Genomic DNA, 50,097 nt, shown 5'->3' on the forward strand with positions numbered 1-50,097 from the left:
CGTCGACCATGAAACCTTACTGGTTCAAACGTGCGAGAACATGGCGTCGGCCAGTGTCATGGCCAGCAACGTGGCGGCCTCGCTAGAGGGGACTCATCGCAGTAACGTCCTGGCATTGCAGCAGGTCATCATGCTGGGGGAGTTGGCGGTGAATCGAATGCTGGATAACTTCGTTCCGCCTAAGTAATCGCTGCATCACGTTGGCGGGGGAGCTTGCTTCCTCGCCCACGGTGCGTGGTGGGCGAGGAAGCCCGCGTGCTCAACTCAACACCGCTTGGCGTACCAGGTCTGTTCACTGCGCAGAAATGGTTATCTTCGAACCCGGTAGCGGGATCGTGACGCTGAAGGCCATGCACCGGGATGTGATTTTCGTGATCGGTTCAGCGGAACCTCATCAGCGGTTATTGCGCAAGATGGAAAAATTCAACGCCGCTGCCACGCAAAGCCACCCAAGGTAAGGCAGCAGAATCAAGCCAGTGATCACATCCAACTGCAACGCCATCACCACCATCACCGCGACCACCAGCCAGAGCAGCATCAGGATCACCATGCTGGCGAAAACGCGATGCGCGCCGAAGAATACCGGCGTCCACAGCGTATTGAGCGCAATTTGCGCGGCCCACAAAGCCAGCACCTCCTGACTGCCAGGGATCAGGGTCAATCGGTACCCGGCCCAGGCGAGCAAAAGGTAGATCGTCGACCAGGCGACCGGAAACACCCAGTTGGGTGGGGTGAAGCCGGGTTTGACCAGCGATTCGTACCACTGGCCCGGTTTGAAAAAGAAGCCTGTGCTTGCGGCGGCACCGCAGGCTAGAAGAAAAACGAGAAAGGTCATCGGCGATCCTTGGCTGAGGTCAGTTGTCTGGGAGCTGCGAAGCCCTGTCGGCAGCATTAAAGAGATGACGCCCGGTGACGCGAAAAGTTTGGAGGGAGGGATGACATTTTTCAGACGCAAAGGAGCGAAGGGGGCGATGCCGTGCTTAAAGAGCCATCGCCCCCCGTTTGATCACGCTCGCTTCGCCATCAACAACACCGAAGCCGCCGCCGACAATAACCCCGCACAGCACCGGTTGAAAATCCGCTTGCCACGCGGCTCGGCGAACCAGCGACGCATGTGCAATCCCATGTAGGCGTACGCGCTGATGGCGATCCATTCCAGTACCAAAAACAGCGCACCCAGCAACGCAAATTGCGGCGTCACGGCGCGGGTCGGGTCGACGAACTGGGGCAGGAACGCGGTAAAGATCAGGATGGCCTTGGGATTGCCGGCCGCGACCAGAAACTCCTGCCGCGCCAGGGCCATCACACCGACGGGTGGCCGGGTGTCAGCGCGCTCAGCGCCCGGATCGGCACGCCACAATTGCCAGGCGAGGTAAAACAGATACGCCGCGCCGACGATCTTGATTCCGTAGAACAGCATTTCGGAGGTTTGCAGCACCACGGCCAACCCGGCGGAGGCGAGGGCGATCATGCCGGCGAAGGCCAGCAACCGACCGATCCCGGCCACGCAGGAGGTGCGGTAGCCGTAGCGAGTCGAGTTGCTGACCGACAGCAGATTATTCGGGCCGGGCGCCATGTTCAGGGCAAAGCAGGCGGGCAGGAAAAGGGTGAGGGTGGCGAGGTCCATGGCGAGTCTCCGCAAACGAGAACGCCATTTTTATCATGGGCGGTGGACGGACCGCCCGGTACAGCCATGGACACAAGCCGCAGTACACTTTTATTTGGCGAACTTCCTCGCGCCTGCCACGCAGAGAATCACCGCCACGGTGACCCCGAGCATGCCGAGGCTGACCTGTTCGTGCAGCAACGTCGCCGCCAGCGCCAGGCCGAAAAACGGCTGCAGCAGTTGAAGCTGTCCCACCGCCGCAATCCCGCCCTGCGCCAATCCGCGATACCAGAACACGAAACCGATCAGCATGCTGAACAGCGACACATACGCCAGGCTCAACCAGGCCGGCATCGTGATCCCGGACAATGAAACGGGCATCCGCCACACCGTCAGCGCGACCATCAGCGGCAGCGACAACACCAAGGCCCAGCAAATCACCTGCCAGCCGCCCAGTGTTCTGGAGAGTTTGGCGCCTTCGGCATACCCCAGGCCACAGGCCAGAATCGCCAGCAGCATCAGCAAATCACCGACAGGCGACGCGGTAAGGCCTTGGGAAACGGCGAAGCCGATCACCAGCAAACTGCCCAGCACCGAGAAAAACCAGAACGCCGGCCGTGGACGTTCGCCACCGCGCAACACGCCAAACGCGGCCGTGGCGAGCGGCAACAGACCGACAAAGACGATGGAATGCGCCGACGTCACGTATTGCAACGCCAATGCGGTCAGCAGCGGAAAGCCGACCACAACTCCCAGCGCCACAATGACCAAAGGCAACAATTGACTACGCGCCGGGCGCTTTTCCTTGAACAGCCACAGCATGCACAGCGCCAGCACGCCGGCGATGGTGGCCCGGGCGACGGTCAGGAACACCGGGTCGAATTCAAGCACAGCCACGCGGGTGGCGGGCAGTGAGCCGCTGAAGATCAGCACGCCGATGAAGCCATTGATCAGCCCGCTGGCGTGCTTGTCCAGTGTCGGTCTGTTGAGCGTTGAGGTCCTGTCCATGTGGCGTCTCCGAGGCAGGTTGCGTGAAAGGCATCTTATGAGCCAGGATTAAGAACAATCAAAAAATTGTCATGGATACACCCCACGATGCCACGCTCCCGTTACAAGTCCCTGGTGGACACCCTGGCCGCCGATATTCACGCGGGGCGCTTGCTGCCGGGCACACGCTTGCCGACGCACCGTCAGTTGGCCGCCAGCGAAGGCCTGGCGCTGGTCACGGCCAGCCGGGTGTATGCCGAACTGGAAGCGATGGGATTGGTCAGCGGTGAAACCGGGCGCGGGACCTTTGTCCGGGAGACGTCGTTACCGCCCAGCCACGGCATCGATCAGCCGGACATTGCGCCAGGGGTGATTGACCTCAATTTCAACTATCCCGCGCTGCCGGGGCAGGCCGACCTGTTGCGCAATGCCTTGCGCCAACTCGCGTTGTCCGGCGACCTGGAATCGCACCTGCGCTACCAGCCTCACTGCGGACGGGCGCATGAGCGCGCCTCCATTGCTCGACATTTGCTTAGCCGTGGCCTGACGGTTGAAGCCGACAACGTGTTGATTGTCAGCGGCGCTCAACACGGTCTGGCAGTGACGTTGATGGCATTGCTGCGACCCGGTGACGTAATCGCGGCGGACGCGCTGACCTACTCGGGTTTCAAAGTGCTGGCCGCCACGCTGCACCTTGAAATCGTGCCCATTCCCGTCACGGAACACGGTCCGGATCTGCAGGCGCTGGAGGACCTGTGCCGCCGCCGGACGGTGCGCGCCGTCTACACCATGCCGACCCTGCATAACCCTATGGGCTGGGTGATGCCGGCCGAGCAGCGCGAACATCTGGTGTCGATTGCGCGCAAGCACGACCTGCACATCATTGAGGACGGGGCTTATGCGTTTCTCGCCGAAGACGCGCCGCCGCCCATCACTGAGTTGGCCCCGGAGCGGACGATTTACGTGTCCGGTTTTTCCAAGAACGTCGCCACCGGTTTGCGCGTTGGTTTCATTGTGGCCCCTGCGCAGAAGGTCGCCGAGCTCGAGCGCACAATCAGGGCGACCACCTGGAACACCCCGGGCGTTATGACGGCCATCGCCTGCGCCTGGCTTGAGGATGGCACCGTCACCCGGCTCGAAGCGCAAAAACGCGAAGACGCACAGGCACGACAGAAGCTGGCCGATGAGGCGCTCAGCGGACTTGCGGTGATCCGCCATCCGTCGTCCTACTTTCTGTGGCTGCCTTTGTCGGAAGAGGCACGGGCAGACCAGATTGCCGTGGCGTTGATGCGTGAGCAGGTTTCTGTGTCCACCGCCGAACCCTTCGCGATTTCGCTCCATGTACCGCACGCCTTGCGGTTGGCGTTGGGCTCGGTGGACATGGACACACTTCGACAAGCACTGGTGAAAGTGAAGTGGGTGGTGGACGCGCATACGTAAAAAGTCCAAGGCCCCGGGCGATCTGGACAACAACACACCCTCAATCAAAACCATGGCCTACGCTTGTTCACAGACGCATGTTCAGTGAGCAGGGGTTGCTCCTGAGCGCGATTCAACGGCACCTACAAAAACAAGATCAGGAGACCGCTCATGTTCGCTTTGTTCCGTCGTTTCAACTACGCCGCTGCTGTGGCGATTACCGCTGCCGCACTCTCGACACCCGCCATGGCGCTGGACACCGTCAAGTTCATGGCCCCGGGTTCGGTCGGTGGCGGCTATGACCAGACCGCCCGCGAACTGGGCAAAGCCTTGATCGAGGCCAAGGTCGCTAAATCCGCCACCTTCGAAAACAAGGGCGGGGCGGGTGGAACGCTGGGGCTGGCGCAGTTTGCCAACAGCACTAAGGGTGATGGTGATGCGTTGCTGGTGGTGGGCGCGATCATGGTCGCGGGCATTGAACAGAACAAACCGCAAATCACCCTGAAGGACGTGACACCGATTGCCCGGTTGTTCACGGAGTACAACGTGATTGCAGTGCGCAAAGAGTCCGAGTTCAAAACCCTGGAAGACTTGCTCAAGGCCTTCAAGGAAAAACCGACCAGCATCACGTGGGGCGGCGGCTCCAAAGGCTCGGTCGATCACATCGGCATCGCCGAACTGGCCGGCAAAATGGACATCCCGGTGAACAAGGTCAACTACGTCGCTTTCGCCGGTGGTGGTGAAGTGGTTGCCCAGGCGCTCGGCGGGCAGATCAAGGTGATCACCGGCGGTTATGCCGAACTGGGTCAATACATCAAGAACGGCCAGTTCCGTGTGCTCGCCATCGGCGCGCCGGAGCGTGTGCCTGGCATTGATGCACCGACCCTCAAAGAGAAAGGTTACGACGTGATCATCGGCAACTGGCGCGGTGTGTACGGCGCGGCAGGCCTGAGCCCGGAGCAGCGTAAAGAACTGACCGACGCCGTTGTCGCGGCTTCCAACAGCCAATCCTGGAAGGACAACATCCAGACCAACGCATGGTCGCCGAGCGTGTTGACCGGCGATGAGTTCGGCAAGTTTGTCGCCGAAGAACACGTGCGGTTGCACGCGATGCTGGTCAACGTCGGGCTGCTGAATTGACATGGCCGGCCCGCGCAACATTGTGCCGCCACAGTTGGCGATCGGCCTTGGCCTGATCGCCATCAGCGCCGTTCTGGCGGTCGGTGCCTTCCGGTTTCCGCCCGAGATGGGCTTCGTCATTTTGGGCGCGCATGTCTATCCCTATGGGTTGGCGGTGTTCCTTGGCGTGGTCGGTTTGCTGCTGAGTTATCAGGCCGTTACCGGTGGTTTTCGCGAGCTGGCGGATCACCATGACGAATCGGCCAAAGCGCTGCCCGGCGGCAAACGGGGTGTGGCGTGGGTGACGGCGGGACTGGTGGGGGTGGCGGTGCTGATCAACCTGATCGGTTTCGTCCTCGCCGCCGGGCTGTTGTTTGTCTGTGCCGCACGCGGGTTTGGCAGTCGCCATCCACTGCGCGACCTGGCCATCGGCATTGCCCTGACGCTGCCGATTTATTGGCTGTTCAACGCCGGGCTCGGGGTTTCCCTGCCGCCCCTTGTCAACGCCTGGATCTGATCCGGGCCACAGGAGATCAACCCGGTGGATATTCTTGCAAGTCTGGCGATGGGGTTTTCCGCCGCGCTGTCACCGATCAATCTGATGTGGGGCTTTATCGGCTGTCTGCTCGGCACGGCCATTGGCGTGTTGCCCGGCATTGGGCCGGCGCTGACCGTGGCGCTGTTGCTGCCGATCACCGCCAAGGTCGATCCGACCGGGGCGCTGATCATGTTTGCCGGTATCTATTACGGCGCGCAGTTTGGCGGTTCCACGACTTCCATTTTGCTCAACACGCCGGGGGAGTCGTCCTCCATGGTCACGGCCCTGGAAGGTAACCTGATGGCCCGCAATGGCCGGGCCGGGCCGGCACTGGCCACGGCGGCCATCGGTTCATTTGTGGCCGGGACGATTGCCACGATCCTGCTGACGCTGTTTGCCCCGGTGGTTGCCACACTGGCGCTGAAATTCGGCCCGGCGGAGTATTTCGCGATTCTGGTGCTGTCGTTCACCACCGTGTCGGCGGTCCTCGGCGCGTCGATGCTGCGCGGTTTCGCCTCGCTGGGGGTGGGCCTGGCCATTGGCTTGATCGGCCTGGATTCGACCTCGGGCATTGCCCGCTACACCCTGGGGGTGCCGGAGTTGGTGGATGGCATTGAAGTGGTGTTGGTGGCAGTGGGTCTGTTCGCAGTGGGGGAAGCGTTGTACAGCCTGTTGTATCAAAAAGAAGAAGCCGGCAACCGACACCGCTTGACCTCGTTGTGGATGACCCGCGCTGACTGGAAACGTTCGGTTCCGGCCTGGCTGCGCGGCACCCTGATCGGCTTCCCGTTCGGTTCAATTCCGGCCGGTGGCGCCGAGATTCCGACGTTTCTGTCCTATTCGGCCGAACGCAAGCTGAGCAAATACCCGAAAGAGTTCGCTGGCAGTAAAGGCGAGGGCGCGATTGAAGGCGTGGCCGGGCCTGAGGCGGCCAACAATGCCAGTGCGACCGGCTCGTTGGTACCGCTGCTGACGCTGGGCATTCCGACTTCCGCCACGGCGGCCATCCTGTTGGCCGCGTTCCAGAACTACAACCTGCAACCCGGCCCGATGCTGTTCCAGACCTCGGGCGACCTGGTCTGGACCCTCGTCGCTTCGCTGTACATCGGCAACGTCATCCTGCTGGTGCTGAACCTGCCGCTGGTGGGTTTGTGGGTCAAGCTGCTGCAGATTCCGCGACCTTACCTGAACGCTGGCATCCTGGTGTTCGCCACCATCGGTGTGTACGGCATGCGTCACTCGTCGTTCGATCTTTTGCTGATGCTCGGCATCGGCTGGGGCGGAGTGCTGATGCGGCGTTTTGATTTCCCCGTGGCGCCGGTAATCGTGGGGATGTTGCTCGGGCCGATGGCTGAAAAGCAGCTGCGTAATGCGCTGTCCATTAGCGAAGGCGACTGGACAACCTTCCTCACGCAACCCATCGCCGCATCGTTCCTCGCCCTGACGTTGCTGGTGCTGATCGTCCCGCATTTGCTCCACGCCCGAGGCATCAAGCTGCACGAGGATGATTGAACCCATACGTGTCGCAATGCTTTGGGCAGTTTTCTTCAATACGCGCAGCAGGGTGCTCAGTAACTTGAGCGCTGATTTCCCTGAATTGAAGAAGGTGCGCGATGAGTCTGTTGATTTCCATGGCAACGTTTGCACTGGTGGCGTCGATAACGCCGGGGCCGGTGAACATTGTGGCGTTGAGCTCGGGCGCGCAGTTCGGCTTTCGCGCCAGTCAACGGCACGTCGCCGGGGCTACGCTGGGGTTCGTGTTGTTGCTGGTGTTGATGGGGCTCGGGCTGCATGAGGTATTGCAGGTGTGGCCGGCGCTGACGCGGGTGGTGCAATGGGCGGGCGTGGCGTTTCTGTTGTTCATGGCCTGGAAACTGGCGGCGGACGATGGCCGACTGGATGTGAACGGGTCCGCAAAGGCGCCTTCGATGGTGTACGGCGCAATCATGCAATGGCTCAACCCGAAAGCCTGGCTGGCCTGCGTGGCAGGGATGGGCGCCTTCGTCGCGGACGGTGAGGCGCGGCTGATCTGGCAGTTTGCGGCGGTGTATCTGGTGATCTGTTATGTGTCGGTGGGCTGCTGGGTGTATGCCGGAACATTCCTGCAGGGTTATTTGAATAATCCGGCAGGAATGCGCTTGTTCAATCGGGTCATGGCGCTATTGCTGGGGGCGAGTGCCGTGTATCTGCTGGTTTCCTGACCCCCGGACAACTCGCCTCAATCGAGGCCGTGCAGCAAACTGAACTCGTTTTTTGTCAGCGCAGTGAAGCGGTTGTTTCGCAGTTGGCTGATGGCATACAGCGCGCGACCTGTGCGGCCATTGCCGTCGCCCAAACCGTGGAAACCCACGACAGTTGCCAGCAAATGTTTGTCGAAGTACTCATGGCCGGTGTCCAGCGTTTTCAGGTGCTGTTCCATTGCGGCGAAGCCACTGATGTTGCTGGCGTACTTCTTGTCATTGACGCCAATGCGCACGACGTCAGAGGTCGCGGGGGCAATCCGTGCGTGCACCTCTTTGATCACCGCCGGATCGGTCAGCGGTTTGTTGTTGCCTGCATAGTCACGCAGGACCTGAACGATGCTCTCAACGTCATTACCGGGAGAGGTCGAACCGTTGACAATCCAGGCACCGGCCCTGCGCGAATTATCCGTAAAGCCGTTCGGGTTGAACGTTGCTTCCGGCATGGCCTGGTTAAACGGCGCCTTGCCCAGATCCTGTTTCAGCACGTTTTGCTGGTAGCCCTTCATGTAATTGACGTTTTTTGCTTCGAACTGGGCATAGGTGGCCAGCGTGTCGGCATAACCTTGGGCACCCGATGCGGACCGTGCGGTGGTGTAGCCATATTGCGATTTGTCCAGGACTGCGGCGAACAGGTCATCGACCGCCGTTCGGCCTATCAATGCCTCCAGATCCTGCGCTTGCTTGAATGGGATCGCCGATTCGATGACCGCTTTATTGAACAGATGCTCAAGTTCAAGGTGGGTCGCACCCTCCGGTAATCGAATGTTCCTGTCCCCCAGTCGGGCGACAATCTGTTCGACCGTCTGAAGGCTGTCGTCCTTGAACAGCGCACGCCCATGGGCAACTGTGTCCAGCGACATGCGAAGCCGGGGCCCGACACCGGTATGGTCGACGGCCTTGATCAAGTTGTAGCTGTTGGCACCGGTTATGTAACGCAGTTGCTGTCTGGCGGCGTGTGCCGCGGAGAGGCCGCTGCCGCTTAGTTTTGTTACGCCCCGGCCGAGTAGCTTGGCGCCCCCCTTGAGCAGATGTGATGCACCGCTGACCGGATTGACCAGACTGACGGCGGTACCGGCCACAACTTTGGACGCAGACAACAGTTTCGATACCAGGGTCGAGGCTTTTGCACTGATCGCGACGACTTTGACGCCGATAATCGCGAAGGACACGACCAGCGCTGCGGCGTCGATGACACACCCCAGTATCGCGTTACGTTGTCTGGATGGAACACCTGACGACAGATCCTCAATGCACCCTTTGAACGGAACGATCAGGTTCAAAATGACGTTAAAGGCGGCATCGGAACTGGCAATGGCTTGTTCGCGCGCCGTTTCGTCAAGGCTCAACGTTTTCAAGGCGGCTTTGTTGAAGTACGGGTTCTGCCTGGCAATAAAATCGCTGATTTCATTTTTCCGCTGGGAGCGGAAGTAGCGGTTCGGCGAAGTAGTGTCGGTATTGTCAGAAGGTACATTGAACTCGCCGAGTTTGTGGAAGATAACCTGAGAGCGCTGGTCGCTACGGGGTGCCAGGTTTTTATAATACGCCTCGTCGTCTATGGGGGCCTCGTGAAAGACTCTTTTTTCTGGATAGCTTTTTTCGAAGTCAATATCGACGCCTTTTAACCAATACGCTTCAGTCAGTTGTTTGTTTACGACGCATTCCATTCTGAGTGGGAAAAGTTCATAGCCACGAATTTGCGAGTCCTTTCGTGCATAGATAATGACTCCATAAGGGCCTCTTTCGCCCAATGGGACGACGCCATCAAGTCCTCCCGGCCCCCACGAATTGACTTGGTAAATCGCTAGATACCCTTCTTCGATGAACTGCCTGTCCAGGGGGCGAAGTTGCGAAAAAGCAATGTTGATCGAGGCAGATAACGCGTGGGTCATCGTATCGATATGGTCGTCAAAGACGGGCTCGTACAGTTCGGCAACGGGAGGCATGCGGACCAGGTGAGGGAAAGACTTGTAAATACTTTCTCCTGAAATCCGGTCCCAATCCTCAGTATGAAGTTCGTCCCCCATATAAAGGTCTATCACCGATACCTTTCTTCCCGCCCCTCCACCGGTACCGCGATGTTTGACCAACAACTCCTCAGGGTCGCAGTCCGATTCCCAGGATTTCAACTCTTTCAACGCAAGTGCCTTGCGATGGGGTAATGGCTTGCCGAGTTGTTTAACGGCGCTGTTGATCATATCGATGTGCTGTTGATATTCATCCATGGCCAGGGTGACAGCATCCGTGCTCAGGTTGCCTTCGGCGTCCCGGGAGACAAGTCTGTTCATCAAGGCCCAGGTGATGACCGGATCGACCGATACCGTCGTCGACAGGTTTTTTACAGCCGGGCTCAATTCCGATATCCGGCCAAACCCGAGCAACTGCTGATACGTCATGCTTCGAGAAACGCCGGGAACAATCGATTCGGCAAAGTGCACGGCTTGGGTGAATACAACCCAGCCGGGCGTTCCAAGGCGTAGTTCGGGCGGCAGATCATGGACCAGATATTCCGGTGCCATGCCTCCCAGGATCAGCTCTGCCACCAGCGGCGAAAAGAGTTCATGCAGTTTGAATGTAGAAACCAAATGCTGTTCAAGTTGCGTGCGCACGTCGGCCGGACTGGCCAGCAAGTATCGTTTGGAATAGAGGTCGAAGCCGGCAAATGTGGTATTGGCCCGATCAGCAGCGGGGTCCAGGTCAAGCAATATCGCCGCGATGACCAGTTGCTCAATAAACGGCTCTGCGGGTTTGAGGCCCGTCTCATCGGCGAACCATCCCAAGGCATCGATGTACGCTTGCCCATTGTCGGAGGCCCACACGGCGATGTCGATCAGCCGCGCCATTCGGTAACTTTGGCTGGTGGGCAATCCATCGGAGGAACCGCTTTCGAGCCTCAGCGAATCGCCAAGCAGGGCAACCAGAGAAACTTCGCCTGCGGTTTGCTCCTCGGAGACCTGGCGAATGATTGCACGGTTTTCTTCCGTGAGATTGAACGGAGAGTCTTCCGGTGAATCCAGTAGTTGCCAATAATCTTCATACGCAGGGCTGTCTGGCAGTGTCGAGTGATTGATCAAGTCGATCAGCTCTTTGGCGCTTTCTACGGTGCCAGGCAGTGGCAAGCCGTGAATGTTTAACCACTGACTGACCGCCATTTTCTCGGTGGCGGTCACCCACCCACCGGTCAACCTGGCCATACTCGCCAACAGTTGAAGGTCTTCTTCGAACGATTCAAGACCGGCGACATAGTGAGTAATGTCTGTGCGGGCAGAGAAGTAGCCGACGGTGATAACGTCAGTTTCGATGGTGCGGCTGCTGACGTTCTCATGGGTGTAATAGAGATGACCCGACTCATTGACTTGAAAAGAACTTGTCGGGGGGATGGACCGTTCAGCGCGAATCTTTAAAAAGTCGGGGTGACGAATAAGCCTGGATAGGCATATGGCGGCAGGGCGATGCAAGTTATCCAGATGAGAGTTTGCCATGCGTGTGACCGATAAGCGGTCCCACGACCAACCGATGGTTTCCATGACGTCTGCATCACTGAGGAAGTTCGCAATAACCTCGGTAATTGATTGTTTCTCTTGTTGGTTGTTGGGGTTAAAAAGGTTGTTGTGTGAATTGCTCAAGTGAGAAGTTCCATCTTCTGGTGTTGGTTTCGGGTATGACTTGGAAGAGGAGCTTAAATAAGTGGGCGTTGCGTTGTCATTTTAGTTGTATGTCTTTGTATGACTTGTTTATGGGTTTAGTGCGGTTTTAATAGTTTCCATGCAATTAGATAATGCTCTAAGTGCAGAGTGTTTTCTTAACCGCGATACTGTCCGGGTGTCGCTGCCAGGTGCTGTTTGAAGACGCGCTGGAAATGCGCCTGATCAGCAAATCCCGCTTCCAGGGCAACATCAGCAATCAACTTGCCAATGCGCAATTGATCACGAGCGAACTGGATACGCCGGTTAACCAGAAAGGCATGGGGTGTCATGCCGTAATGTTGCTTGAAGGCGCGAATCAGGTAGGACGGCGACAGTTGAGCCGCGTCGCAAATGTCTTCGAGCTTGAGTGGGTGTGTGCAGTTGTCACGAATGTAGTCGGCAGCCCGCTCCAGCTTGAAATTGGGTTCGCGCGGCGCTTGATCGACCGGGTTGAGCCGCTGTTGTACCTCGGTAAAAAACTCTACCGCCGCGCTGTGTTTGCACAACACATCCTGCAGAGGATCAACCAGTATTTCGTACAAATCGTTGAGGCCGGCGAACAGGTTGCCGTCGCGGGTGTGGGTGATGGAAAAGCGTCTGAAGGCCGAATCCTGGCTGAAACCGAGCTGATGTTGCAGATCGGTCAGCCAAGGCGTCTCGACGTACAGCATCAGGTACGACCACGGCTGGTCGTCGATCGGATTGCAGGCATGCACATCATCAGGGTTCATCAACACCACGGTGCCGGTGCTGACCTCGAACTGCGCTTGCTCGTGAAGGTAGGTGCTGCGCCCGGCGGTGATCGCACCGATGGAAAAGTGCTCATGGGAATGCCGGGTGTAGCAGACCTCGCGGCCGTCGGCGATGGAGCGGGCTTCGATGAAGGGCAGGGCATCGTCACGCCAGAAGCGGGGGGCTTTGTCAGCGTCTTTGGCAACGGTGTGCTTCATCGTCAATGTCCTCGGCAGGCCAGCAACGGAGTGTATTAGCTCTCGCCGTCAAAGGCTCGTTGAGACTTGGTGGTGTTCGAGCTTTTCAGCATTTCCGTGCGCTGGATCGGTCAGCACCATGCCCTCGGGCATGGCGTGAATCTCTTGGCCAGCCTTGCCGTAATGGGAGGGGGCAGTGATTTTTGAGTGATCGAAGATCGAACAGTAAAACTTTGCCGCCTCTTCGGCCTGAGTGTCAAACCAAAGGCAGGGAGTCAGTTTTTGCAGGCGTTGCAGGGTGGCGCTCCTCTACGGGTTACTCATGCTGGACTATCAGCGTAGTCGGCCTGGCGCTGACGGGTCGGACCGTAGATCGCAAATCTGCCGAAGTGTCGAGTCAATATGACTTGTTTGTGGGTCATAGTGACTATTTTGTGGTTTGGTCGATATGACTCTTATGCGTTCAACGTATTGATTTTAAAGAGGGCAATATTTGGCACGGCGCTTGATACTCCCAACGTACAACTGACCCGATTCAGGAGTACGACAATATGTTCGATTTTCTCAACAACCCTCTGCGCGTTCTGTACCTGTCGAGCAAAGTGCTCGGCGCCGGCCTGGTCATGCTGTTTGCCGGGATCTATGGCGCCTACCTGTACGACGGTCATATGCCCATCGCGTTGTTGGTGGCGATGCATGCCATGACCATCATCGGCCCTACATTGCTCAAGATCGGCTACGTCATGCGCTTGCTGGCCCAATACCGGTTGTCTAAAGCCCTGATCCCTGTGGTGGCTTGAAGTGAGAAAACGCTGTTACTGGTGTGGCTGCTGGCGCGATTGGCGTGGTTGCTGCCGATACCTGCGCCCATCCTGATTGCCTGATGGGCACTTTGCATCTGGGGCGCTTGTGGCGCTGGCATGATCGAGGGATCTGGCGGGTGCCGACAGCTGCTACAGGCGAACGCAGTGTCGCGGGTTTGGCGGCGGCAAAACAGCCATCAGATTGGGGTTCAAGGTGTGACCGGTGGTCGATGAACCGGTCTCGCCCGGCATTTTGCGCTTAGCTGAAGGGATAACCCAAGGCGCGCACAGGCATTTGATTGTCATGGCGACGCCCTTCAGAACACCGTGAGTCTGAGGAAATTCGCAATGCTGACCCTCAACATCAATGGCAAGGATCAGGCGCTGGATGTCCCCGCGGACATGCCGCTGCTCTGGGTCCTGCGCGATGTCGCGCACCTTACCGGCACCAAATTCGGTTGCGGCATGGCCCAGTGTGGTGCCTGCACCGTGCACGTCGATGGTGCGCCATTACGTTCCTGCATCACGCCCGCGACCGCCGTGGCCAACGGGCAAAAAATCCTCACCATCGAAGGCCTGTCCACTGACGGTTCGCACCCGGTGCAGCAAGCCTGGGCCGAACTCGACGTGGTGCAGTGCGGTTACTGCCAGTCCGGGCAAATCATGTCCGCCGCCGCGTTACTGGCAAAAATTCCCAAGCCCACCGACAGCGACATCGATCAGGCGCTCTCCGGCAACATCTGCCGTTGTGGCACTTACCCAAGGATTCGTGCGGCGGTCAAACGCGCCGCCGAGATCGGTTGATGCCATGTGGAGGGAATCAGAACGATGAACAGTATCCTGGATGTCTCACGTCGCCGTTTTCTCAAGGGCAGTGTTTTGTTGGGGGGTGGGCTGGTGGTGGCGTTCGTCATCCCCGGCGCCCATTGTTTCGCCGTGGGCGCGGAGAATGAGGGCAACATTTTTGCACCCAATGCTTTCCTGCGCATTGGCAACGACAACAGCGTCACCGTACTGCTCGGCCATTCGGAAATGGGCCAGGGCATCTGGACCGGCCTGACCATGTTGATCGCCGAGGAGCTGGACGCCGACTGGACGACCATTCGCGTCGAGCATTCACCAGCCTCGGCCGCTGATTACGGTTTGGCCGGGTTTGGTGGCATGCAGATCACTGGCGGCTCGACGTCGACCTGGATGGAGTTTGACCGCTACCGGCAGGCCGGTGCAGCGGCGCGTTTGATGCTGATCCAAGCGGCGGCCAAGCGCTTCGACGTTGCGCCTTCGCAGATCCGTACCGAGTCGGGTGTGGTCATTGCCGGTGACAAGCGCGCCACCTACGGCGAACTGGCCGACGACGCCGGCAAGTTGCCGGTGCCGGATCCGGCCTCCATCAAATTAAAAGAGGCCAAGGACTGGAAGGTCATCGGCAAACCCACCAAGCGCCTGGACACACCGGAGAAAATCACCGGGCGGGCCACGTTCGGCATGGACGTGCAGTTCGACGGCTTGATGACCGCCATGGTCGCCCGCTCGCCGGTGTTCGGCGGCAGCGTCAAATCCTTCGAAGGCGCAGAAGCGCTGGCGGTACCGGGCGTGCATAAAGTGGTGCAGGTGCCCACGGGCGTGGCGGTAATTGCCGATCATTACTGGGCCGCGAAGCTGGGGCGCGATGCGCTGAAAGTCGACTGGGACCTGGGGCCGAACACCGGGCTCGACAGCCAGAAGCTGCTGGAGAGTTTCCGCAAACTGGCTGCCACGCCCGGTCGTTCGGCGAGCAAGGCAGGCGATGCAACGGCGGCACTGGGCAAAGCAACGAAGAAGATCGACGTTGAATACAGCGTGCCGTACCTGGCCCATGCGCCGATGGAGCCGCTCAATTGCACGGTGAAAATCTCCGAGGACAAGTGCGAAATCTGGACCGGTACGCAGTTTCAGACACTGGATCAAATGATCGCGGGCAAGATCACCGGGCTCAAACCCGAACAGGTGGAAATCCACACCGAATTCCTCGGTGGCGGCTTCGGTCGCCGGGCCAATCCGACCTCGGATTTTGTCGCCGAAGCCGTGCAGGTTGCCAAAGCGGCGGGCGCGCCGGTGAAAACCGTGTGGTCACGCGAGGACGACATTCGCGGCGGTTACTACCGCTCGATGTTCCTGCATCAGGCCAATATCGGCCTGGATGCCGGCGGTATGCCGATTGCCTGGAAACACGTGATGGTCGGGCAGTCGATCATGGACGGTACTGCGTTTGCGGCGACCATGGTCAAGGATGGGGTCGACAAGACTTCGGTGGAAGGTGTCGCCGACAGCCCTTATCTGGAAGACCTGGCCAATCACGAGGTGGAGCTGCACTCGCCGAAAACCGGTATCAGTGTGTTGTGGCTGCGCTCGGTCGGGCACAGCCACACGGCGTTCGTCATGGAATCGTTGATCGATGAGCTGGCCGAGGCGGCCGGCAAGGATCCGGTGGAATACCGACGAACCTTGCTCAAGAACCATCCAAGGCACTTGGGCGTGCTCAATCTGGCGGTTGAAAAAGCCAACTGGACCGCGCCGTTGCCGGACGGCCACGCCTTGGGCGTCGCCGTGCACGAGTCGTTCGGCAGCTACGTGGCGCACGTCGCCGAAGTGTCCCAGGACAACCTCAAAATCCGTGTGCACCGGGTGGTGTGCGCGGTGGACTGCGGGATTGCGGTCAACCCGATGAGCATCGCGGCGCAAATGGAATCCTGCATCACCTTCGGCCTCGGCTTCGCCTTGCACAGCAAACTGACCTTCAAGGACGGGGAGGTGGTGCAATCCAATTACCACGATTATCAGGTGTTGCGGCTCAACGAAATGCCGGTGGTGGAGGTGCATATCGTGCCCAGTACCGAACGGTCCGGCGGCATCGGTGAGGCCGGCGTTCCACCCACCGCACCGGCCGTCGCCAACGCAGTGTTTGCCCTGACCGGGCAGCGCTTGCGCGAGCTGCCGCTGCAACTGTCGGGGGTGTGACATGAAACGACATCTGATGTTGGGCGCGGTGCTGTTGATTGGTCTGGCGGGCTACGCCGAAGACCTGTTTGCGGACGACAAGGAAGCGATCAAGGCATTCGATACGGTGCAGAAAGTCTTTCAAAGTCCGCGTTGCCAGAACTGCCACATTCCGGGGGATTCGCCGTTGCAGTTTGATGCCGGAACCCCGCATGCCATGAACGTGGTGCGCGGGATGGACGGCAAGGGCGCGGCCGGACTGCCCTGTGCAACCTGTCACGCCGAGGCCAATCCGCCGGCCAGTTACGGGCCGCACGCGCCACCGGGCGCGCCGCACTGGAGCCTGCCGCCCGCGTCGCACAAGATGGCCTGGATCGGCCTGCCGGCGGACAAACTGTGCGCGATGATCAAGGACCGCGCCAGCAATGGCGACCGTGATTTCGCTGCACTGATCAAACACGTCAGCGACGACAAACTGGTGCTGTGGGGCTGGAATCCTGGTGAGGGCAGGGCACCGGTGCCGGTGCCGCACGACATTTTTGTCACGCAATTCAAGCTGTGGGCCGAGGCGGGTGGCCCTTGTCCGGTGCTGGGTAGCTGACCGGCGGTCCGTTAACAGGGAGTCAATGCAGGTATGGCCGACTCTAAAGACCATACCCGCCACTGGAGTGAGTCATGTTGATCCCAGGCAAACCGGTGAAAAACGGCGTTCGCGCTGATCCATTGCGTTCGCCACAACAGGAGCGTCAATTACTGCGCGACCTGGCCCACAAGGCTGAGCAAGAGCTGATGGGCGTGCAGATGGCGAGCATGGATGAGTTGACGCTGCTGCCCAACCGCCACGGTTTCACAGTATTGGCCCAACAGGGGCTGGACGCCTGCCAGCAACTGGACAAACCGACGACGCTGTTGCATTTCAAGCTCGATGAGCTCAAGCACATCAACTATCTGTATGGCCGCGCCGAGGGCGACCGTGCGCTGAAAACCTTCGCGGATGTGCTGCGAATCGCGTTTCGCGAAAGCGATGTGGTCGGCCGGCTCGGCAGCGACAAATTCGTTGCCTTGCTGCTGGGTTCAAGCATTGTGGATATCGCCGCTATCCGGGCGCGACTCGAAGAAATACTCGCTGAGCGTAACGCCACGGTGCATCGCCGTTCTGACCTGCACTTCAGTCTCGGACAGATCGAATGTGAGCAGCAGTTGCATCAGTGCGCGGAAGAACTGCTGGCTGTGGTCGATGAGGCCATGCGCGCTGGAAAATCGCTGTCAATTCAGGGTTGAGCGATACTTTGCAAGTCCGCGGCTACGTGCTCGGCGGTACGCAATAAGTGACCATCGTCTCTGAACCGTCCGATCAGCTGTAACCCGATCGGTAGACGACCTTCGACGCGATTCAAGGGAAGGTTGATCTGCGGCCAGCCAAACGCTCCCCAGAACTTGATGAAGTCTGACGGTCCGGTGCTTTCAAGGCCGACAGGCGCGACCATCCCGCAGGAGGCGCCGAGCATGGCGTCGAAGGGTTGGCAATGCTCTTCCAAAACTGGTGCAAGTCGGGCCAGACGTGCCTTGGCAGCTGACTCCTGTTCCCAGCTGGTCGCCGCCGCTCGCTCGAACATGGCCAATGTCGAAGGGCTCAATTGAGTCCGGTGCCGTTGAAATTCCTTTGCCAGCGAACGGGCGCCTTCGCAGTCATTGATCAGTTGATGGTCGTCGAACACCCCGGCAAATTCATCGGGTAGCCGGACGTCGCTCACTTGATGACCGGCGTTTCTTAGCTGATCCGCAGCCTGTTCCAGAGCTTGAGCCACTTGCCGGTCCACTTGATCCCAGCGTGATGTGCGGCAGAAACCCAATCGCAGTGGACGCCGCTCGACGTCAGGTACGACGAAACCAGGGATCAGCACTCGCGCCACCAACTGCAGATCGCGCACCGATCGACCATACCAACCCACGGTGTCGAAGCTCGGCGCCAGCGGTTTTACCCCTTCCAGCGACACCAGCCCCAGCGACGGCTTGAAGGCAAAGAGGCCGCAGTAGGACGCCGGCTTGAGCAATGAGCCAGCGGTCTGGGTGCCCAGCGCCAATGCAAAGAAACCCGCTGCCATCCCTGCAGCCGAACCCGCGCTGGAACTGCCTGGCGTGCGAGCGAGGTCATGGGGGTTGCGGGTTGGACCGGTCTGCATATAGGCAAACTCGGTGGTGTGGGTCTTGCCCATGATCAGCGCGCCGGCCTGGCGCAGCAGTGTAACGACGTGGGCATCCCGGGACGGTTGATGGCCGGTATAAATGGGTGAGTGAAATTGCGTGGGGTACTCAGCGGTGTCGAAGATGTCCTTGATGCCCACGGGCACGCCGGCCAGCAGCCCTTGACCCTTGTTCTGCGCGGCATCGGCGCGTACCTGTCGGGCGTCGAACGAGACGAAGGCCTGAATATCCGGTTCCTGCGCAAGAATGCGCTCGATCATCGATTCTGCAATGGCGAGAGGCGTCGTCTCACCGTTGATCACCGACTCGCTGAGACGCGTGGCGTCCGGGGCGAGGCGGGTCATTTGGCAAACAACTGACTGATGTCCTTGAACGCCTTGAACTCCAGCGCATTCCCGCAAGGGTCGAAGAGGAACATGGTGGCTTGTTCGCCCACCAGGCCCTGAAAGCGAATGCCCGGTTCGATCACGAACGCCGTGCCCAGCGCGGTCAGCCGCTGCGCCAGCGCTTCCCATTCATTCATGCTCAAGACCACGCCGAAATGCGGGACAGGCACGTTATGGCCGTCCACGGCATTGGTGTGCGCGGCTTCCTGAGAAGCGTTTTTCGGCGCGAGGTGAATCACCAGTTGATGGCCGAAAAAGTTGAAATCGACCCAGTGATCGCTGGAACGACCCTCTTCCAGGCCAAATACCTCACCGTAAAAATTTCGCGCGGCGGTCAGGTCATACACCGGGATCGCCAAGTGGAAAGGGGACAATTGCATCGATCAAGCCTCGGATGGTCGTTGTGTGACGCTGAGTTTAGCGCTGTGCTTTTTGATTAAAAGACGATAGTTTTTGCGTCGAGCTCAAATTATTTCGATCAATCAGGGGCGATCATGCTGCGCGAACTCAAGACGTTCATTGCCGTGACGCGGTACGGCACCTTTGCGGCGGCCGGGATGCACATTGGCCTCACGCAGTCGGCGGTCAGCGCGCAAATGCGCAATCTGGAGCAGGCGCTGGGTATCCGGTTGTTCGACCGTACGGGGCGCCAGGCGATTCTTAATGCGGCGGGGCAACGGGCGTTGCCGATGGCCAGGGAGATGCTGGAAACGTTCAGCCGCATGGCAGTCAGTGATGACGTCAGCGAGTATCGCGGCGAGTTGAAGATTGGTGCTGTGGCCACGGCTCAGACCGGGTTGTTGCCCCAGGCGTTGTTGCGCTTGAGGCAGCAGGCACCGCTGCTGGAGCCGAAACTGGTGCCGGGCGTGTCGCTGAATCTGTTGAGTCAGGTGGACACCAGTGAGGTGGACCTGGCCATTTTGATCAAGCCGCCGTTTGAGCTGCCCAAGGAGTTGTCGGCGCAGGTGATTCGCCGGGAACCGTTCGTGCTGATCGTTCCGATGGACCTTGAGGGCGATGACCCATTACACATCCTCGCCAGTCATCCGCATGTGCGCTATGACCGCAACTCGTTCGGCGGACGTCTGGTGACACGGTTTCTGCGTGAACAGCAGATTGACGTGCACGTGGCGCTGGAGCTGGATGAACTGGAAGCCATTGTGAAAATGGTTGAGTGTGGGTTGGGCGTGTCGCTGCTGCCGGAAGCGGGATTGTGGCTGGAGTATGGGGCGAAGGTCAGGATCATTCCGTTGGGTGAGTTGACGTTTTATCGGGAGATCGTGCTGCTGCAGCGTTATAGCCAGCGTACGCAGCCGATCCAGCAACTGTTCGCCCAGTGCCTAAACACAAATCCCGTGTAGGAGTGAGCCTGCTCGCGATAGCGGCCTAACATTCAAAACAGATGTCGACTGATACACCGCTATCGCGATCAGGCTCACTCCTACAGTGGGATCGCATGGTTTCTGGAATCGCAGGCAAAAAAAACCCGCCAGATCGGCGGGTTTTTCACGACTAACCGAAGATCACTCTTCGATGTTGCCCATGGCGGTGGTGTTGAAGCCGCCGTCTACGTACATGATTTCGCCGCTGATGCCGGACGCCAGGTCCGAGCACAGGAAGGCGCCGGCATTGCCGACTTCGTCGATGGTGACGTTGCGACGCAGCGGGGTTTGCGCTTCGTTGGCAGCCAGCATCTTGCGGAAGTTCTTGATGCCGGAAGCGGCGAGGGTGCGGATCGGGCCAGCCGATACGCAGTTGACGCGGGTGCCGTCCGGGCCCAGGGAACCGGCCAGGTAACGTACGCCAGCTTCCAGCGAAGCCTTGGCCATGCCCATGACGTTGTAGTTCGGCATGGTGCGCTCGGCGCCCAGGTACGACAGGGTCAGCAGGCTGCCATTGCGGCCTTTCATCATTTCGCGGCCGGCTTTGGCCAAGGCCACAAAGCTGTAGGCGCTGATGTCGTGAGCGATGCGGAAACCTTCACGGGTGGTGGCTTCGGTGAAGTCGCCGTCCAGTTGGTCGCCCGGAGCGAAGCCGACGGAGTGCACGATGCAATCCAGGCCGTCCCACTTCTTGCCCAGTTCAACGAAGACCTTGGCGATTTCTTCATCGCTGGCCACGTCGCACGGGAAGCACAGGTCAGGGTTGGAACCCCAGCTCTGGGCGAACTCTTCGACACGACCCTTGAGTTTGTCGTTCTGATAAGTGAAGGCAAGCTCAGCGCCCTCGCGATGCATGGCGGCAGCGATGCCGGATGCGATGGACAGCTTGCTGGCGACACCGACGATCAGTACGCGCTTACCGGCGAGAAAACCCATGTGTTGCTCCTCTCTTTCAGGTTATTACGCAGTGGCTGGTGCCAGGAAAGCGGCTTCCAGCAACTGCTGTGTATACGGATGTTGGGGGGCGGCAAAGATACTTTGCGCGTCTCCCTGTTCGACCACTTGGCCATGCTTGACCACCATCAGCTGGTGGCTCAGCGCTTTGACGACAGCCAGGTCATGGCTGATAAACAAATACGTCAGGTTGTACTTGGTTTGCAGTGAACGCAGCAGCTCCACCACTTGGCGTTGGACGGTGCGGTCGAGGGCCGACGTCGGCTCGTCCAGCAAAATCAACGCCGGTTTTAGCACTAATGCCCGGGCAATGGCGATTCTCTGCCGTTGCCCGCCGGAAAATTCGTGGGGGTAGCGGTGCCGGGTTTCCGGATCCAGACCTACCTCCTTCAATGCCGCAATAATCGCCTGTTCCTGCTCCGCCTCGGTGCCCATCTTGTGGATCCGCAGGCCTTCGCCAACGATCTGGCTCACGCACATCCGCGGGCTCAGGCTGCCGAACGGGTCCTGAAACACCACCTGCATCTCGCGGCGCAACGGTCGAACTTCGTTCTGCGTCAGGCAGTCTAGCTGCTTGCCTTCAAAACGGATCGTGCCTTTGCTGCCGATCAACCGCAAAATCGCCAGGCCGAGCGTCGATTTGCCCGAACCGCTTTCACCCACGATCCCCAAGGTCTGCCCCTGAGGCAGGCTGAAATTGATCCCGTCCACCGCTTTGATGTGGTCAACGGTCTTTTTCAGCAGGCCTTTCTTGATCGGGAACCAGACTTTCAAGTCCTCGACTTGCAGCAATGGCGGCCCGATAACATTGGTCGCCGGCGTGCCGCTGGGCTCCGCTGCCAGCAGTAACCGAGTGTACGGATGCTGCGGCGCGCGGAACAACTCTTCGCACGATGCCTGTTCGACGATGCAACCGCGCTGCATGACACATACGCGATGTGCAATTCTTCGCACAAGGTTCAAATCGTGGCTGATCAGCAGCAGTGCCATGCCCAGACGGGCCTGTAATTCCTTGAGCAATTCGAGGATTTTCAGCTGAACGGTCACGTCCAGCGCGGTGGTCGGCTCGTCGGCGATCAGCAATTCCGGCTCATTGGCCAAGGCCATGGCGATCATTACCCGCTGGCGCTGGCCACCGGACAATTCGTGGGGCAGGGCTTTCAGGCGTTTTTCCGGCTCGGGAATCCCGACCATCTCCAGCAGTTCCAGGGTGCGCTTGGTCGCCACTTTGCCGATCAGGCCCTTGTGGATGCCCAGCACCTCGTTGATCTGCTTTTCGATGGAATGCAGCGGGTTGAGCGACGTCATCGGCTCCTGGAAGATCATCGCGATCCGGTTGCCGCGGATGTGGCGGATCGTCTTCTCTCCCATGTTCAGCAGGTTGTGCCCGGCGTACTCGATGGTGCCGGTCGGGTGCCGCGCGATCGGGTAGGGCAGCAGCCGCAGGATCGAGTGGGCCGTGACCGACTTGCCGGAACCGCTTTCACCGACCAGCGCCAGGGTTTCGCCGCGGCGGATGTCAAAGCTCACACCTTCGACCACGCGCTGAGCACGCTCGCCGATACCAAACTCGACGGACAGGTCGCGCACTTCGATCAGATTGTCCTGATTCATTTCACTTCCTCGGGTCGAAGGCATCGCGAGCGGACTCGCCGATAAACACCAGCAAACTCAACATCAATGCCAGCACCGCAAACGCGCTGATGCCGAGCCATGGGGCTTGCAGGTTGGATTTGCCTTGGGCCACCAGCTCGCCCAGCGACGGCGCGCCGGGCGGCAAGCCGAAGCCGAGGAAATCCAGCGCGGTCAGGGTGCCGATGGCGCCGGTCAGGATGAATGGCATGAAGGTCATGGTCGAGACCATGGCGTTGGGCAGGATGTGGCGGAACATGATCGCGCCGTTCTGCATCCCCAGCGCCCGCGCCGCGCGCACGTATTCGAGGTTGCGCCCGCGCAGGAACTCGGCGCGCACCACATCCACCAGGCTCATCCACGAAAACAGCAGCATGATCCCCAGCAACCACCAGAAGTTTGGCTGCACGAAACTGGCGAGGATGATCAGCAGATACAGCACCGGCAACCCGGACCAGATTTCCAGGAAGCGTTGCCCGGCGAGATCCACCCAGCCGCCATAAAAGCCCTGCAAGGCCCCGGCAATCACGCCGATGATCGAACTGAGAATGGTCAGGGTGAGGGCGAACAACACCGAAATGCGGAAACCGTAGATCACCCGCGCCAACACATCGCGCCCCTGATCGTCGGTGCCCAGCAGGTTATCCGTCGACGGCGGCGCCGGGGCCGGGACTTTCAGGTCGTAGTTGATGCTTTGATAGCTGAACGGAATCGGCGCCCACAGCACCCAGGCGTCCTTGGCCTTGAGCAGTTCGCGGATGTACGGGCTCTTGTAGTTGGCTTCCAGCGGGAATTCGCCGCCGAAGGCGGTTTCCGGGTAGCGCTTGAGCGCCGGGAAGTACCAGCCGTTGTCGTAATGCACCACCAGCGGTTTGTCGTTGGCGATCAGCTCGGCGCCGAGGCTCAGGCCGAACAGCAGCAGAAACAGCCACAGCGACCACCAGCCACGCTTGTTGGCCTTGAACAGTTCGAAGCGACGTCGATTGAGCGGGGACAGGTTCATCTCAATGCTCCCGGCTTTCGAAGTCGATGCGCGGATCGACAAAGGTGTAGGTGAGGTCGCCGATCAGTTTCACCACCAGGCCGAGCAAGGTGAAGATAAACAGCGTGCCGAACACCACCGGGTAATCGCGATTGATCGCCGCTTCAAAACTCATCAGCCCGAGGCCGTCGAGGGAGAAAATCACTTCCACCAGCAACGAGCCGGTAAAGAAAATCCCGATGAATGCCGACGGGAATCCGGCGATCACCAGCAACATGGCGTTGCGGAATACATGGCCGTACAGCACGCGATGGCGGGTCAGACCCTTGGCCTTGGCGGTGACCACGTACTGCTTGTTGATCTCGTCGAGGAAGCTGTTTTTGGTCAGCAGGGTCATGGTCGCGAAGTTGCCGATCACCAGCGCCGTCACGGGCAAGGCCAGGTGCCAGAAGTAGTCGAGGATCTTGCCGCCCATGCTCAGTTCGGCAAAATTATTCGAGGTCAGCCCACGCAACGGGAACCAGTCGAAATAGCTGCCGCCGGCGAACACCACGATCAGCAGGATCGCAAACAGGAACGCCGGAATCGCATAGCCGACGATGATCGCCGAACTGGTCCAGACATCGAAGTGGCTGCCGTGCCGCGTCGCCTTGGCGATCCCCAGCGGGATCGACACCAGGTACATGATCAGCGTGCTCCACAACCCGAGGGAGATCGATACCGGCATCTTTTCCTTGATCAGGTCGATCACCTTGGCATCGCGAAAGAAGCTGTCGCCGAAGTCCAGCGACGCATAGTTCTTCACCATGATCCACAAGCGTTCCGGCGCCGATTTGTCGAAGCCGTACATGTGCTCGATTTCTTTCACCAAGGCGGGGTCCAGGCCCTGCGCGCCGCGATAGGCGGAACCGGCCACCGACACTTCGGCACCGCCACCGGCAATGCGGCTGGTGGCGCCTTCAAAGCCTTCGAGCTTGGCGATCATCTGCTCCACCGGCCCGCCGGGCGCAGCCTGGATGATCACGAAGTTGATCAGCAAGATGCCGAACAAGGTCGGAATGATCAGCAGCAGTCGCCGAAAAATATACGCCAGCATCTGATTACTCCGTGCCCGCAGGGTCGGCTTGCAGTTTGGTTTCGACTTCTATCGCCGGTGTCGCGTCTGGCTTGACCCACCAGGTGTTGATGCCGATATCGTACTTGGGGGAGATTTTCGGATGACCGATGTGGTTCCAGTACGCCACGCGCCACGTCTTGATGTGCCAGTTGGGGATGACGTAATAACCCCATTGCAGCACGCGGTCCAGTGCGCGGGCATGGGCCACCAGACTTTTGCGTGAATCGGCGTTGATCAGTTGCTCGACCAATTGGTCCACCACCGGGTCCTTGAGGCCCATGGAGTTGCGGCTGCCGGGTTTGTCAGCGGCGGCCGACATCCAGAATTCACGCTGTTCGTTGCCGGGTGAACTGGACTGCGGGAAGCTGCCGACGATCATGTCGAAGTCCCGTGAGCGCACGCGGTTGATGTACTGCGAGACGTCGACGCGGCGGATCACCAGGTCGATCCCGAGGTCGCTGAGGTTGCGCTTGAACGGCAGCAGCACGCGCTCGAATTCGGTCTGGGCCAGCAGGAACTCGATGGTCACCGGTTTGCCGGTGGCGTCGACCATTTTGTCGTCGACGATCCGCCAGCCGGCCTCTTGCAGCAGGTGATAGGCCTGGCGCTGGTGGTCGCGAATCATGCCGCTGCCGTCAGTCGTCGGGTTCTCGAAGGCTTCGCTGAACACTTGCTCGGGGATCTTGCCGCGAAACGGATCGAGGATCGCCAGTTGATCGGCATCCGGCAGGCCGGTGGCGGCCATTTCCGAGTTTTCGAAATAGCTGCGGGTGCGCGCGTAGGCGCTGTTGAACAACTGTTTGTTGGTCCATTCAAAGTCCAGCAACAAGGTCAGGGCCTGGCGCACGCGCACGTCCTGGAACACCGGGCGACGCAGGTTGAACACGAAACCCTGCATGCCGGTGGGGTTGCCGTTGGGGATCTGTTCCTTGATCAGCCGGCCTTCGGTAACGGCCGGAACGTTGTAGGCGTTGGCCCAGTTCTTCGCAGTCATCTCCAGCCAGTAATCGAACTGCCCGGCCTTGAGTGCTTCGAGCGCCACGGTGTTGTCGCGGTAGTAATCGGTGGTCATCACATCGAAGTTGTAGAACCCGCGATTGACCGGCAAGTCCTTGCCCCAGTAATCCTTGACCCGCTCATAGCGAATCGAGCGTCCAGCCTTCACTTCGCTGACTTTGTACGGGCCGCTGCCCAACGGCATTTCCAGGTTGCCCTTGTTGAAATCGCGGTTGGCCCACCAGTGTTTGGGCAATACCGGCAACTGGCCGAGGATCAGCGGCAGCTCTCGGTTGTTGGAGTGCTTGAACTTGAACAGCACGGTGAGCGGGTCTTCGGCGACCGCTTCCTCGACGTCGTTGTAGTAACCGCGATACAGCGGGGCGCCGTCCTTGGTCAGCATCTGGAAGCTGAACACCACGTCTTCGGCGCGAATCGGATGGCCGTCGTGGAAGCGCGCTTCAGGGCGCAGGTAGAAACGCACCCAACTGTTGTCCGGGGCTTTCTCGATCTTGCCGGCCACCAGGCCATATTCGGTGAACGGTTCGTCCAAACCTTGCCGGGCGAGGGTGTCGTAGATCATGCCGATATCGTCGGCCGGCACGCCCTTGCTGATAAACGGGTTGAGGCTGTCGAAGCCCCCGAAACCGGCCTGGCGAAAGATCCCGCCCTTGGGTGCATCCGGGTTCACGTAGTCGAAATGCTTGAAGTCGGCCGGGTACTTCGGCGGCTCGTTGTAGAGGGTCACCGCGTGTTGCGGGGCGGCGCAGGCCAGCCCGGCGAACAGCAGTCCGCTGGCCTGCAACAGCAGGGTGCGTACGGGTTTCATTGATCTTTCTCCGAAGACTTCAGCCACCACGCGCTCAGGCCCAGGGTGTAGGGCGGCGTGGTCACAAAGGCGAACCGGTTGCGGTAGGCCAGGCGATGATAATTGAGGTACCAGTTGGGAATGATGTAGTGCTGCCACAGCAGCACGCGGTCAAGGGCTTTGCCGGCGGCGACTTGTTCGTCGCGGCTCTGGGCGGCGAGCAGTTGTTCGAGCAAGTGATCGACCACCGGGTTGGCGATGCCGGCGTAGTTTTTACTGCCCTTGACGCCAATCTGGCTGGAATGGAAATACTGCCATTGCTCCAGACCCGGACTGAGGGTCTGGTTGAGGGTCATCAAGATCATGTCGAAGTCGAACTGATCGAGGCGCTGTTTGTACTGGGCGCGGTCAACGGTGCGCAGTCGTGCGTCGATGCCAATGCTCGCGAGGTTTTCGACGTAGGGCTGGAGGATGCGCTCCAGGTTCGGGTTGACCAGCAGGATCTCGAATCGCAGGGGTTGCCCGACGGCATTCTGCAATCGCTGGCCATTGAGCTTCCAGCCGGCCTCAGCGAGCAGCCCAAGGGCTTTGCGCAGGGTTTCCCGGGGGATGCCGCGACCGTCAGTGTGCGGCAGGCTGAACGGCTCGGTGAAGAGCTTGGCGGGTAACTGCTCGCGATAGGGCTTGAGCATCAGCCATTCGTGCCCGACCGGGAGCCCGGTGGCTTCGAATTCACTGTTGGGGTAGTAACTCATCGCGCGCTTGTAGGCGCCGCTGAACAGCGTGCGGTTGGTCCACTCGAAATCGAACATCAACCCCAGGGCTTCGCGGACTTTGGTCTCGGTGAAAGTCGGGCGTCGGGTGTTCATGAACAGGCCCTGACTCTGGGTCGGGATCTGATGCGGGATCTGCGCCTTGATCACGTCGCCGCGGCGTACGGCCGGGAAGTTGTAGCCGTTGTCCCAGTTCTTCGCCTGATGCTCGATGTAAACGTCGAACTCGCCGGCCTTGAACGCTTCGAAGGCGACGTCGCTGTCGCGGTAGAACTCGACTTCCATGCGATCGAAGTTGTACTTGCCGCGATTGACCGCCAGGTCCTTGCCCCAGTAATCCTTGACCCGTTCGAAAACGATCTGCCGTCCGGGCGTTACTGATGTGATGCGATACGGCCCGCTGCCCAGAGGCGGCTCGAAGGTGGTGGCCTTGAAGTCGCGACCTTTCCAGTAATGTTGCGACAGGACCGGTAATTCGCCGAGGCGCAGGATCTGCAATGGGTTGCCGGCGCGCTTGAACACAAAACGAATGCGTTGCGGGTTAAGGATGTCGACCCGCGCGACTTCCTGAAGGCTGGTGCGGTACTGCGGATGCCCCTCCTTGAGCAACAAGCGGTAGGAGAACGCGACGTCGTAAGCGGTGATCGGCGAACCATCGTGGAACCGCGCTTCGGGCCGCAGGTTGAACACCACCCAACTGCGGTCCTCGCTGTATTCCACCGATTGCGCGATCAGGCCATAACTGGAGGTCGGTTCGTCGCCGGACGGTGCGTACTGGCCGGTGCCGACCATCAGTGGCTCATTGAGCTCGTTGATGCCGTACTGCAGGAAGTTGGGGGTGGAAACCGGGCTTGAGCCCTTGAAGGTATAAGGATTGAGCGTATCGAAGGTGCCAAACGCCATCACCCGCAACGTACCGCCCTTGGGCGCTTGCGGGTTGACCCAGTCGAAGTGGGTAAATCGGGCCGGGTACTTGAGCGTGCCGAACTGCGCATAACCGTGGCTTTCGCTGATCGTCGCGCTTGCGGGGGAGCTGAAGGCCAGGCTGATCAGGAGCAGGAGGAGGGGACGCTTCAAGTCAGAGATCCGATCCAGGCGGCTTGGGCATTGTGGCCCGTACAGTAACAGCTTGTATCGACAGGAAAAAGACAGGGGGTTAATGCAGGGTTAATTGAACTTGCGGGCCCATGTGGCAGCTGGCGAAGCCTGCGTCCGACTGCGCAGCAGTCGTAAACTGGTGACCACTATTTTCCTGAATCACCGCGCCGCCTGAATTGACGACTGCTGCGCAGTCGGACCCAGGCTTCGCCAGCGGCTACAGGGCATAGTGAAAACCTTCAGGCGAAAAAGAGCCCCTGAATTCAGGGGCTCTTTTTAGCGTGGCGAAGACACCACCAGCATCTGCCCAGGCTTCAACGCCTGGCCAACGCGCGGGTTCCAGCGCTTGAGGTGCTGCATCTCGACGTTGAAGCGCTTGGCGACGATGTACAGCGAATCGCCTTGCTGGACCTTGTACTGGGTCTGCGGCTTCTTTTTGTCGGCTTTGCTGTTGGCGGCGACGACCGTGTTGACGCGACCGTTGCTGCGCTTGGTCGTGTCCTGCATCACCAGGGTCTGCCCCGTCTTGAGGTGCTTGCCCGTCAACTTGTTCCAGCGTTGCAAGTCTTCGACGTCGACTTTATTGGCCTTGGCGATCGTGCCGAGGTTGTCGCCGCGTTTGACCCGGTAAGTGGTGCGCTTGACGCTGGCGAGTTGAACATCGTCTGCGCCTTCAAAGACCGGTTTGCGAGGCTTCTTGCTGATCAATTCTTCCGGACGCATGGTCGACAGACTGGTGGTCAGCAACTGCGCCTTGGACGTTGGCACCAGCAAGTGCTGGGGGCCATCGAGCGTGGTGCGCTGTTTGAACGCCGGATTGAGCTGGAACAGTTCGTCTTCGTCGATGTTGGCAACCTCGGCAACCTTGGACAGGTCCATGCGCTGGTTGATTTCGACGACCTGGAAGTACGGTTCGTTGGCGATCGGACTGAGGTTCACACCATAGGCTTCGGGCGACAGGACCACTTGCGACAAGGCCAGCAGCTTCGGCACGTAAGCCTGGGTTTCCGCTGGCAGCGGCAGGTTCCAGTAATCGGTCGGCAGGCCGAGCCTTTCGTTGCGCTCGATGGCCCGGCTGACGGTGCCTTCACCGGCGTTATAGGCGGCGAGGGCGAGCAGCCAGTCACCGTTGAACATGTCGTGCAGGCGGGTCAGGTAATCCATGGCCGCGGTGGTCGAGGCGGTAATGTCGCGTCGGCCATCATAGGCACGGGTCTGGCGCAGGTTGTAGTAACGCCCGGTGGAAGGGATGAATTGCCAAAGACCCACCGCGTCGGCCCGGGAATAGGCCATCGGGTTGTAGGCGCTTTCAATCACTGGCAGCAGCGCCAGTTCCAGCGGCATGTTGCGTTCTTCAAGGCGTTCGATGATGTAGTGAATGTAGAGGCTGCCGCGCTCGCCGGCGTTTTCAAGGAACGACGGGTTACTGGCGAACCACAGTCGCTGTTGCTCGATACGCGGGTTGACGCCCAGGCCGTCCTGCAACTGGAAGCCCTGGCGCATGCGCTCCCAGACGTCCTGCGGTACTTGCGGCGAGGGTTTTTCGCTGAGCCAGATCGGTTTCTGTTTGGCGCGAGCGGCGATATTCGGGGTATGTGCCGCGTCGGTCTGCGGCACATGGCTGGAACAGCCCGCCAGAGTGGCGGACACAGCCACCGCGATGGCTTGAGCCAAGCGGGTCAATGCGTCTGAATTGATGGCTTTACGAATAGATGACGACATTGGCTGGAAGTAAGTTCCGGGCAAAAATGTCGGCCGATTCTAGAAAGGGTACCCCCTGCGGTCAACCATTCAGAATTTTCATTGCAATAGCATGACGGCCTAGAACGTATCTTTCCAAGCCCGCAACGCAGCAAAAACCGCACTCGGAGCCCGGTTATCGGGACCATTCCGTTCGTCCACTTTTTCTTTAACAGATGTTTCATCAACCCTTAAAAACGGGTTGGTGAGCTTTTCCAGGGCCAGGGTCGACGGCAGGGTCATGATTCCGGCTGCGCGTTGTTGGGTCACTTTGGCGAGGCGCTCGGCGGTGTCGAGGTTTTCTGGCTCGACCGCTGCGGCAAACTTGAGGTTGCTCAGGGTGTATTCGTGGGTGCAATACACCAGCGTATCTTCGGGCAACGCCGCCAGGCGTGCCAGAGAGGTGTGCATCTGTTCCGGCGTGCCTTCGAACAAACGGCCACAACCGGCGGCAAACAGGGTGTCACCGCAGAACAGCAAGCCATGGTGGTAGTAGGCAATGTGCCCCAGGGTATGGCCGGGGACGGCGTACACGTCGAAGTCCCAGCCGAGCACGCTGACCCGGTCGTTGTCCTTGAGCGCGACGTCCCGCGCCGGGATGGATTCGCTGGCGGGGCCGTAGACGGTCGCGTCTGTCGCTTTTTTCAGCTGCTCGACGCCACCGACGTGGTCATGGTGGTGATGAGTGATCAGAATATCGCTCAATACCCAACCCGGATGCGCCGCAAGCCAGGCCTGCACGGGCGCGGCATCGCCCGGATCGACCACGGCGCAGCGCTGGGTGCGGTGGTCTTGTAACAACCAGATGTAGTTGTCGGTGAAGGCGGGCAGGGCACTGATCTGTATCATCGTCGGATTCGCCAAGCGGAAAACAATGGCGCATCTTAGAACTTCCTGGCGCGTTGGAGAATGCAATGACCGATAAAGCGTTCGCTCAGGCTGATCCCGAGTGGCTGACATTGATCAGCGCGGCCCGTGAATGGCTGTCCGGCCCTATCGGGCAATTTTTGCTGGACGAAGAACGACGCATGCTCGAAGACGAGTTGGGGCGTTTCTTCGGCGGTTACCTGGTGCATTACGGTCCGTCGGCCCAGACGCCACCGTCTGCTCCGCAAGTACAGCGCAATGTGCGCCTCGGTGCGCCATTGCCCGGTGTCGAGATCGTGTGTGAAGAGCAAGCCTGGCCGTTGAGCGAGCACGCCGCTGACGTCGTGGTGTTGCAGCATGGGCTGGATTTCTGCCTGTCGCCCCACGGTTTGCTGCGCGAAGCGGCGAGCAGCGTGCGGCCCGGCGGGCATTTGCTGATCATTGGCATCAACCCCTGGAGCAGTTGGGGCCTGCGCCATGTGTTCGCCCATGACGCCCTGCGCAAGGCGCGCTGTATCTCGCCGTCACGCGTCGCCGACTGGTTGAACCTGCTGGGTTTCGCGCTGGAGAAACGCCGCTTCGGGTGCTATCGTCCGCCGCTTGCGTCACCCGCCTGGCAAGCTCGTCTGGCCGGTTGGGAGCGCAAGGCCGGTGACTGGCAACTGTCGGGCGGCGGCTTCTATTTGTTGGTGGCGCGCAAGATTGTCGTGGGTTTGCGTCCGCTGCGTCAGGAACGACGCGAACCGATGGGCAAGCTGATTCCCTTGCCGATGGCCAAGGTCAATCGCCGTCGCATCGACCCGTAATACCTTTTATTTTCCCGGCCGGGTCAGTCCCGGCCTCGGGCATCGTCGATCACGAATCGGCGAGCCACCGCATTTTCTGGATAGATTGGCATGAGCGATAGCGTAGAACTCTTCACCGACGGCGCCTGCAAAGGCAACCCGGGCCCTGGCGGCTGGGGCGCACTGCTGGTGTGCAAAGGCGTTGAAAAGGAACTGTGGGGCGGCGAAGCCAATACCACCAACAACCGCATGGAACTGATGGGTGCGATTCGTGGCCTCGAAGAGCTCAAGCGCTCCTGCGACGTGCTGCTGGTGACCGACTCACAGTACGTGATGAAAGGCATCAACGAATGGATGGACAACTGGAAGAAGCGCGGCTGGAAAACAGCGGCGAAAGAGCCGGTTAAAAATGCTGATTTGTGGAAGCTGCTGGATGAGCAGGTCAATCGCCACAACGTCACCTGGAAATGGGTGCGTGGGCACATCGGTCACCACGGTAACGAGCGGGCTGACCAGTTGGCCAACCGGGGCGTGGATGAAGTGCGCGGCTACAAACAGGCATAAATCTACCCTGATCGTTCCCTTGTTCCGCGTGGGAACGATCAATCCCTGCAGGAGCGAGCTTGCTCGCGATAGGCAAAACGCGGTGTCTCTGAAAGACCTGGGCGAGCGTGTTAACATCGCCGCTTTTGCACGATTGACCCGTTGAGAGCTGAGCACTGATGGCCACCAGATCCGTTGTACTCGATACCGAAACCACCGGCATGCCGGTGACAGACGGCCACCGGATTATCGAAATCGGTTGTGTCGAGTTGATCGGTCGGCGCCTGACCGGTCGGCATTTTCACGTTTACCTGCAGCCGGATCGCGAGAGTGACGAAGGCGCCATTGGCGTCCACGGCATCACCAACGAATTCCTGGTGGGCAAACCGCGTTTCACCGAAGTGGCCGATGAGTTTTTCGAGTTCATCAAAGGCGCGCAGCTGATCATCCATAACGCGGCGTTCGACGTTGGTTTCATCAACAACGAATTCGCCCTGATGGGCCAGCACGAGCGTGCGGACATCACACAACACTGCTCGATCCTCGATACCCTGATGATGGCCAGGGAACGTCACCCTGGGCAGCGCAACAGCCTCGACGCCTTGTGCAAACGGTATGGCGTCGACAACTCGGGCCGTGAACTGCACGGCGCTTTGCTCGACTCCGAGATCCTTGCCGACGTTTACCTGACCATGACCGGTGGCCAGACCAGCCTGTCGCTGGCCGGTAATGCGTCAGACGGTAATGGCTCCGGCGAAGGCGCGGACAACTCCGCCACCGAAATCCGCCGCTTGCCAGCCGACCGCCCACGCGCCCGAATCATCCGCGCCAGCGAAGATGACCTGGCCCAGCATGTCGCACGTCTTGAAGCCATCGCGAAAGCCGCCGGTGCCCCGTCACTGTGGCAGCAACTGGCGGACGCCAAGGCCCAGGCCTGATTTGTAGCAGCCTCGCGGTGCTCGTCAGCTGCTACGGGGCGTGTTTGGGCTGCCGGTGACCCAGTTTGGGGCATCGCCACTCGCCACATTCGCCTCAACCCTCTACCCTGAGGGTATTGGCAGGCCACGGTCTGCCGCCTCAGGACACTGAGCCCCATGTATAAAGATTTGAAATTCCCGGTCCTGATTGTCCACCGCGACATCAAGGCCGACACCGTCGCCGGTGATCGCGTGCGGGGCATCGCCCGGGAGCTGGAACAGGAAGGCTTCAGCATCGTTTCGGCGGTGGATTACGCCGAAGGGCGGCTAGTCGCGTCGACCCATCACGGCCTCTCCTGCATGTTGATTGCCGCCGAAGACCCCAGCACCCACTCGCATTTGCTGCAGAACATGGCCGAACTGATTGGCCTGGCGCGAGTGCGGGCGCCGGACCTGCCGATTTTTGCCCTCGGCGAACAAGTGACGCTGGAAAACGCGCCAGCCGATGCCATGGCCGAGCTCAATCAACTGCGCGGGATTCTTTACCTGTTCGAAGACACCGTGCCGTTCCTGGCCCGGCAAGTGGCCCGGGCTGCGCGCAAGTACCTGGACGGTTTGTTGCCACCGTTTTTCAAGGCACTGGTGCAACACACCGCCGACTCCAATTATTCCTGGCACACCCCGGGCCACGGCGGTGGCGTGGCGTATCACAAGAGCCCGGTAGGGCAAGCGTTTCACCAGTTTTTCGGGGAGAACACCCTGCGTTCGGATTTGTCGGTGTCGGTGCCCGAACTGGGCTCTCTACTCGATCACACCGGTCCGCTGGCCGAGGCGGAAGCTCGCGCTGCGCGCAATTTTGGCGCCGATCACACCTTTTTCGTGATCAATGGCACCTCGACCGCCAATAAAATCGTCTGGCATTCCATGGTTGCGCGCGATGACCTGGTGCTGGTGGATCGCAACTGCCACAAGTCGGTGTTGCATTCGATCATCATGACCGGCGCGATCCCGTTGTACCTGTGCCCGGAACGCAATGAACTGGGGATCATCGGCCCGATTCCATTGAGCGAATTCAGCCGCGAATCAATCCAGGCCAAAATCGATGCCAGCCCGCTGACCAAGGGCCGAGCGCCCAAGGTCAAACTGGCGGTGATCACCAACTCGACCTACGACGGCCTCTGCTATAACGCCGAGTTGATCAAGCAGAACCTCGGCAACAGTGTCGAGGTGTTGCATTTCGACGAGGCCTGGTACGCCTACGCGGCATTTCACGAGTTCTTCGCCGGACGCTACGGCATGGGCACCTCGCGCAGCGAAGATAGCCCGCTGGTGTTCACCACGCATTCCACGCACAAGTTGCTGGCCGCATTCAGCCAGGCCTCGATGATTCATGTTCAGGACGGTGGGGCGCGGCAACTGGACCGCGACCGTTTCAATGAAGCGTTCATGATGCACATCTCCACCTCGCCGCAGTACAGCATCATTGCCTCGCTGGACGTGGCCTCGGCGATGATGGAAGGCCCGGCCGGGCGTTCGCTGTTGCAGGAAATGTTCGACGAGGCCCTGAGCTTTCGTCGCGCCCTGGCTAACCTGCGGCAACACATCGCGGCGGATGACTGGTGGTTTTCCATCTGGCAGCCGCCGTCGGTGGAAGGCATCGACCGCGTGGTCACCGAAGACTGGCTCTTGCAGCCCGATGCCGACTGGCACGGCTTTGGCGGTGTCACCGACGATTACGTGTTGCTCGATCCGATCAAAGTCACCTTGGTCATGCCCGGGCTAACCGCGGGCGGTGCGCTCAGCGAGCGCGGGATTCCGGCGGCAGTGGTCAGCAAATTTCTCTGGGAGCGCGGGCTGGTGGTCGAGAAGACCGGGCTGTATTCGTTCCTGGTGTTGTTTTCCATGGGCATCACCAAAGGCAAATGGAGCACGCTGTTGACCGAGCTGCTGGAGTTCAAGCGCAGCTACGACGCTAACGTCAGCCTGGCCAATTGCCTGCCCTGTGTGGCGCAACAGAGTGTCGGGCGCTATCAAGGCATGGGCCTGCGCGATTTGTGCGATCAACTGCACGCCTGTTATCGCAGCAATGCCACGGCCAAACACCTCAAGCGCATGTACACCGTGCTGCCGGAAATCGTCATGAAGCCCGCTGACGCCTATGATCATCTGGTACGGGGCGAGGTAGAGGCGGTGTCGATCGATGCCCTGGACGGGCGGATCGCTGCGGTGATGCTGGTTCCGTATCCGCCAGGCATTCCGCTGATCATGCCGGGTGAGCGGTTCACCGAGTCGACCCGGTCAATCATCGACTATCTTTCATTTGCAAGGACGTTTGATAGCAGTTTCCCAGGATTCGTCGTCGATGTGCATGGATTGCAACACGAAGACGAGGGCAATGGACGGCACTACACCGTCGATTGCATCAAGGAATGAGGACCTTTCCCAGTATGCAACCTGTCATTAATCCCAAGTACCCCGGCCTGTCGGTGCGTGTCGCCGATGACGGCTTTGCGGCCTATATCTGGGGCAGTGATTTCAGTTTTGAAGTTGCCGCCTATGGTGCTGCCGAAATCGGCAAACCAGTCGAACAGTGGTTGATTACGCCGATCACCCCTTATCGAAAGTGCTACGGCATCGACCCGGAAGAATTCAGCAGCTTTCGCGATGCCGCCGACAGTGCGATTTTCATGGCGTACCTCGACGATGAGCCGGTCGGTCATCTGGTGGTCAGCACCAATTGGAATGGCTTTGCCCATATCGACGAGCTGGCGGTGCATGCCCCGGCGCGGCACCACGGGGTGGCCAAAGCCTTGCTGGACGTGGCTCAGTTCTGGAGTCGCAAGAAAAAACTGCCGGGCATCATGCTCGAAACCCAAAACAACAACCTCGGCGCCTGCCGGCTCTATGAGCGTTGTGGTTACGTGATTGGCGGGATGGATCATCTGCGCTATCGCGGAATCGATCCGAACACTGCCGAAGTGGCGCTGTTCTGGTATCGCTTGTTCGATAATGCGCTGGAACACCCGATCAGTTCGCCAGCATCGCCGCGGCTTGTTCCGTGACAATGTCCAGCAGGGTCTGAATGGCGGCGGCTGGCTCGCCGTTTTTCAGGGACAGGGCGTAGAGGCTGACTGGCACCGCCGGGGCCAGCGGACACACATCCAGTCCACTGGTTTTGGCGCCCAGGGCGGTAAACGGGTCGACAATCGCCAGGCCTTCACCGGCCTCGACCATGCTGCGCATCATCTGATGCGTCTGCACTCGAATATGCACAACCGGGGCTGGACGCAACGCCTGCAATTTGTTCTCCAGGGCACGGCTCAGCGGATCGTGGCCTTCGAGGCCGACCATCGACTGGCCCGCCAGATCCTGCAATGAAATGTATTTCTGCTTGGGTTGCAGCCAGCCATGGGGCGCCAACAGCTGGAGCTTGCCTTGGGCAATCACCTGGCAATGGATGTCGGCGTGATCGGGATCGTGCAGGCTCAACCCCAAATCGCTTTCGCGCAACAACAGGGATTTTATGATTTCGCGGGTTGGTTGGCTCAGCAGGCTGCAAGGCGCATCGGGCAGGCGACGGCGCAGCGTGGCGATGCTCTGGGGCAACAAGTGTTGGGCGAGCGGCGGAGTGCAGATGATGCGCAGGGGCGGTGCCTGATACTGCTTGAGGCTGGCGGCCAAGCGTTGAACAGGCTCCAGCGCTTCATAGATGTGGGCGATTTGTGCCTCTAGCTCCCGCGCTTCGCGGGTCGCCTGCAAGCGCCCACGCACGCTGGAGAACAGCATGAAACCCAACTGACCCTCGGCCTCGCGCAAAATGCCTTCAACCTCGGTCACCGGCAACTGCAGCCATTCGGCGGCGGTGCCCAGGTGACCGGTCTGCACAAGCGCGTGGATCACTTCGATATGGCGTAAACGCATGCGTGAAGTCCATGTTCAGCAGGTGAGGGAATCAGTGACTGAATCCTAACTCAAGTGCGCGCATATGACTTCTGCTCATAACGCGGGGTTATGAAGCGACGTTGGCGTCCGGCACGCTACCGACGAATTTGTTGGGTTCACGCACGATGGTCACGTCCGATTGAACCAGCACAAACTGGTTGTCATCGAGTTTCCTGACGCGATCGCCAATGGCCAGTTTGTAGGTGGTGACAGGCTCCGAGCCGCCGAGGCCGTCCGCCGACGGGGTGGATTCCTCGAACTCATGCACGGAATAAACGCGGCCTTCCGCATCTCTTGCATGGAACTGACTGACAAGTACTGCTGCCATCTGTTTAGAACCTCTGGAGATAATTCACTCAATTTTCGGTTCTGTAGACCGTGGTTGGGCGAAGTAAGTTTTCCTACAAGAAAAAAATAGTCAGGGGCGGTGAAATTCAGAGCCCGCTGGGTGATTCGTCATCTATACCTACAAGTTCTCTCCATCGGACAGTCGAGACATCTTCCATGAGTAACGTCTATACGATCGCCGTCGTGGTCGGCAGCTTGAGAAAGGCATCGATCAATCGCAAGGTAGCATTGGCCCTGGCTGACCTCGCACCGGCCAATCTCAAGCTACAAATCGTCGAAATCGGCGACTTGCCGCTCTACAACGAAGACATTGATGGTGCTTCACCGCCGGCAGCCTACAGCACTTTCCGGCAACAAGTACGTTCATCCGACGCAGTGCTGTTCGTCACCCCGGAATACAACCGCTCGGTACCCGCGCCGTTGAAGAATGCCATCGACGTGGGATCGCGGCCCTATGGCCAGAGCGCCTGGAGCGGAAAACCGGGTGGGGTGATCAGTGTTTCACCCGGCGCAGTCGGTGGATTTGGTGCCAACCACCACTTGCGCCAGTCCATGGTGTTTCTGGATGTGCCGTGTATGCAGCAGCCGGAAGCCTATCTGGGCGGGGCGGGTTCGGCGTTTGACGAGGCGGGTAAATTGTCCGAGTCGGTGAAGCCGTTCCTGCAGAGCTTCATCAATGCCTATGGCAAATGGGTCGAACAACACAAAAAAGTCTGAAAACACCGTTCTCCCCTGTAGGAGTGAGCCTGCTTGCGATGGCGGTGTGTCGGCCAAATCAATGCCAACTGACACACCGCTATCGCGAGCAGGCTCACTCCTACGGGGATTAGGGGGAGGGCAGCAATCGGCCGCAGATCATCGACTCGATTTCCGCCAGCCACGCAGCCGTTTGTGCCGCCGCCGGTTGCACAGTCACGCAGTAACGCCGGCCACCCCAGGCGGTGATCAACCAGGCATCGATGATTGTATCTGACGGATGCTCAGGCAAATCACTACACGCGGCAAACGCTTCGCGCCATTTCTGCGACAACTCCTGGAACACCCGTCGGTGGTGTTTGGGTTCGGCGATCTGGTGTTCAAGGGTCATCCATTCATAGTCGAACAACGGCTGATCAGCATCCGTCGGGTCGCAGGTCATGCGGATCAAGCGTTTGATTCGCACCTGCCAATCCAGATGCGTGGGTCGTACGACCTGTTCATCGATGTGCTGTAACAGATTGTCCAGGCAGTGGCGGACATACCCTGACAGCAGCGCTTCCTTGCTCGGAAAATAATCGTACAACGTCCCGATGGCGACGCCAGCTTCCAGCGCCACCGCTCGGGTGGTCAGCCCGGACCAGCCATCACGCCGCCAAATCCGAACAAACGCCTCGTAAATCGCTTCCACGGTGAAGATCGCCCGGGCCTGACTCGGCCGTTTCAGCGGTTTGGCGCGGGGATTGAGGGTGGGCGCAGTGCCCCTGGTGTTTCCGAACCCGCTCTTCATCGGCTGCCACTACTCTGGTGCTACCCGCCACTCACTCGCAGCAGGAGTCTGAAAGATGCAAAGTCCGAGCACGGTAACACGGCTGATCACCCGCAAAAACGCCCTCGACCAGAGTCGAATCGAACAGGAGCAGCGCAGTCTCGTTGCTGCCGAAGGGGAGGTGATTCTGAAAATCGACCGCTGTGCGCTGACCACCAACAACATCACCTACGCCGCTTATGGCGATTCGATGAACTACTGGGGGTTCTTTCCTACAGGGCTTGAGGAATGGGCACACATTCCGGCGTGGGGATTTGCCGATGTGATCGCGTCAACCGTGGAGGGGGTCGCGGTCGGAGAACGCTTCTACGGCTACTTTCCGATTGCCAGTCATCTGTGGATGCGTCCCGAGCGCGTCACCGACCGAGGTTTCTATGACGCCGCCGAACACCGGCAGGCATTGACCTCGGCCTACAACCAGTACACCCGGTGCAGTTGGGATCCGTACTACAGCCCCGACACCGAAAACCTGCAGATTTTGCTGAAACCGCTGTTTCTGACGTCGTCGATGCTGGCGGATTTCCTGCAAGACAATCAGTTTTTCGGTGCGACCCGGCTGGTATCTTCCAGTGCTTCGAGCAAAACCGCCTATGGCACCGCCGTGTGCCTGGAAAACCACCCCAACATTGAACGGGTTGCGCTGACTTCGGCCGGCAACAAGACCTTCGTCGAAGCGCTCGGTTGTTATGAGCGCACGGTGTCGTACGCCGAACTGGCGAGCCTGGCCAATGATCGTCCCACGCTGTACGTGGATTTTTCCGGCGACCTGGGTTTGCGTGACCGGGTGCATCAGCATTTCGCCGGGCAACTGGTGTACAGCTGCTTCGCCGGTTCCGCGCAAAGCACCGACGAGGCACAACTGAGCGCCATTGAAGGGCCGCAACCGGTGTTCTTTTTCGCCCCGGTCCAGCTGCGCAAGCGCAACGCAGAGTGGGGAGCGGAACGGGTCAGTCAACATATCGGCGAGGGGTTGCAGCGGTTTTATGGGCAAGTGACCGCGCCTGCCAATCCACTGCTGGAGGTGGTGGAGAGTGACGGTTATGAGGCGGCGCAGACGGTGATCACACGGCTGTTCAACGGCCAGGTCGCGCCAATGCAAGGCCATGTCATCCGACTGTAACCCTCCTGTTGTAGCCGCTGACGAGCAGCGCGAGGCTGCTACACGAGCCTCGCGCTGCCCATCAACTGTTACGGGATCGTGGTGTGTCGAAATTGGGGCTTTACTCTGGTCGAGCGTTGCGGCTGAATCGCGGTTTGTTTTTCCGCGCAAGGTTGCTTTGCATGCTCATCGCCTCACTCATTTTCCTGCTGACCATCACTCTGGTGATCTGGCAACCCAAAGGCCTGGGCGTGGGCTGGAGTGCGGTATTCGGTGCCGTGCTGGCGCTGATTTTCGGTGTCGTGCACCTGAGCGACATCCCGATCGTGTGGCAGATCATCTGGAATGCAACCGGCACGTTCGTGGCGCTGATCATCATCAGTTTGCTGCTGGATGAGGCGGGTTTCTTTGCCTGGGCTGCGTTGCATGTGGCTCGTTGGGGGCGGGGCAGCGGGCGCAAACTGTTTGCTTATATGGTGTTGCTGGGGGCTTTGGTCTCGGCTTTGTTCGCCAATGACGGCGCGGCGCTGATCCTCACGCCCATCGTGATTTCCATGCTGTTGGCGCTGCGGTTCTCCCCGGCGGCGACCCTGGCGTTCGTGATGGGCGCCGGTTTCATCGCCGACACCGCGAGCCTGCCGCTGGTGGTGTCGAACCTGGTGAACATTGTTTCCGCCGACTTCTTCCACATCACGTTCAACCGTTACGCGGCGGTAATGATCCCGGTCAACCTGGTGAGCGTCGCGGCCACATTGGCGATGCTGCTGTGGTTCTTCCGTCGCGACATTCCGAAGGACTATGACCCCGAACAACTGGAGCTGCCCGCCACGGCGATCCATGACAAGGCGACGTTTTATGCCGGTTGGGTGGTGTTGGTGATCCTGCTCGTGGGCTGTTTTGCCTTGGAACCACTGGGTATTCCAATCAGCGCCATTTCCGCGGTGTGCGCCGCGTTGTTGCTGGGTATCGCCGCGCGCGGCCACAAGATTTCCACGCGCAAGGTGATGAAAGAAGCACCGTGGCAGATCGTGATTTTCTCGCTGGGCATGTATTTGGTGGTGTATGGCCTGCGCAATGCCGGCCTGACCGGGTATCTGGCGGGATGGCTCGATGGCTTTGCCCATTACGGCGTATGGGGTGCGGCCATGGGCACGGGCGTGCTGACGGCGATTCTGTCTTCGATCATGAACAATTTGCCGACGGTGCTAATTGGTTTGCTGTCGATCGATGCCAGTCAGGCCAGTGGTGTGGTGAAGGAGGCGATGATTTACGCCAACGTCATCGGCAGCGACCTGGGGCCGAAAATCACGCCGATTGGCAGTCTGGCGACGTTGTTGTGGCTGCATGTGCTGGAGCGCAAGAGCATCCGGATCGGGTGGGGGTATTACTTCAAGGTCGGGGTGGTGTTGACGGTGCCGGTTTTGCTGGTGACGTTGGCGGCGTTGGCATTGCGGTTATCCGTTTAGACCGAGTTGGCTTCATCGCGAGCAGGCACTACAAAACCTCAACCATTACCCGGCACATTCGGCCAAAGATTCGCCACCAGAAACAACCGCTCCGCTTCCTCCCAGTCCCCCTCGGCATTCTCGGTCAGGCGCACCAACAACTGCGCCGGCGCCAACGGCTCCAGAGTACCGAGCCACGCATTCAATTGCTCGACGCTCCAGGTCTGCTCCGCAGGATAATGCGCCGGCGCCAGCCAGGCATGGCGGGGCAGGGGCTGCCAGCGACCGAAAGGGCGCTGCACGACAAAATCCGCCCAGTCCTTCTGATGCAGCCAGCTACCGCGCAAATGCTGCGGATGCGCGCCGCCGGGCGGTTCGGCCTGTCCCGGCCACGGATACAGCAGGTAACCGCCGAGCCACAAGTGGGCGCTGAACTGCTGGATATCCAGGGCCGCCAGCACTTCGCGGCTTTCGACGCGGGCAGAAATGGGCAATTGATGCTGAGCCAGGTGCGCCAGTTTTCGGTCCAGTCGATCATGGCAGCCGGGGCCGAGCCACTGCGCGGTGTCGTGTCCGTCGCCATGTTGCGGCCCCAGATAGAGCTTGATCGCCAGTTCCAGGTGATGCACGCCGTCGCGATCACGCAGCAGCATGTCCAGTTCGCCCAGCGTGTGGCCTTCACGGCGAATCGGCAGGTTGGCGGCGATCAACTCGATTCCCGGCGCGTGACGCACCGCGTACTGCCAAAGCCGCTCGTAATACAGGCCCAAGCGCCGGGTTCGGGCCTGGGACAGCCAGTGCAGCAAGTCATAACTGTCACGGTCCAGTTGCCGCAACCAGCGTTCCAGGCGTTGCGGTTCTTGCACCCATTCACTGCCGGCCAGCGGATGCCGCTGCGGCCAGGGCGTATCAACGAGCATCGGCGGCGCGAGGATGACCCAGGCCAGGTCGCGCACTTCGGGGTGGCGCAACTGATGGGGCAACGAGAGCAAATCGGGAAATAGGATCATCTTGCGAGCATAGCCCTAAACATGAGTACACCCTTGTGGCTGAAAGGATTTTGTCTATCCCGCGCTTTCGCCCATAATCGTCTTTTTCGCCGTCCTTGCAGGAACCCCATGGAGCAATTTCGTAATATCGGCATCATCGGTCGCCTGGGCAGTTCCCAGGTGCTGGATACCGTCCGCCGACTGAAACGGTTTCTGCTCGATCGTCACTTGCATGTGATCCTCGAAGACACCATCGCCGAAGTCCTTCCCGGTCATGGCCTGCAAACCTCGTCCCGCAAGATGCTCGGCGAAGTGTGTGACATGGTGATTGTGGTCGGTGGCGACGGCAGCCTGCTGGGCGCCGCTCGCGCGCTGGCCAAGCACAACATACCGGTACTCGGCATCAACCGTGGCAGCCTCGGTTTCCTCACCGATATTCGCCCTGATGAGCTGGAAGTCAAAGTCGCCGAAGTGCTCGATGGCCACTACCTGGTGGAAAATCGCTTCCTGCTGCAAGCCGAAGTCCGCCGGCACGCCGAAGCCATCGGTCAGGGCGATGCCCTCAATGATGTGGTGCTGCACCCCGGCAAATCAACGCGAATGATCGAGTTCGAACTCTACATCGACGGCCAGTTCGTCTGCAGCCAGAAGGCCGACGGCCTGATCGTCGCGACGCCCACCGGTTCGACGGCCTATGCGCTGTCGGCGGGCGGACCGATCATGCACCCCAAGCTTGACGCTATTGTGATTGTGCCGATGTACCCCCATACCTTGTCGGGCAGGCCGATTGTGGTCGATGGCAACAGTGAGCTGAAAATCGTCGTGTCCAAAGATATGCAGATCTACCCGCAAGTCTCCTGTGACGGGCAGAACCACTTCACCTGCGCGCCGGGTGACACCATCACCATCAGCAAAAAAGCGCAGAAGCTGCGGCTGATCCATCCGCTTGACCACAACTACTACGAAGTCTGCCGGACCAAGCTCGGTTGGGGCAGTCGATTGGGTGGTGGAGGCGACTGATGCTCGATCCCGCGCGTAGCTACGACCTGATCGGTGACGTGCACGGTTGCGCTCTGACCCTTGAGCACTTGCTCGACCGGCTCGGTTACCACAAACAAGGTGGCGTCTGGCGGCATCCGTCGCGCATGGCCGTGTTTGTGGGCGACATCATTGATCGCGGCCCGCGGATTCGCGAGGCGCTGCACATCGTGCATGACATGGTCGAGGCCGGCCAGGCGCTGTGCATCATGGGCAACCATGAATTCAACGCGCTGGGCTGGAGCACGCCGGCGCCACCGGGCAGCGGCAAGCAGTTCGTCCGTGAACACACGCCGCGTCATGCCCGGTTGCTGGGTGAAACCCTGACCCAGTTCGAAGACCATCCCGGTGACTGGCATGACTTCCTGCAATGGTTCTACGAAATGCCATTGTTCGTCGATGCCGGGCGCTTCCGGGTGGTGCATGCGTGCTGGGATTCGGGCCTGATCGAGCCGTTGCGCGGATTGTTTCCCAACGGTTGCGTCGATGAGCATTTCCTCCAGGCCTCGGCCGTGCCGGGCAGTTTCGCCTGCACCGTGTTCGACCGGTTGCTGCGCGGCACCGACATGCGCTTGCCCGATGGCTTGACCATGACCAGCGGCGACGGTCTGGTGCGTTCGTTCTTCCGCACCAAATTCTGGGAGGACGACCCGCAAACCTACGGAGACATTGTGTTCCAGCCCGACGCATTGCCTGAGCCCGTGGCCAGGACGCCACTGTCGTCCACGGAAAAAAATACCTTGCTGCGCTATGGCGTCGACGAGCCACTGTTGTTCGTCGGCCACTACTGGCGCAGCGGCAAACCGGCGCCGATTCGCCCGAACCTGGCCTGTCTGGATTACAGCGCCGTGCTCTACGGCAAACTGGTCGCCTACCGGCTGGATCAGGAAACCCGGCTCGATCCGCATAAATTTGTCTGGGTCGATGTCGAACGGCCGGAGGTGCTGCAATGAGTGTGGTTGCCGTTTTACGCCTGCCGCTGGCGGTGGATTTGAGCGGGTTCGTCAAACTGCTGCAGCGCATGCAGGTGCCGCACCGCGTCAGCGAGGAGGCGGGCGAGCAGGTACTGTGGGTGCCGTCCAACATCAGCGAAGACGTGCGTTCGCTGTACGAACGTTTTCCGGCCGGTGATCCCGATCAGCAGCTCGACATTCCGGCAGCGCAAACCACTCGGCGCCCCGGTTTCGTCGAGCAACTGCGTTACGCCAGGGCGACCGCGGCGATTTTGCTGCTGAGTATCCTGGTGGGTGCGGTGACGCTGCTGGGCGAAAACCTCGACACGATGCGCTGGCTGACCTTCCTCGATTTTCGCGTGGTCGGCGAGTACATCCGTTTCGTACCGTTGGCCGACAGCCTGGCGGCAGGGCAGTGGTGGCGCCTGATAACGCCGATGCTGATCCACTTCGGCATCCTGCACCTGGCCATGAACGGCATGTGGTACTGGGAGCTGGGCCGGCGCATCGAATCGCGTCAGGGCAGCATCAACCTGATCGGCCTGACGTTGCTGTTCAGCCTCGTCTCAAACTATGCCCAGTATTATTTCAGTGGTCCGACCTTGTTCGGTGGCTTGTCCGGCGTGCTGTACGGCCTGCTCGGGCATTGCTGGATCTTCCAGTTGTTGTCGCCGAACCCGGCTTATCGCCTGCCGCGCGGCGTGCTGGTGATGATGCTGGTGTGGTTGGTGCTGTGCCTGTCCGGGCTGGTCTCGATGATCGGCTTCGGTGAAATTGCCAATGCGGCGCACGTCGGCGGGTTGCTCGTCGGATGCCTGACCGGTTTGTTGGGTGGTTTGTACAACCGCCGTAAACTGGCCGCCTAAATCAGTTTATGTAGTAAAGAGCGCGGAGACCCTGATGTCCTCTTTTAACGAAATGATCCAAAACATCACCCCCGAGATCTACCAGAGCCTGAAACTGGCGGTGGAAATCGGCAAATGGTCCGACGGTGGCAAACTCACCGCCGAACAACGCGAACTGTCGCTGCAAGCGATGATTGCCTGGGAAATCCAGAACCTGCCCGAAGACCAGCGCACCGGTTACATGGGCCCGCAGGAATGCAGTTCGAAGTCGATCAGCGTACCGAACATTCTGTTCAAATCGGATGCCATCCATTGATCGAGATTGGCCGCGGTGCAATCAGTAAAATGTCGTCGCGTCTTGACGGGTCCGACGTGCAGTATGCGTTTCGCCTGGGCGATGTCGAGGTGCCGGTCAATCCAATGATCGGCACCACCGTACGCCTGGAATACCTGGGGGCGATCTTTTGCTCCCATTGCGGGCGCAAGACCAAAACCAGTTTCAGCCAGGGCTATTGCTACCCGTGCATGACCAAACTGGCGCAGTGTGACATCTGCATCATGAGCCCCGAGCGTTGCCACTACGACGCTGGCACCTGCCGTGAGCCGGAGTGGGGCGAGAAGTTCTGCATGACCGACCACATCGTGTACCTGTCCAACTCGTCGGGGGTGAAAGTCGGGATTACCCGCGCCACCCAGCTGCCGACCCGCTGGATCGATCAGGGTGCCCGTCAGGCGTTGCCGATCATGCGCGTGTCGACCCGCCAGCAGTCGGGTTTCGTCGAAGACCTGTTCCGCAGCCAGGTGGCGGACAAGACCAACTGGCGCGCCTTGCTCAAGGGCGAAGCGGTGTCGGTGGACCTGGCCGAAGTGCGTGATCAACTGTTCGACAGCTGCGCCGAGGGCCTGCAAACCCTGCAGGAACGATTTGGCCTACAAGCGATTCAGACCATTGCCGACGTAGAAACCCTCGAAATCCGCTATCCGGTCGAGCAATACCCGGCCAAGATCGTCAGCTTCAACCTGGACAAGAATCCGATTGCCGAAGGCACGCTGTTGGGAGTCAAGGGCCAATACCTGATCTTCGACACCGGCGTGATCAATATTCGTAAATACACGGCTTATCAGCTCGCCGTGCATCAGTAAGGACTCCAGCATGCGCACCGAACAACCGAAGATGATTTACCTGAAAGACTATCAGGCGCCCGAGTACCTGATCGACGAGACGCACCTGACCTTCGAGTTGTTCGAGGACCACAGCCTGGTCCATGCGCAACTGGTGATGCGCCGCAATCCCGAGCGCGGCCCTGGCTTGCCGCCGCTGGTACTGGACGGTCAGCAGCTGGAACTGCTGTCGGTCACCCTGGCTGATCGCGAGCTGAGCGAAAGCGACTATCAGTTGACGGACAATCACCTGACCCTGCACCCGACCAGCACCACGTTCACGGTCGACACCAGCGTGCGGATTCACCCGGAAACCAACACCGCGCTGGAAGGCTTGTACAAATCCAGCGGCATGTTCTGCACCCAGTGTGAGGCCGAAGGCTTTCGCAAGATCACCTATTACCTCGATCGCCCGGACGTGATGAGCAAGTTCACCACCACGGTCGTCGCCGAGCAGCACAGCTATCCGGTGCTGCTGTCCAACGGCAACCCGATTGCCTCGGGCCCTGGCGAAGACGGCCGGCACTGGGCGACCTGGGAAGACCCCTTCATGAAGCCGGCGTACCTGTTTGCGCTGGTGGCCGGTGATTTGTGGTGCGTTGAAGACACCTTCACCACCATGACCGAGCGTTCCGTGGCACTGCGCATCTACGTCGAGCCGGAAAACATCGACAAGTGCCAGCACGCCATGAACAGCCTGAAGAAGTCGATGCGCTGGGATGAAGAGGTTTACGGTCGCGAGTACGACCTGGACATCTTCATGATCGTCGCGGTCAACGACTTCAACATGGGCGCCATGGAGAACAAGGGCCTCAACATCTTCAACTCCAGCGCCGTGCTGGCTCGCGCCGAAACGGCGACCGACGCTGCGCACCAGCGCGTCGAAGCCATCGTCGCCCACGAATACTTTCACAACTGGTCGGGCAACCGCGTGACCTGCCGCGACTGGTTCCAGCTGTCGCTCAAGGAAGGCTTCACCGTGTTCCGCGATGCCGGATTCTCCTCGGACATGAACTCGGCCACGGTCAAGCGCATCCAGGACGTGGCTTACCTGCGCACACACCAGTTCGCCGAAGACGCTGGTCCCATGGCCCACGCCGTGCGCCCGGACAGCTTCATCGAGATTTCCAACTTCTACACCCTGACCGTGTACGAAAAGGGTTCGGAAGTGGTCGGCATGATTCACACCTTGCTCGGGGCCGACGGCTTCCGCAAAGGCAGTGACCTGTATTTCGACCGCCACGACGGCCAGGCGGTGACCTGCGACGACTTCATCAAGGCGATGGAAGACGCCAATGGTGTCGACCTGACGCAATTCAAGCGCTGGTACAGCCAGGCGGGTACACCGCGCTTGGTGGTGAGCGAGTCCTACGACGCGGCGGCGAAAACCTACAGCCTGACCTTCCGTCAAAGCTGCCCGGCGACCCCGGACAAGGTTGAAAAACTGCCGTTCGTGATTCCTGTGGAATTGGGCCTGCTGGACGCCAAAGGCGCGGCGATTGCCTTGCGCCTGTCCGGCGAAGCCAGCGCTCAGGGCACATCGCGGGTGATCTCGGTGACCGAAGCCGAGCAGACGTTCACCTTCATCGACATCGCTGAACAGCCGTTGCCTTCATTGCTGCGTGGTTTCTCCGCGCCGGTGAAACTGAGCTTCCCGTACAACCGCGATCAACTGATGTTCCTGATGCAGCATGACAGCGATGGTTTCAACCGCTGGGATGCCGGTCAGCAACTGTCGGTGCAAGTGCTGCAAGAGCTGATTGCCCAGCATCAGGCGGGGGAAACGCTGGTGCTGGATCAGCGCCTGATTTCTGCTTTGCGCACGGTGTTGTCGGACGAGACGCTGGACCAGGCCATGGTTGCGGAAATGCTTTCGTTGCCGGGTGAGGCGTACCTGACTGAAATCAGCGAAGTGGCTGATGTCGATGCGATTCACATTGCCCGTGAGTTTGCTCGCAAGCAATTGGCTGAAGGGTTGTTTGAGGCATTGTGGCTGCGTTATCAGGCTAATCGTGACCTGTCGAAGAAGACCCCTTATGTGGCCGAAGCCGAGCACTTTGCTCGTCGCGCGTTGCAGAACATTGCGCTGTCGTACTTGATGCTCAGCGGCAGGCCGGAAGTGTTGGCGGCGACGCTTGAGCAGTTCGAGGCGAGCGATAACATGACCGAGCGCCTGACGGCGTTGGCGGTGCTGGTCAATTCGTCGTTTGAAGCAGAAAAGGCCAAGGCACTGGCGAGTTTTGCCGAGCACTTCAAGGACAATCCGCTGGTCATGGATCAGTGGTTCAGTGTTCAGGCGGGCAGTGCGTTGCCGGGTGGTCTGGAGCGTGTGCGTCAGTTGATGCAGCATCCGGCCTTCAACATGAAGAACCCGAACAAGGTACGCGCGCTGGTCGGTGCGTTTGCCGGGCAGAACCTGATCAACTTCCATGCGGCGGATGGTTCAGGGTATCGCTTCCTGGCGGATCTGGTGATCGAGTTGAACGGGTTTAACCCGCAGATCGCTTCCCGGCAGTTGGCGCCGCTGACTCGCTGGCGCAAGTATGATGATGCGCGTCAGGCATTGATGAAAGGCGAGCTGGAGCGGATTCGTGCTTCGGGTCAGTTGTCCAGCGATGTGTTTGAAGTCGTGAGCAAGAGTCTGGCCTGAGTCTGGTTTTTTCTCCCTCAGGGTTCACTCGGACCCTGTGGGAACTGACTTTTCTGCTTTGACTGCCTACTGATGTACACCGTCCAAAACTGTAGGAGTGAGCCTGCTCGCGATGGCGTCCTGACAGCCGACCATTCTCTTCCTCGGTGTACATATCCATTTCTGCGGTAACGGCCACTTGTGGTTTCGCCCTTACGGCGAGGCACTTTTTTCAAACGCCAAAAAAGTACCCCAAAAGGCTCGCCCCGAGCGTCCGGCCCCTCGCTAAGGCTCGGCGTTCCTTCGCTCCGGTATCCATCCGGGGACACTGCCCTCCGGTCTGCTTCGCTACGACCTACATGCAGCGTGTTCGACTGCGTCGAACGGCGCTACGCGCCACTCCCCGGATGCACACCTCCACTCAGCCTCCCGAGGGGGCGGGTGAATCAAAAGCCAGATCAAAAGCTTTCAGGCGAGCTAACGCTCGGCCTGTTGAGTGGTGAGGGGCGGGAGGTAATTACTGTAAGGGTTGTGGGAGGCTGGATATTTTAGTTTGGCTTTGGCTTTGGCTTTGGCTTTGGCTTTGGCTTTGGCTTTGGCTTTGGCTTTGGCTTTGGCTTTGGCTTTGGCTTTGG

At 59.7% G+C, this 50,097-nt stretch carries 45 protein-coding genes and 1 pseudogene (1 of these 46 cut by a window edge); 26 read left to right on the forward strand and 20 right to left on the reverse strand.

The genetic code is table 11. The annotated features are described in order from the left end of the window. Positions 1-187, forward strand: the final stretch of a protein-coding gene (locus SB725_RS15085) for a DUF6124 family protein (protein WP_027923362.1). It extends 206 nt beyond the left edge of the window; 187 of the gene's 393 nt are visible here — the last part of the coding sequence; its start codon lies off the left edge, out of view; its stop codon occupies positions 185-187. A 207-nt stretch (positions 188-394) separates the two neighbouring features. On the opposite strand, the gene tspO is transcribed toward SB725_RS15085, so the two are convergent. From tspO to SB725_RS15100, 3 genes are all read right to left on the reverse strand, one after another. Further along, entirely contained in the window at positions 395-835 is a 441-nt protein-coding gene (tspO, locus tag SB725_RS15090) for a tryptophan-rich sensory protein TspO (RefSeq protein WP_027923363.1), read from the reverse strand. A gap of 171 nt (positions 836-1,006) precedes the next feature. Next, positions 1,007-1,627, reverse strand: a complete 621-nt coding sequence (locus SB725_RS15095; RefSeq protein WP_410922070.1) for a LysE family translocator — start codon at positions 1,625-1,627, stop codon at positions 1,007-1,009. A 90-nt stretch (positions 1,628-1,717) separates the two neighbouring features. After that, a complete protein-coding gene (locus SB725_RS15100) occupies positions 1,718-2,614 on the reverse strand; it encodes a DMT family transporter (RefSeq protein ID WP_027923365.1) in 897 nt (298 codons plus the stop codon). Positions 2,615-2,701: 87 nt separating this feature from the next. Between SB725_RS15100 and SB725_RS15105 the strand changes: the two genes are divergently transcribed. From SB725_RS15105 to SB725_RS15125, 5 genes are all read left to right on the forward strand, one after another. Beyond that, entirely contained in the window at positions 2,702-4,033 is a 1,332-nt protein-coding gene (locus tag SB725_RS15105; protein WP_410922072.1) for a PLP-dependent aminotransferase family protein, read from the forward strand. Between the two features lie 150 nt (positions 4,034-4,183). Next, entirely contained in the window at positions 4,184-5,152 is a 969-nt protein-coding gene (locus SB725_RS15110; protein WP_027923367.1) for a tripartite tricarboxylate transporter substrate binding protein, read from the forward strand. A 1-nt stretch (position 5,153) separates the two neighbouring features. Further along, positions 5,154-5,648: a tripartite tricarboxylate transporter TctB family protein gene (locus tag SB725_RS15115; RefSeq protein ID WP_027923368.1), complete on the forward strand. Its 495-nt coding sequence runs from the start codon at positions 5,154-5,156 to the stop codon at positions 5,646-5,648. Positions 5,649-5,672: 24 nt separating this feature from the next. Continuing rightward, complete coding sequence (locus SB725_RS15120; protein WP_027923369.1) at positions 5,673-7,181, forward strand: tripartite tricarboxylate transporter permease; 1,509 nt, start codon at positions 5,673-5,675, stop codon at positions 7,179-7,181. Between the two features lie 101 nt (positions 7,182-7,282). After that, the gene (locus SB725_RS15125) at positions 7,283-7,870 is read left to right on the forward strand and encodes a LysE family translocator (RefSeq protein ID WP_027923370.1); all 588 of its coding nucleotides are present in this window, start codon (positions 7,283-7,285) and stop codon (positions 7,868-7,870) included. 17 nt (positions 7,871-7,887) lie between these two features. On the opposite strand, the gene SB725_RS15130 is transcribed toward SB725_RS15125, so the two are convergent. The 3 genes and pseudogenes from SB725_RS15130 to SB725_RS15140 form a co-directional block, all read right to left on the reverse strand. Beyond that, entirely contained in the window at positions 7,888-11,535 is a 3,648-nt protein-coding gene (locus SB725_RS15130) for a hypothetical protein (protein ID WP_410922075.1), read from the reverse strand. 176 nt (positions 11,536-11,711) lie between these two features. Then, positions 11,712-12,545, reverse strand: a complete 834-nt coding sequence (locus SB725_RS15135; protein ID WP_059180968.1) for an AraC family transcriptional regulator — start codon at positions 12,543-12,545, stop codon at positions 11,712-11,714. Between the two features lie 108 nt (positions 12,546-12,653). Next, positions 12,654-12,821, reverse strand: a pseudogene (locus tag SB725_RS15140) (VOC family protein); the annotation flags it as partial. Positions 12,822-13,075: 254 nt separating this feature from the next. Between SB725_RS15140 and SB725_RS15145 the strand changes: the two are divergent. The 5 genes from SB725_RS15145 to SB725_RS15165 all read left to right on the forward strand — a co-directional run bounded on the left by SB725_RS15145 (position 13,076) and on the right by SB725_RS15165 (position 17,584). After that, complete coding sequence (locus SB725_RS15145) at positions 13,076-13,324, forward strand: hypothetical protein (RefSeq protein WP_027923373.1); 249 nt, start codon at positions 13,076-13,078, stop codon at positions 13,322-13,324. 351 nt (positions 13,325-13,675) lie between these two features. After that, entirely contained in the window at positions 13,676-14,131 is a 456-nt protein-coding gene (locus SB725_RS15150; protein ID WP_027923374.1) for a (2Fe-2S)-binding protein, read from the forward strand. A 24-nt stretch (positions 14,132-14,155) separates the two neighbouring features. After that, a complete protein-coding gene (locus SB725_RS15155) occupies positions 14,156-16,324 on the forward strand; it encodes a xanthine dehydrogenase family protein molybdopterin-binding subunit (protein WP_059180967.1) in 2,169 nt (722 codons plus the stop codon). A 1-nt stretch (position 16,325) separates the two neighbouring features. Further along, positions 16,326-16,904 carry a hypothetical protein gene (locus tag SB725_RS15160; protein ID WP_059180966.1) on the forward strand — a complete coding sequence of 193 codons (579 nt, stop codon included), beginning with the start codon at positions 16,326-16,328 and terminating at the stop codon, positions 16,902-16,904. Between the two features lie 74 nt (positions 16,905-16,978). After that, entirely contained in the window at positions 16,979-17,584 is a 606-nt protein-coding gene (locus SB725_RS15165; RefSeq protein WP_027923377.1) for a GGDEF domain-containing protein, read from the forward strand. On the opposite strand, the gene SB725_RS15170 is transcribed toward SB725_RS15165, so the two are convergent. Both SB725_RS15170 and SB725_RS15175 read right to left on the reverse strand, forming a co-directional pair. Then, a complete protein-coding gene (locus SB725_RS15170) occupies positions 17,575-18,852 on the reverse strand; it encodes an amidase (RefSeq protein ID WP_410922078.1) in 1,278 nt (425 codons plus the stop codon). The genes SB725_RS15165 and SB725_RS15170 overlap by 10 nt on opposite strands. Beyond that, positions 18,849-19,274 carry a VOC family protein gene (locus SB725_RS15175; RefSeq protein ID WP_059180964.1) on the reverse strand — a complete coding sequence of 142 codons (426 nt, stop codon included), beginning with the start codon at positions 19,272-19,274 and terminating at the stop codon, positions 18,849-18,851. The genes SB725_RS15170 and SB725_RS15175 overlap by 4 nt, the downstream gene beginning before the upstream one ends. A gap of 114 nt (positions 19,275-19,388) precedes the next feature. On the opposite strand from SB725_RS15175, the gene SB725_RS15180 reads away from it, so the two are divergent. After that, the gene (locus tag SB725_RS15180) at positions 19,389-20,255 is read left to right on the forward strand and encodes a LysR family transcriptional regulator (RefSeq protein WP_027923380.1); all 867 of its coding nucleotides are present in this window, start codon (positions 19,389-19,391) and stop codon (positions 20,253-20,255) included. 162 nt (positions 20,256-20,417) lie between these two features. Here the strand turns inward: SB725_RS15180 and fabI are convergent, their stop codons facing one another. The 8 genes from fabI to gloB form a co-directional block, all read right to left on the reverse strand. Continuing rightward, positions 20,418-21,212: an enoyl-ACP reductase FabI gene (fabI, locus tag SB725_RS15185; protein ID WP_027923381.1), complete on the reverse strand. Its 795-nt coding sequence runs from the start codon at positions 21,210-21,212 to the stop codon at positions 20,418-20,420. Between the two features lie 24 nt (positions 21,213-21,236). Continuing rightward, on the reverse strand, positions 21,237-22,844 hold the full coding sequence (locus SB725_RS15190; RefSeq protein WP_194939571.1) for an ABC transporter ATP-binding protein: 1,608 nt from the start codon (positions 22,842-22,844) through the stop codon (positions 21,237-21,239). Position 22,845: 1 nt separating this feature from the next. Further along, positions 22,846-23,865 (reverse strand): ABC transporter permease, encoded by a 1,020-nt coding sequence (locus SB725_RS15195; protein ID WP_027923383.1) that lies wholly within the window; start codon positions 23,863-23,865, stop codon positions 22,846-22,848. Position 23,866: 1 nt separating this feature from the next. Next, positions 23,867-24,940, reverse strand: coding sequence for a microcin C ABC transporter permease YejB (locus SB725_RS15200; protein ID WP_027923384.1), 1,074 nt, complete (start codon positions 24,938-24,940; stop codon positions 23,867-23,869). A 4-nt stretch (positions 24,941-24,944) separates the two neighbouring features. Further along, positions 24,945-26,786 carry an extracellular solute-binding protein gene (locus SB725_RS15205; protein ID WP_027923385.1) on the reverse strand — a complete coding sequence of 614 codons (1,842 nt, stop codon included), beginning with the start codon at positions 26,784-26,786 and terminating at the stop codon, positions 24,945-24,947. Continuing rightward, on the reverse strand, positions 26,783-28,615 hold the full coding sequence (locus SB725_RS15210; protein ID WP_410922081.1) for an extracellular solute-binding protein: 1,833 nt from the start codon (positions 28,613-28,615) through the stop codon (positions 26,783-26,785). The genes SB725_RS15205 and SB725_RS15210 overlap by 4 nt, the downstream gene beginning before the upstream one ends. A 297-nt stretch (positions 28,616-28,912) precedes the next feature. Continuing rightward, positions 28,913-30,358, reverse strand: a complete 1,446-nt coding sequence (locus tag SB725_RS15215; protein ID WP_059180962.1) for a transglycosylase SLT domain-containing protein — start codon at positions 30,356-30,358, stop codon at positions 28,913-28,915. A 99-nt stretch (positions 30,359-30,457) separates the two neighbouring features. Further along, complete coding sequence (gloB, locus tag SB725_RS15220) at positions 30,458-31,225, reverse strand: hydroxyacylglutathione hydrolase (protein WP_059180961.1); 768 nt, start codon at positions 31,223-31,225, stop codon at positions 30,458-30,460. 65 nt (positions 31,226-31,290) lie between these two features. Here gloB and SB725_RS15225 point away from each other — a divergent pair, with 65 nt between their 5' ends. The 5 genes from SB725_RS15225 to SB725_RS15245 all read left to right on the forward strand — a co-directional run bounded on the left by SB725_RS15225 (position 31,291) and on the right by SB725_RS15245 (position 36,550). Continuing rightward, entirely contained in the window at positions 31,291-32,049 is a 759-nt protein-coding gene (locus SB725_RS15225) for a methyltransferase domain-containing protein (RefSeq protein WP_027923389.1), read from the forward strand. Positions 32,050-32,139: 90 nt separating this feature from the next. After that, positions 32,140-32,592 carry a ribonuclease HI gene (gene rnhA / locus SB725_RS15230; RefSeq protein WP_008028618.1) on the forward strand — a complete coding sequence of 151 codons (453 nt, stop codon included), beginning with the start codon at positions 32,140-32,142 and terminating at the stop codon, positions 32,590-32,592. A gap of 158 nt (positions 32,593-32,750) precedes the next feature. Beyond that, positions 32,751-33,509 carry a DNA polymerase III subunit epsilon gene (dnaQ, locus tag SB725_RS15235; protein WP_027923390.1) on the forward strand — a complete coding sequence of 253 codons (759 nt, stop codon included), beginning with the start codon at positions 32,751-32,753 and terminating at the stop codon, positions 33,507-33,509. 156 nt (positions 33,510-33,665) lie between these two features. Then, the gene (locus SB725_RS15240) at positions 33,666-35,921 is read left to right on the forward strand and encodes an Orn/Lys/Arg decarboxylase N-terminal domain-containing protein (RefSeq protein WP_027923391.1); all 2,256 of its coding nucleotides are present in this window, start codon (positions 33,666-33,668) and stop codon (positions 35,919-35,921) included. 14 nt (positions 35,922-35,935) lie between these two features. Further along, positions 35,936-36,550: a GNAT family N-acetyltransferase gene (locus SB725_RS15245; RefSeq protein ID WP_027923392.1), complete on the forward strand. Its 615-nt coding sequence runs from the start codon at positions 35,936-35,938 to the stop codon at positions 36,548-36,550. Here SB725_RS15245 and SB725_RS15250 read toward each other — a convergent pair. Next, positions 36,516-37,409, reverse strand: a complete 894-nt coding sequence (locus SB725_RS15250; RefSeq protein WP_410922084.1) for a LysR family transcriptional regulator — start codon at positions 37,407-37,409, stop codon at positions 36,516-36,518. The genes SB725_RS15245 and SB725_RS15250 overlap by 35 nt on opposite strands. A gap of 88 nt (positions 37,410-37,497) precedes the next feature. Beyond that, a complete protein-coding gene (locus tag SB725_RS15255; protein ID WP_027923394.1) occupies positions 37,498-37,758 on the reverse strand; it encodes a hypothetical protein in 261 nt (86 codons plus the stop codon). Between the two features lie 176 nt (positions 37,759-37,934). Between SB725_RS15255 and SB725_RS15260 the strand changes: the two genes are divergently transcribed. Then, positions 37,935-38,495 carry an NADPH-dependent FMN reductase gene (locus SB725_RS15260; protein ID WP_027923395.1) on the forward strand — a complete coding sequence of 187 codons (561 nt, stop codon included), beginning with the start codon at positions 37,935-37,937 and terminating at the stop codon, positions 38,493-38,495. 109 nt (positions 38,496-38,604) lie between these two features. Here SB725_RS15260 and SB725_RS15265 read toward each other — a convergent pair whose 3' ends face one another. Next, the gene (locus tag SB725_RS15265; protein WP_410922086.1) at positions 38,605-39,264 is read right to left on the reverse strand and encodes a TetR/AcrR family transcriptional regulator; all 660 of its coding nucleotides are present in this window, start codon (positions 39,262-39,264) and stop codon (positions 38,605-38,607) included. A 55-nt stretch (positions 39,265-39,319) separates the two neighbouring features. Here SB725_RS15265 and SB725_RS15270 point away from each other — a divergent pair, with 55 nt between their 5' ends. Further along, positions 39,320-40,423 (forward strand): DUF2855 family protein, encoded by a 1,104-nt coding sequence (locus SB725_RS15270; protein ID WP_410922088.1) that lies wholly within the window; start codon positions 39,320-39,322, stop codon positions 40,421-40,423. Positions 40,424-40,584: 161 nt separating this feature from the next. Beyond that, positions 40,585-41,868: an arsenic transporter gene (locus tag SB725_RS15275; RefSeq protein ID WP_027923398.1), complete on the forward strand. Its 1,284-nt coding sequence runs from the start codon at positions 40,585-40,587 to the stop codon at positions 41,866-41,868. A gap of 38 nt (positions 41,869-41,906) precedes the next feature. On the opposite strand, the gene SB725_RS15280 is transcribed toward SB725_RS15275, so the two are convergent. Then, positions 41,907-42,857: a DUF1853 family protein gene (locus tag SB725_RS15280; protein ID WP_059180957.1), complete on the reverse strand. Its 951-nt coding sequence runs from the start codon at positions 42,855-42,857 to the stop codon at positions 41,907-41,909. Positions 42,858-42,965: 108 nt separating this feature from the next. Here SB725_RS15280 and SB725_RS15285 point away from each other — a divergent pair, with 108 nt between their 5' ends. From SB725_RS15285 to pepN, 6 genes are read left to right on the forward strand one after another with little or no spacing between them, the layout of a single operon-like run. After that, positions 42,966-43,856, forward strand: coding sequence for an NAD(+) kinase (locus tag SB725_RS15285; protein ID WP_027923400.1), 891 nt, complete (start codon positions 42,966-42,968; stop codon positions 43,854-43,856). Continuing rightward, entirely contained in the window at positions 43,853-44,827 is a 975-nt protein-coding gene (locus SB725_RS15290; protein WP_371258947.1) for a metallophosphoesterase, read from the forward strand. The genes SB725_RS15285 and SB725_RS15290 overlap by 4 nt, the downstream gene beginning before the upstream one ends. After that, positions 44,824-45,693, forward strand: coding sequence for a rhomboid family intramembrane serine protease (locus tag SB725_RS15295; RefSeq protein ID WP_027923402.1), 870 nt, complete (start codon positions 44,824-44,826; stop codon positions 45,691-45,693). The genes SB725_RS15290 and SB725_RS15295 overlap by 4 nt, the downstream gene beginning before the upstream one ends. A gap of 34 nt (positions 45,694-45,727) precedes the next feature. Continuing rightward, the gene (locus SB725_RS15300; RefSeq protein ID WP_027923403.1) at positions 45,728-45,988 is read left to right on the forward strand and encodes a YeaC family protein; all 261 of its coding nucleotides are present in this window, start codon (positions 45,728-45,730) and stop codon (positions 45,986-45,988) included. Further along, positions 45,985-46,815 (forward strand): DUF2797 domain-containing protein, encoded by an 831-nt coding sequence (locus SB725_RS15305; protein WP_027923404.1) that lies wholly within the window; start codon positions 45,985-45,987, stop codon positions 46,813-46,815. Before SB725_RS15300 ends, SB725_RS15305 begins: the two co-directional genes overlap by 4 nt. Positions 46,816-46,825: 10 nt before the next feature. Further along, entirely contained in the window at positions 46,826-49,483 is a 2,658-nt protein-coding gene (gene pepN, locus SB725_RS15310) for an aminopeptidase N (protein WP_410922091.1), read from the forward strand. The last annotated feature ends 614 nt before the right edge of the window (positions 49,484-50,097 follow it).

The organism is Pseudomonas sp. SIMBA_041 (genome assembly GCF_046535095.1).
In the GTDB taxonomy this organism is placed as follows: domain Bacteria; phylum Pseudomonadota; class Gammaproteobacteria; order Pseudomonadales; family Pseudomonadaceae; genus Aquipseudomonas; species Aquipseudomonas mucoides.

Coding starts and splice junctions, on each gene's coding strand:
- SB725_RS15105 (WP_410922072.1), top strand. CDS start 2,702: ATGCCACGCTCCCGTTACAAGTCCCTGGTGGACACCCTGGCCGCCGAT.
- gloB (WP_059180961.1), bottom strand. CDS start 31,225: ATGATACAGATCAGTGCCCTGCCCGCCTTCACCGACAACTACATCTGG.
- SB725_RS15300 (WP_027923403.1), top strand. CDS start 45,728: ATGTCCTCTTTTAACGAAATGATCCAAAACATCACCCCCGAGATCTAC.
- SB725_RS15135 (WP_059180968.1), bottom strand. CDS start 12,545: ATGAAGCACACCGTTGCCAAAGACGCTGACAAAGCCCCCCGCTTCTGG.
- SB725_RS15115 (WP_027923368.1), top strand. CDS start 5,154: ATGGCCGGCCCGCGCAACATTGTGCCGCCACAGTTGGCGATCGGCCTT.
- SB725_RS15165 (WP_027923377.1), top strand. CDS start 16,979: ATGTTGATCCCAGGCAAACCGGTGAAAAACGGCGTTCGCGCTGATCCA.
- SB725_RS15265 (WP_410922086.1), bottom strand. CDS start 39,264: ATGAAGAGCGGGTTCGGAAACACCAGGGGCACTGCGCCCACCCTCAAT.
- SB725_RS15110 (WP_027923367.1), top strand. CDS start 4,184: ATGTTCGCTTTGTTCCGTCGTTTCAACTACGCCGCTGCTGTGGCGATT.
- SB725_RS15275 (WP_027923398.1), top strand. CDS start 40,585: ATGCTCATCGCCTCACTCATTTTCCTGCTGACCATCACTCTGGTGATC.
- SB725_RS15245 (WP_027923392.1), top strand. CDS start 35,936: ATGCAACCTGTCATTAATCCCAAGTACCCCGGCCTGTCGGTGCGTGTC.
- SB725_RS15200 (WP_027923384.1), bottom strand. CDS start 24,940: ATGCTGGCGTATATTTTTCGGCGACTGCTGCTGATCATTCCGACCTTG.
- SB725_RS15100 (WP_027923365.1), bottom strand. CDS start 2,614: ATGGACAGGACCTCAACGCTCAACAGACCGACACTGGACAAGCACGCC.
- SB725_RS15225 (WP_027923389.1), top strand. CDS start 31,291: ATGACCGATAAAGCGTTCGCTCAGGCTGATCCCGAGTGGCTGACATTG.
- SB725_RS15095 (WP_410922070.1), bottom strand. CDS start 1,627: ATGGACCTCGCCACCCTCACCCTTTTCCTGCCCGCCTGCTTTGCCCTG.
- SB725_RS15215 (WP_059180962.1), bottom strand. CDS start 30,358: ATGTCGTCATCTATTCGTAAAGCCATCAATTCAGACGCATTGACCCGC.
- SB725_RS15180 (WP_027923380.1), top strand. CDS start 19,389: ATGCTGCGCGAACTCAAGACGTTCATTGCCGTGACGCGGTACGGCACC.
- fabI (WP_027923381.1), bottom strand. CDS start 21,212: ATGGGTTTTCTCGCCGGTAAGCGCGTACTGATCGTCGGTGTCGCCAGC.
- tspO (WP_027923363.1), bottom strand. CDS start 835: ATGACCTTTCTCGTTTTTCTTCTAGCCTGCGGTGCCGCCGCAAGCACA.
- SB725_RS15155 (WP_059180967.1), top strand. CDS start 14,156: ATGAACAGTATCCTGGATGTCTCACGTCGCCGTTTTCTCAAGGGCAGT.
- SB725_RS15255 (WP_027923394.1), bottom strand. CDS start 37,758: ATGGCAGCAGTACTTGTCAGTCAGTTCCATGCAAGAGATGCGGAAGGC.
- SB725_RS15250 (WP_410922084.1), bottom strand. CDS start 37,409: ATGCGTTTACGCCATATCGAAGTGATCCACGCGCTTGTGCAGACCGGT.
- dnaQ (WP_027923390.1), top strand. CDS start 32,751: ATGGCCACCAGATCCGTTGTACTCGATACCGAAACCACCGGCATGCCG.
- SB725_RS15205 (WP_027923385.1), bottom strand. CDS start 26,786: ATGAAACCCGTACGCACCCTGCTGTTGCAGGCCAGCGGACTGCTGTTC.
- SB725_RS15170 (WP_410922078.1), bottom strand. CDS start 18,852: ATGACCCGCCTCGCCCCGGACGCCACGCGTCTCAGCGAGTCGGTGATC.
- SB725_RS15285 (WP_027923400.1), top strand. CDS start 42,966: ATGGAGCAATTTCGTAATATCGGCATCATCGGTCGCCTGGGCAGTTCC.
- SB725_RS15295 (WP_027923402.1), top strand. CDS start 44,824: ATGAGTGTGGTTGCCGTTTTACGCCTGCCGCTGGCGGTGGATTTGAGC.
- SB725_RS15240 (WP_027923391.1), top strand. CDS start 33,666: ATGTATAAAGATTTGAAATTCCCGGTCCTGATTGTCCACCGCGACATC.
- SB725_RS15145 (WP_027923373.1), top strand. CDS start 13,076: ATGTTCGATTTTCTCAACAACCCTCTGCGCGTTCTGTACCTGTCGAGC.
- SB725_RS15125 (WP_027923370.1), top strand. CDS start 7,283: ATGAGTCTGTTGATTTCCATGGCAACGTTTGCACTGGTGGCGTCGATA.
- SB725_RS15195 (WP_027923383.1), bottom strand. CDS start 23,865: ATGAACCTGTCCCCGCTCAATCGACGTCGCTTCGAACTGTTCAAGGCC.
- SB725_RS15150 (WP_027923374.1), top strand. CDS start 13,676: ATGCTGACCCTCAACATCAATGGCAAGGATCAGGCGCTGGATGTCCCC.
- rnhA (WP_008028618.1), top strand. CDS start 32,140: ATGAGCGATAGCGTAGAACTCTTCACCGACGGCGCCTGCAAAGGCAAC.
- SB725_RS15270 (WP_410922088.1), top strand. CDS start 39,320: ATGCAAAGTCCGAGCACGGTAACACGGCTGATCACCCGCAAAAACGCC.
- SB725_RS15260 (WP_027923395.1), top strand. CDS start 37,935: ATGAGTAACGTCTATACGATCGCCGTCGTGGTCGGCAGCTTGAGAAAG.
- pepN (WP_410922091.1), top strand. CDS start 46,826: ATGCGCACCGAACAACCGAAGATGATTTACCTGAAAGACTATCAGGCG.
- SB725_RS15160 (WP_059180966.1), top strand. CDS start 16,326: ATGAAACGACATCTGATGTTGGGCGCGGTGCTGTTGATTGGTCTGGCG.
- SB725_RS15280 (WP_059180957.1), bottom strand. CDS start 42,857: ATGATCCTATTTCCCGATTTGCTCTCGTTGCCCCATCAGTTGCGCCAC.
- SB725_RS15175 (WP_059180964.1), bottom strand. CDS start 19,274: ATGCAATTGTCCCCTTTCCACTTGGCGATCCCGGTGTATGACCTGACC.
- SB725_RS15190 (WP_194939571.1), bottom strand. CDS start 22,844: ATGAATCAGGACAATCTGATCGAAGTGCGCGACCTGTCCGTCGAGTTT.